Annotated in this window: 58 protein-coding genes and 2 pseudogenes (1 of these 60 running past the window's edge); 33 read left to right on the top strand and 27 right to left on the bottom strand. The window is 68.1% G+C overall.

All coding sequences use genetic code 11. The features are described 5' to 3' along the window. On the bottom strand, window positions 1-182 hold the 5' end (the start) of the coding sequence (locus OZ671_RS17575; protein ID WP_268861944.1) for a ligase-associated DNA damage response DEXH box helicase. It extends 2,353 nt beyond the left edge of the window; only the first 182 of its 2,535 coding nucleotides appear in the window; it begins with the start codon at window positions 180-182; its stop codon lies off the left edge, out of view. A 245-nt stretch (window positions 183-427) separates the two neighbouring features. Between OZ671_RS17575 and OZ671_RS17570 the strand changes: the two genes are divergently transcribed. After that, entirely contained in the window at window positions 428-796 is a 369-nt protein-coding gene (locus OZ671_RS17570; protein WP_268861943.1) for a DUF423 domain-containing protein, read from the top strand. On the opposite strand, the gene OZ671_RS31990 is transcribed toward OZ671_RS17570, so the two are convergent. Beyond that, complete coding sequence (locus OZ671_RS31990; protein ID WP_328286383.1) at window positions 793-1,497, bottom strand: citrate synthase; 705 nt, start codon at window positions 1,495-1,497, stop codon at window positions 793-795. The two genes, OZ671_RS17570 and OZ671_RS31990, sit on opposite strands and share 4 nt — an antisense overlap. Before the next feature lie 552 nt (window positions 1,498-2,049). On the opposite strand from OZ671_RS31990, the gene OZ671_RS17560 reads away from it, so the two are divergent. The 3 genes from OZ671_RS17560 to OZ671_RS17550 all read left to right on the top strand — a co-directional run bounded on the left by OZ671_RS17560 (window position 2,050) and on the right by OZ671_RS17550 (window position 5,247). Beyond that, window positions 2,050-3,165, top strand: coding sequence for a citrate synthase/methylcitrate synthase (locus OZ671_RS17560; protein ID WP_268861941.1), 1,116 nt, complete (start codon window positions 2,050-2,052; stop codon window positions 3,163-3,165). Window positions 3,166-3,323: 158 nt separating this feature from the next. After that, window positions 3,324-4,571, top strand: coding sequence for an MFS transporter (locus tag OZ671_RS17555; protein WP_442957095.1), 1,248 nt, complete (start codon window positions 3,324-3,326; stop codon window positions 4,569-4,571). Window positions 4,572-4,650: 79 nt separating this feature from the next. Next, window positions 4,651-5,247 (top strand): hypothetical protein, encoded by a 597-nt coding sequence (locus OZ671_RS17550; protein WP_268861940.1) that lies wholly within the window; start codon window positions 4,651-4,653, stop codon window positions 5,245-5,247. Here the strand turns inward: OZ671_RS17550 and OZ671_RS17545 are convergent. The 11 genes from OZ671_RS17545 to OZ671_RS17495 form a co-directional block, all read right to left on the bottom strand. Next, a complete protein-coding gene (locus OZ671_RS17545; protein WP_268861939.1) occupies window positions 5,207-6,181 on the bottom strand; it encodes a type II secretion system F family protein in 975 nt (324 codons plus the stop codon). The two genes, OZ671_RS17550 and OZ671_RS17545, sit on opposite strands and share 41 nt — an antisense overlap. A gap of 16 nt (window positions 6,182-6,197) precedes the next feature. After that, entirely contained in the window at window positions 6,198-7,175 is a 978-nt protein-coding gene (locus OZ671_RS17540; protein WP_268861938.1) for a type II secretion system F family protein, read from the bottom strand. 2 nt (window positions 7,176-7,177) lie between these two features. Next, a complete protein-coding gene (locus tag OZ671_RS17535) occupies window positions 7,178-8,686 on the bottom strand; it encodes a CpaF family protein (RefSeq protein WP_268861937.1) in 1,509 nt (502 codons plus the stop codon). 22 nt (window positions 8,687-8,708) lie between these two features. Further along, the gene (locus tag OZ671_RS17530) at window positions 8,709-9,974 is read right to left on the bottom strand and encodes an AAA family ATPase (protein ID WP_268861936.1); all 1,266 of its coding nucleotides are present in this window, start codon (window positions 9,972-9,974) and stop codon (window positions 8,709-8,711) included. A 4-nt stretch (window positions 9,975-9,978) separates the two neighbouring features. Continuing rightward, window positions 9,979-10,434: a CpaD family pilus assembly lipoprotein gene (locus OZ671_RS31985; protein WP_328286381.1), complete on the bottom strand. Its 456-nt coding sequence runs from the start codon at window positions 10,432-10,434 to the stop codon at window positions 9,979-9,981. A 19-nt stretch (window positions 10,435-10,453) separates the two neighbouring features. After that, on the bottom strand, window positions 10,454-11,911 hold the full coding sequence (locus tag OZ671_RS17520; RefSeq protein WP_268861935.1) for a type II and III secretion system protein family protein: 1,458 nt from the start codon (window positions 11,909-11,911) through the stop codon (window positions 10,454-10,456). Between the two features lie 44 nt (window positions 11,912-11,955). Beyond that, window positions 11,956-12,813, bottom strand: a complete 858-nt coding sequence (gene cpaB, locus OZ671_RS17515; RefSeq protein ID WP_268861934.1) for a Flp pilus assembly protein CpaB — start codon at window positions 12,811-12,813, stop codon at window positions 11,956-11,958. Between the two features lie 143 nt (window positions 12,814-12,956). Next, window positions 12,957-13,439 carry an A24 family peptidase gene (locus OZ671_RS17510; protein WP_328286380.1) on the bottom strand — a complete coding sequence of 161 codons (483 nt, stop codon included), beginning with the start codon at window positions 13,437-13,439 and terminating at the stop codon, window positions 12,957-12,959. A 60-nt stretch (window positions 13,440-13,499) separates the two neighbouring features. After that, a complete protein-coding gene (locus tag OZ671_RS17505; RefSeq protein ID WP_268861933.1) occupies window positions 13,500-13,670 on the bottom strand; it encodes a hypothetical protein in 171 nt (56 codons plus the stop codon). Window positions 13,671-13,720: 50 nt separating this feature from the next. After that, window positions 13,721-13,885 (bottom strand): Flp family type IVb pilin, encoded by a 165-nt coding sequence (locus tag OZ671_RS17500; RefSeq protein ID WP_268861932.1) that lies wholly within the window; start codon window positions 13,883-13,885, stop codon window positions 13,721-13,723. 197 nt (window positions 13,886-14,082) lie between these two features. Further along, window positions 14,083-14,247, bottom strand: a complete 165-nt coding sequence (locus tag OZ671_RS17495; RefSeq protein ID WP_103169708.1) for a Flp family type IVb pilin — start codon at window positions 14,245-14,247, stop codon at window positions 14,083-14,085. 211 nt (window positions 14,248-14,458) lie between these two features. Here OZ671_RS17495 and OZ671_RS17490 point away from each other — a divergent pair, with 211 nt between their 5' ends. The 3 genes from OZ671_RS17490 (at window position 14,459) to OZ671_RS17480 (ending at window position 16,552) form a co-directional block, all read left to right on the top strand. Beyond that, window positions 14,459-15,214 carry a pilus assembly protein N-terminal domain-containing protein gene (locus OZ671_RS17490; RefSeq protein WP_268861931.1) on the top strand — a complete coding sequence of 252 codons (756 nt, stop codon included), beginning with the start codon at window positions 14,459-14,461 and terminating at the stop codon, window positions 15,212-15,214. Between the two features lie 113 nt (window positions 15,215-15,327). Continuing rightward, on the top strand, window positions 15,328-15,909 hold the full coding sequence (locus tag OZ671_RS17485) for a TadE/TadG family type IV pilus assembly protein (RefSeq protein ID WP_268861930.1): 582 nt from the start codon (window positions 15,328-15,330) through the stop codon (window positions 15,907-15,909). Window positions 15,910-15,922: 13 nt separating this feature from the next. Next, window positions 15,923-16,552, top strand: a complete 630-nt coding sequence (locus OZ671_RS17480; RefSeq protein WP_268861929.1) for a TadE/TadG family type IV pilus assembly protein — start codon at window positions 15,923-15,925, stop codon at window positions 16,550-16,552. A gap of 44 nt (window positions 16,553-16,596) precedes the next feature. Here the strand turns inward: OZ671_RS17480 and OZ671_RS17475 are convergent, their stop codons facing one another. Beyond that, window positions 16,597-17,841, bottom strand: coding sequence for an NAD(P)/FAD-dependent oxidoreductase (locus tag OZ671_RS17475; RefSeq protein ID WP_268861981.1), 1,245 nt, complete (start codon window positions 17,839-17,841; stop codon window positions 16,597-16,599). Window positions 17,842-17,980: 139 nt separating this feature from the next. Between OZ671_RS17475 and glpK the strand changes: the two genes are divergently transcribed. Then, window positions 17,981-19,483 carry a glycerol kinase GlpK gene (glpK, locus tag OZ671_RS17470; protein ID WP_268861928.1) on the top strand — a complete coding sequence of 501 codons (1,503 nt, stop codon included), beginning with the start codon at window positions 17,981-17,983 and terminating at the stop codon, window positions 19,481-19,483. Here glpK and OZ671_RS17465 read toward each other — a convergent pair. Continuing rightward, window positions 19,476-20,903: a helix-turn-helix domain-containing protein gene (locus OZ671_RS17465; RefSeq protein WP_038302427.1), complete on the bottom strand. Its 1,428-nt coding sequence runs from the start codon at window positions 20,901-20,903 to the stop codon at window positions 19,476-19,478. The two genes, glpK and OZ671_RS17465, sit on opposite strands and share 8 nt — an antisense overlap. A 183-nt stretch (window positions 20,904-21,086) precedes the next feature. Here OZ671_RS17465 and OZ671_RS17460 point away from each other — a divergent pair, with 183 nt between their 5' ends. From OZ671_RS17460 to OZ671_RS17450, 3 genes are all read left to right on the top strand, one after another. Continuing rightward, entirely contained in the window at window positions 21,087-21,749 is a 663-nt protein-coding gene (locus OZ671_RS17460) for a response regulator transcription factor (protein ID WP_268861927.1), read from the top strand. A gap of 125 nt (window positions 21,750-21,874) precedes the next feature. After that, window positions 21,875-22,162, top strand: coding sequence for a YARHG domain-containing protein (locus tag OZ671_RS17455; protein ID WP_268861926.1), 288 nt, complete (start codon window positions 21,875-21,877; stop codon window positions 22,160-22,162). A 7-nt stretch (window positions 22,163-22,169) separates the two neighbouring features. After that, window positions 22,170-22,949 carry a M15 family metallopeptidase gene (locus OZ671_RS17450; protein WP_268861925.1) on the top strand — a complete coding sequence of 260 codons (780 nt, stop codon included), beginning with the start codon at window positions 22,170-22,172 and terminating at the stop codon, window positions 22,947-22,949. Window positions 22,950-23,175: 226 nt separating this feature from the next. Here the strand turns inward: OZ671_RS17450 and hslU are convergent, their stop codons facing one another. The 3 genes from hslU to OZ671_RS17435 form a co-directional block, all read right to left on the bottom strand. Continuing rightward, window positions 23,176-24,486 (bottom strand): ATP-dependent protease ATPase subunit HslU, encoded by a 1,311-nt coding sequence (gene hslU, locus OZ671_RS17445; RefSeq protein WP_268861924.1) that lies wholly within the window; start codon window positions 24,484-24,486, stop codon window positions 23,176-23,178. After that, window positions 24,483-25,037, bottom strand: a complete 555-nt coding sequence (gene hslV, locus OZ671_RS17440; RefSeq protein WP_038302423.1) for an ATP-dependent protease subunit HslV — start codon at window positions 25,035-25,037, stop codon at window positions 24,483-24,485. Before hslV ends, hslU begins: the two co-directional genes overlap by 4 nt. A gap of 77 nt (window positions 25,038-25,114) precedes the next feature. Further along, entirely contained in the window at window positions 25,115-25,456 is a 342-nt protein-coding gene (locus tag OZ671_RS17435; RefSeq protein WP_268861923.1) for an MmcQ/YjbR family DNA-binding protein, read from the bottom strand. A gap of 100 nt (window positions 25,457-25,556) precedes the next feature. On the opposite strand from OZ671_RS17435, the gene OZ671_RS17430 reads away from it, so the two are divergent. The 7 genes from OZ671_RS17430 (at window position 25,557) to OZ671_RS17400 (ending at window position 30,809) form a co-directional block, all read left to right on the top strand. Continuing rightward, window positions 25,557-26,765, top strand: coding sequence for a hypothetical protein (locus OZ671_RS17430; protein WP_268861922.1), 1,209 nt, complete (start codon window positions 25,557-25,559; stop codon window positions 26,763-26,765). A 124-nt stretch (window positions 26,766-26,889) separates the two neighbouring features. Then, window positions 26,890-27,477 carry an imidazoleglycerol-phosphate dehydratase HisB gene (gene hisB, locus OZ671_RS17425; protein WP_268861921.1) on the top strand — a complete coding sequence of 196 codons (588 nt, stop codon included), beginning with the start codon at window positions 26,890-26,892 and terminating at the stop codon, window positions 27,475-27,477. Further along, the gene (locus OZ671_RS17420; protein ID WP_268861920.1) at window positions 27,477-27,977 is read left to right on the top strand and encodes a DUF2628 domain-containing protein; all 501 of its coding nucleotides are present in this window, start codon (window positions 27,477-27,479) and stop codon (window positions 27,975-27,977) included. Before hisB ends, OZ671_RS17420 begins: the two co-directional genes overlap by 1 nt. Before the next feature lie 13 nt (window positions 27,978-27,990). After that, entirely contained in the window at window positions 27,991-28,641 is a 651-nt protein-coding gene (gene hisH / locus OZ671_RS17415) for an imidazole glycerol phosphate synthase subunit HisH (RefSeq protein WP_268861919.1), read from the top strand. Continuing rightward, a complete protein-coding gene (gene hisA / locus OZ671_RS17410) occupies window positions 28,638-29,375 on the top strand; it encodes a 1-(5-phosphoribosyl)-5-[(5-phosphoribosylamino)methylideneamino]imidazole-4-carboxamide isomerase (RefSeq protein WP_268861918.1) in 738 nt (245 codons plus the stop codon). Before hisH ends, hisA begins: the two co-directional genes overlap by 4 nt. Before the next feature lie 25 nt (window positions 29,376-29,400). Then, window positions 29,401-30,189, top strand: a complete 789-nt coding sequence (gene hisF / locus OZ671_RS17405) for an imidazole glycerol phosphate synthase subunit HisF (RefSeq protein ID WP_038302462.1) — start codon at window positions 29,401-29,403, stop codon at window positions 30,187-30,189. Next, a complete protein-coding gene (locus tag OZ671_RS17400) occupies window positions 30,186-30,809 on the top strand; it encodes a LysE family translocator (protein WP_268861917.1) in 624 nt (207 codons plus the stop codon). Before hisF ends, OZ671_RS17400 begins: the two co-directional genes overlap by 4 nt. A gap of 10 nt (window positions 30,810-30,819) precedes the next feature. Here the strand turns inward: OZ671_RS17400 and OZ671_RS17395 are convergent, their stop codons facing one another. Continuing rightward, on the bottom strand, window positions 30,820-31,821 hold the full coding sequence (locus OZ671_RS17395) for an adenosine kinase (RefSeq protein WP_038302418.1): 1,002 nt from the start codon (window positions 31,819-31,821) through the stop codon (window positions 30,820-30,822). Between the two features lie 242 nt (window positions 31,822-32,063). Between OZ671_RS17395 and gnd the strand changes: the two genes are divergently transcribed. Next, entirely contained in the window at window positions 32,064-33,050 is a 987-nt protein-coding gene (gene gnd / locus OZ671_RS17390) for a phosphogluconate dehydrogenase (NAD(+)-dependent, decarboxylating) (protein WP_268861980.1), read from the top strand. Next, window positions 33,047-33,595 (top strand): gluconokinase, encoded by a 549-nt coding sequence (locus tag OZ671_RS17385; RefSeq protein WP_268861916.1) that lies wholly within the window; start codon window positions 33,047-33,049, stop codon window positions 33,593-33,595. The genes gnd and OZ671_RS17385 overlap by 4 nt, the downstream gene beginning before the upstream one ends. Here OZ671_RS17385 and OZ671_RS17380 read toward each other — a convergent pair. After that, a complete protein-coding gene (locus tag OZ671_RS17380) occupies window positions 33,592-34,368 on the bottom strand; it encodes an HpcH/HpaI aldolase family protein (protein WP_268861915.1) in 777 nt (258 codons plus the stop codon). The genes OZ671_RS17385 and OZ671_RS17380 overlap by 4 nt on opposite strands. Window positions 34,369-34,392: 24 nt before the next feature. Continuing rightward, window positions 34,393-35,325: a ribokinase gene (locus tag OZ671_RS17375; protein WP_268861914.1), complete on the bottom strand. Its 933-nt coding sequence runs from the start codon at window positions 35,323-35,325 to the stop codon at window positions 34,393-34,395. A gap of 138 nt (window positions 35,326-35,463) precedes the next feature. Between OZ671_RS17375 and OZ671_RS17370 the strand changes: the two genes are divergently transcribed. From OZ671_RS17370 to OZ671_RS17350, 5 genes are all read left to right on the top strand, one after another. Continuing rightward, the gene (locus OZ671_RS17370) at window positions 35,464-36,207 is read left to right on the top strand and encodes an ABC transporter ATP-binding protein (RefSeq protein ID WP_268861913.1); all 744 of its coding nucleotides are present in this window, start codon (window positions 35,464-35,466) and stop codon (window positions 36,205-36,207) included. After that, window positions 36,207-36,884 (top strand): phosphoribosylanthranilate isomerase, encoded by a 678-nt coding sequence (locus tag OZ671_RS17365; RefSeq protein WP_268861912.1) that lies wholly within the window; start codon window positions 36,207-36,209, stop codon window positions 36,882-36,884. Before OZ671_RS17370 ends, OZ671_RS17365 begins: the two co-directional genes overlap by 1 nt. Then, on the top strand, window positions 36,881-37,678 hold the full coding sequence (locus OZ671_RS17360) for an ABC transporter permease (protein WP_268861911.1): 798 nt from the start codon (window positions 36,881-36,883) through the stop codon (window positions 37,676-37,678). Before OZ671_RS17365 ends, OZ671_RS17360 begins: the two co-directional genes overlap by 4 nt. A 184-nt stretch (window positions 37,679-37,862) precedes the next feature. Further along, window positions 37,863-39,269, top strand: coding sequence for a polyhydroxyalkanoate depolymerase (locus OZ671_RS17355; protein WP_442957094.1), 1,407 nt, complete (start codon window positions 37,863-37,865; stop codon window positions 39,267-39,269). An 86-nt stretch (window positions 39,270-39,355) separates the two neighbouring features. Beyond that, on the top strand, window positions 39,356-40,093 hold the full coding sequence (locus tag OZ671_RS17350; protein WP_268861910.1) for a M48 family metallopeptidase: 738 nt from the start codon (window positions 39,356-39,358) through the stop codon (window positions 40,091-40,093). 122 nt (window positions 40,094-40,215) lie between these two features. Here the strand turns inward: OZ671_RS17350 and OZ671_RS17345 are convergent, their stop codons facing one another. The 4 genes and pseudogenes from OZ671_RS17345 to OZ671_RS17330 all read right to left on the bottom strand — a co-directional run bounded on the left by OZ671_RS17345 (window position 40,216) and on the right by OZ671_RS17330 (window position 42,679). After that, window positions 40,216-40,701 (bottom strand): GNAT family N-acetyltransferase, encoded by a 486-nt coding sequence (locus tag OZ671_RS17345; RefSeq protein WP_328286382.1) that lies wholly within the window; start codon window positions 40,699-40,701, stop codon window positions 40,216-40,218. Window positions 40,702-40,818: 117 nt separating this feature from the next. Next, a pseudogene (locus OZ671_RS17340) lies at window positions 40,819-41,142 on the bottom strand (GNAT family N-acetyltransferase); the annotation flags it as partial. Window positions 41,143-41,243: 101 nt separating this feature from the next. After that, complete coding sequence (locus OZ671_RS17335; RefSeq protein ID WP_268861909.1) at window positions 41,244-41,819, bottom strand: helix-turn-helix domain-containing protein; 576 nt, start codon at window positions 41,817-41,819, stop codon at window positions 41,244-41,246. Window positions 41,820-41,914: 95 nt separating this feature from the next. After that, complete coding sequence (locus OZ671_RS17330) at window positions 41,915-42,679, bottom strand: alpha/beta hydrolase (protein WP_268861908.1); 765 nt, start codon at window positions 42,677-42,679, stop codon at window positions 41,915-41,917. Window positions 42,680-42,907: 228 nt separating this feature from the next. Here OZ671_RS17330 and OZ671_RS17325 point away from each other — a divergent pair, with 228 nt between their 5' ends. The 4 genes from OZ671_RS17325 (at window position 42,908) to hemA (ending at window position 47,142) form a co-directional block, all read left to right on the top strand. Continuing rightward, on the top strand, window positions 42,908-44,137 hold the full coding sequence (locus OZ671_RS17325) for a glycosyltransferase (RefSeq protein WP_268861907.1): 1,230 nt from the start codon (window positions 42,908-42,910) through the stop codon (window positions 44,135-44,137). 141 nt (window positions 44,138-44,278) lie between these two features. Further along, window positions 44,279-44,806, top strand: a complete 528-nt coding sequence (gene infC / locus OZ671_RS17320; protein WP_038302402.1) for a translation initiation factor IF-3 — start codon at window positions 44,279-44,281, stop codon at window positions 44,804-44,806. 135 nt (window positions 44,807-44,941) lie between these two features. Next, complete coding sequence (locus OZ671_RS17315) at window positions 44,942-45,673, top strand: aldolase (RefSeq protein ID WP_268861906.1); 732 nt, start codon at window positions 44,942-44,944, stop codon at window positions 45,671-45,673. 239 nt (window positions 45,674-45,912) lie between these two features. After that, window positions 45,913-47,142, top strand: a complete 1,230-nt coding sequence (gene hemA / locus OZ671_RS17310) for a 5-aminolevulinate synthase (RefSeq protein ID WP_268861905.1) — start codon at window positions 45,913-45,915, stop codon at window positions 47,140-47,142. A gap of 90 nt (window positions 47,143-47,232) precedes the next feature. Here the strand turns inward: hemA and OZ671_RS17305 are convergent, their stop codons facing one another. Together OZ671_RS17305 and OZ671_RS17300 are read right to left on the bottom strand one after the other, a co-directional pair. After that, on the bottom strand, window positions 47,233-48,183 hold the full coding sequence (locus OZ671_RS17305; protein ID WP_268861904.1) for a DUF2336 domain-containing protein: 951 nt from the start codon (window positions 48,181-48,183) through the stop codon (window positions 47,233-47,235). 258 nt (window positions 48,184-48,441) lie between these two features. Further along, window positions 48,442-49,026, bottom strand: a complete 585-nt coding sequence (locus OZ671_RS17300; RefSeq protein ID WP_268861903.1) for a glycosyltransferase — start codon at window positions 49,024-49,026, stop codon at window positions 48,442-48,444. A 191-nt stretch (window positions 49,027-49,217) separates the two neighbouring features. Here OZ671_RS17300 and ppdK point away from each other — a divergent pair, with 191 nt between their 5' ends. The 4 genes and pseudogenes from ppdK to OZ671_RS17280 form a co-directional block, all read left to right on the top strand. Next, window positions 49,218-51,896: a pyruvate, phosphate dikinase gene (ppdK, locus tag OZ671_RS17295; RefSeq protein ID WP_268861902.1), complete on the top strand. Its 2,679-nt coding sequence runs from the start codon at window positions 49,218-49,220 to the stop codon at window positions 51,894-51,896. A 396-nt stretch (window positions 51,897-52,292) separates the two neighbouring features. Continuing rightward, complete coding sequence (locus OZ671_RS17290) at window positions 52,293-52,571, top strand: hypothetical protein (protein ID WP_268861901.1); 279 nt, start codon at window positions 52,293-52,295, stop codon at window positions 52,569-52,571. A gap of 39 nt (window positions 52,572-52,610) precedes the next feature. Beyond that, window positions 52,611-53,540, top strand: coding sequence for an ArgK/MeaB family GTPase (locus OZ671_RS17285; RefSeq protein ID WP_328286378.1), 930 nt, complete (start codon window positions 52,611-52,613; stop codon window positions 53,538-53,540). Between the two features lie 422 nt (window positions 53,541-53,962). Beyond that, window positions 53,963-54,482 (top strand): annotated as a pseudogene (locus OZ671_RS17280) (hypothetical protein); the annotation flags it as partial.

Genomic DNA, 54,482 nt, shown 5'->3' with positions numbered 1-54,482 from the left:
CCCGCCAGGGTCTTGCCGGCGCCGGTCGGCGCGACCAGCAGGGCGGAACGCCCCTGCCGCGCCAGCGCGAGCAGCTCGAGCTGGTGGGCGCGCGGGGTCCAGCCGCGGCTCGCGAACCAGCCGCCGAAACGTTCCGGCAGGATCGTTGCGTCCTCCAATGTCGCGGTGGTGTGCACGGCCATGCGCCAAGAACTAAACGCGAACAACGGCAAGGTCGAGACCTTTGCCGCGCCATGGCGTCTTCGTGCGAGGCCGGTGCCGGGCGGCGTGAAAGAAATGAGTCGACACAGCAGTCCGGAACCCTTCACCGTCCCATGGAAACAATGAAAGGCGCGGGGCTTTCGATCGGCCGGACATGCGAGGATTGATTTGCATCGGCCCGGCGCAAGTGCTCAAGACGCCTCCACCACCCTCGGGAGCATTGAGAATGCCGCGCCTCGTTGCCTGTCTTGCCGGCCTCATCGGCGCGGCCGGCGTCGCCCTTGCCGCCCTGTCGACCCATGCCTATGCCGGCACCAGCCTCAATGTGGCGGCCAGCATGCTGTCCCTGCATGCGCCGGCGCTGCTCGCCATCGCATTCGGCCGTGGCACGGGCATGCTGGCGCCGCGCCTTGCCGATATGGCCGCCGCCGCGCTGATCCTCGGGCTTCTGCTCTTTGCCGGCGACCTTGCCTGGCGCGCCTTTGCCGGCAGCGCCCTGTTTCCCATGGCGGCCCCGACCGGCGGCGTCCTGCTCATCGGCGGTTGGCTTGTGGCTGCCCTCTCCGGCCTCGCCGGTCGGTCGGACCGCGCCTAGTCCTCCGGCTCGGCGCCGACGTAGCGCGTCCGCGGCCTGATCAGGCTTCCGGTCTGCTGCTGCTCGAGGGCATGGGCGATCCAGCCGACGGTGCGGCCGACCGCAAAGAGGCCCAGCGCCGAACCTGGCGGCAGGTGCAGCAGCCGGCAGGCCGCAACGAGCGCGAAATCGATGTTGGGCTGGCGTTCGCCGATCGCGCTCATCGCCGAAAGCAGGGCGTCCCGGACCGGATCGGCCGGTAGCAGCGCCATCAGCGCGTCGGCGCGCGGGTCGCCACCCGGATAGAGCTGATGGCCGAAGCCTGGCAGGCGGTCGCCGCGGCGCAGCCGCTCTTCGATGACCGCGTTCGCATCGCCAGCCCTGGCCACTTCGTCGAACAGGATTTCGACGAGGCTCGTCGTGCCCCCATGCAGCGGCCCCGACAGCGCGCCGAGCCCGCCCAGAAGACAGGCGGCGAGCGAGGCGCCGGTGGATGCAATGACCCGCACGGTGAAGGCCGAGGCGTTCGATTCGTGATCGGCCAGCAGCACCATCGCGGCGCGCAGAATGTCGGCCTTGTCGGCGGGTACCTTCCAGGCGCGGGCCATCTGCTGGTGGATCGGCTCCGGGCCGGGCGTGGTGCCGGCGACGCCGGCGGCGACGAGCCGCAGCAGCGTTGCCGCCTCCGGCCACAAGCGCCTGACATCGCGCTGCCAGATCATGCGGGTATTGACGCCGCGCCCGGCCAGAAGCTGCAGGCAGCGGTCTATGGCCCGTGCGCCGGCGCCCACCGGTGCCGGATCGACAGGCTCAAGCGCGGCGAAAGGATCGTCCTCGCCGCATTGCCAGAGCAGCCGCGCAACCTCTTCGAGGCTCGCGCTCCGCGCGAGGCGCGCCGCATCCTGGCCGCGGTAATAAAGCCGGTCATTGGCAATCAGCGTGATTCCCGATGCCAGCACCGGCGGCCCCCAGTCGAGCGTCGCACCGGCAATCTCGTCGGACTTGCGGCCGCGGGCCTTGGTTTTGGCAAGGCGTTCGATATCGGCGGCCCGGTAGAGACTGCGCCGCGGATCCTGGCCGTCGGGCCGCGCCTCGATCAGGCCACGGCTGACATAGGCGTAGAGGCTGGCCCGCGAAATGCCGAGACGGGCGATTGCCGCCTGGGTGTCGAGATAGGGATCCTGGGGCATGGCTCTTATATTGATTATCTCAATCAATATTGACGATATTGATATGCGGCGCAAGGTAGATCCGGTCGATCGAAAGGAACTGCCATGTCGCCAGCTGCCAAAGGGCCCGTCGTCGCCGTCTCCGGACTGGATGACGTCATTGCCGCCGAAACCGTGCTCAGCCATGTCGATGGCGCTGCCGGGCGCCTGATCGTGCGGGGTCATGACCTCGAACAGCTCGCCGGAAAACGCAGTTTTGAAGCCGTTCTCGGTCTCCTGTGGCAAGGTTTCGTGTCCGAATCGGTTGATGAGGCCGATATCCGTGCGCGGCTCGGCCAAGCCCGTGTGGCGGCCTTCGCCGCGGCGGCGCCGGTCATGCCCGCCGTCGACGGCCTCTCCGCGGTCGAGGCCTTGCGGTTGATGCTGTCCGCCCTCCCGGATGCAGCGACGGTGCCCGCGCATCATCTCGCCGTTGCCGCCGTGCCGGTCTTTGCCGCCGCCATTGCTCGCCGCCATCGCGGCCTCGCCCCGGTCGCGCCGGATGCCGGCCGCGGCCAGGCCGACGACATGCTGCGCATGATCCGCGGCGTGAGCGCGCCGGATGCGCATGTGCGGGCGCTGGAAACCTATCTGGTGACGGTCGCCGACCATGGCCTCAACGCCTCGACCTTTGCCGCGCGGGTGATCGGATCGACACGGGCCGGACTGGTCTCGGCCGTCGTCGGCGGCCTGTGTGCGCTGAAGGGCCCGCTGCATGGCGGCGCGCCGGGTCCGGTGCTCGACATGCTCGATGCCATCGGCAATCCGGCCAATATCCGGCCCTGGCTCGAGCAGGCCCTCGCCGGTGGCGAGCGCCTCATGGGGTTCGGCCACAGGATCTATCGGGTGCGTGATCCGCGGGCGGACGTGCTGAAGGCGGTCGCGGGCGAGCTCGGCCGGGGCGACAACCGGATCGGTTTCGCCGAAGCGGTCGAAGCGGCCGCTCTCGACATCCTGCGCGAGCGCAAGGCGGGCCGGACGCTCGACACCAATGTCGAATTCTACACTGCCCTGGTGCTCGAGGCGCTCGAACTGCCGCGCGAGAGCTTCACCAATGTCTTTGCTGCCGGCCGTGTCGCCGGCTGGACCGCCCATGTGCTGGAACAGGAGAAGAGCGGCCGGATGATTCGTCCGCAATCGCGTTATGTCGGGCCGATGCCGGATCAGCGCGACGCCGCCTGAAAGGGCCGCTGGCGCCGGTCGGCCGCTGGCGGCGCGGCTCGCACGCCGCGCATTCCCGAGCCCGCCCGGTCATGCAGGGCGGTTGCGCGGGACGATCGCTGTCCCGCGCCGGGCGGCGGTGCTAGCTTCCGGGTCCCTGAAGCCCGGACGGTTCCATCTTGCTGCAGATCACCTCGCCTGATCCTCACCGGGCTTCACCCTCCGACATCGACGGGCCCGCCGCCTGGCTCAGGCTCGCCGTTGCCTTGGCGCTCGGCACCATCGGCGGCGTCGGCATGTGGTCTGTGGTCGTCGTGTTGCCGGCGGTTCAGGCCGATTTCGGCATTGCGCGCGGCGAAGCCTCGCTGCCCTACACCTTCGCCATGATCGGCTTCGCCGTCGGCGGCGTCCTCATCGGCAGGCTCACCGACCGCTTCGGCATCATGCTGCCGGTCCTCGGCGGCGGGCTCGTCATGGGCCTCGGCTATGTGCTGGCTGGCCTCGCGCCCAATATCTGGGTTTTCGCCATCGTCCATGGCGTGCTCATCGGCATGCTCGGTTCGGCCGCCGTTTTCGGGCCGCTGATGGCGCATATTTCGCTCTGGTTCAATCGCCAGCGCGGCATTGCGGTGGCCGTTTGCGCCTGTGGCAACTATATCGCCGGCGCCATCTGGCCGCAGATCGTCCGCTTCACGCTGGAGGCGGTCGGCTGGCGGACGACGCACCTCCTGATCGCCGTCGCCGTGGTGGTCCTGATGACCCCGCTCGCCCTGTTGCTGCGCCGCCAGCCGCCGGCCGAGCCGGCGCCGGTCGCAGGTGTCGTGCGCCATGGCAACGTGGCCGATCTCGGCCTGTCGTCGAATGCGCTCATGGTGGTGCTGGCGATCGCGGGCCTGGCCTGCTGTGTCGCCATGTCCATGCCGCAGGTCCATATCGTCGCCTATTGCGCCGATCTCGGCTACGGCGTGGCGCGCGGCTCCGAAATGCTTTCGCTGATGCTGGCCTTCGGCATCGTCAGCCGCGTCGCCTCGGGGTTCATCGCCGACCGGCTCGGCGGCCTTGCCACCCTGCTGCTCGGCTCCGCCCTGCAGGGGCTTGCGCTGCTCTTGTTCCTGACCTCCGACGGGCTGACGCCGCTCTATATCTTCTCGATCCTGTTCGGCCTGTTCCAGGGCGGTATCGTGCCGAGCTACGCCATCATCGTGCGCGAATATTTCGCCGCCGGCGAAGCCGGCACGCGGGTCGGCGTCGCGCTGATGGCGACGCTCGTCGGCATGGCGCTCGGCGGTTGGATGTCGGGGGTGATCTACGATCTGACCCGGTCCTATCAGGCCGCTTTCGTCAATGGCATCCTGTGGAACCTCGTCAACGTGTCGATCGTCGGCTGGCTGCTCTACCGGCGCGACCGGATCGCGCGGCGTGCCTGATTTTCGCAGATATGCGCTCTCGACGTCGCTATCCCGATAAGGGCAATCTCGGCTTCGGGGCGCCAGGCGGAGACAGGCCATGAAAGGCACCACGCGGATCGCCATAGACGTGCCCGCGGTCGAGCAGCTTTTCACGACCTTCGATCCCTCGCCGTTTCACGCCCACAATCTCAACCGGCCGATCGCCCATTACATCGTGTCGGAGGCCTGGGACGCGCCGCGCGGCGATGGTTTCGTCATCGACCTTTCCGAGGCCGGCCGGCCGGCGGACCGCGCCACCGCAGCGCGGCTGCAGACCGCGGTCGACGTTCACTTCGGCCGCCTCGCCACGACCGAGCATCAGAATCTGCGCCGCCTGCTCAAGCGCGGTGCCGTATCGCTGATGATCGGCCTCGTCGTCCTTGCCGCCTGCACCGCGCTGGCCCAGGCGGTCGATTCCGCGCCGATCCGGGACGGCCTGCGCGAGGGTCTGCGCGACGGCATCTCGCTGTTCGGCTGGGTTGCCAACTGGCGGCCGGCGGAAATCCTGCTCTACGACTGGTGGCCGGTGCGCCGCCTGCGCAATCTCTACCGGCGGCTGGCGGCCGCCGAGGTGGTGCCGGCCGGCGGGCCGAGCTTGGGTGCCGAGCCGATGATCAGTTGGAGCCCATCAGCCGGATTGCGGCGGGACCCATGATGACCACGAACAGGCAGGGCAGGAAGAACAGGATCATCGGCACGGTCAGCTTCGGCGGCAGGCCGGCTGCCTTCTTTTCCGCTTCCGACATTCGGATGTCGCGGTTTTCCTGGGCCATGACGCGCAGCGTGTTGGCGAGCGGCGTGCCGTAGCGCTCCGACTGGATGAGGGCCATGCACACCGCCTTGACACCGTCGAGATCGACCCGCTTGGCGAGGTTCTCATAGGCCAGGCGCCGGTCCTGCAGGTAGCTGAGCTCGGCCGTCGTCAGCGTCAGCTCCTCGGCGAGCGGAATGGACTGCGTGCCGATCTCCGCGGCAACGCGCCGGAACGCCATCTCGATCGACATGCCGCTTTCGACACAGATCAGCATCAGGTCGAGCGCATCCGGAAAGGCCCGGCGGATCGAGGTCTGCCGGTGCTGGATCTGGTTCTTCAGGAACAGCATCGGCAATTGCATGCCGACATAGGCCGCGAACAGAGCGAGCAGGCCCCGCACCATGGCGGGCTGCCCCATGTCGTTGACCAGGAAGAAATAGGCGAGCGCGGCGAGGAAGGTGATGATCGGCACCACGAGCCGGAACAGCAGGAACGCGACATAGGGGCCCTGGCCGCGGTACCCCGCCTGCACCAGCTTGCCGCGCGCCTCCTCCTGCGCGAGATGTTTGGTTAGCTGCAGCGTCTCGACGATGGACAGCATCCAAGCCTTGGGCGTCGGCCTGATGCTGACGCGCTCGCCGTTGACGAGCCGGGCGCGCTCGCGCTCGCGGATCCGGTTGCGCTCGACCGAGACGGACTTCATGCGTCGGCCGAGATCGTCGCCCGCGACCAGCGGCATGGCGATCGTCAGAACCGTTGCGAACACCGCGATCGCGATGAGCAACTGGATCATGAAATCCCGGTCGTGCAGCTTGGCGATGAGGAAGTCGATCATCGTCGCGTCCTCTCCGCTAGAAGTCGAAATTGATCATCTTGCGCATGACCATCGCGCCGATGAACATCCACAGCAGGCATCCGGCGAGCAGGAAGCGCCCCATCTCGGTCGTCCACATCAGCGAGATGTATTGCGGCGTCGACAGGTAGACGAAGATCATGACACCGGGGGGCAGGCTGGCGATGATGGCGGCCGAGGCCTTCGCTTCCTGCGACATGGCGATGATCTTGTTTTTCATCTTCTTGCGGTCGCGCAGAACCTTGGACAGGTTGGCAAGACCTTCGGCGAGGTTGCCGCCCGCCTTCTGCTGGATCGAGATGACGATGCAGAAGAAATTGGCCTCTGGCACCGGCATGCGCTCATAGAGCTTGAGAACTGCCTCGTGCAGCGGAATGCCCAGTGCGGTCTGCTCGATAATGTAGCGAAATTCGCTCCTGACCGGCTCCTGGGCTTCGGTGGCGACGATCCGCAGGCAGTCGCCGAGCGGCAGGCCGGCCTTGACGCCACGGACGATGACGTCGACGGCATTGGCAAGTTCCTCGAGGAAGGCGGCGAGGCGGCGCTTTTTCATGAAGGCGAGGAACCACTGCGGCACCCCGACGCTCGCCGCGACGGCGGCGGCCAGCGCCCAGAGCAGGCCGAGGCCGGCCATGAGCGTCAAGCCGAAGGCGGCGATGCCGAGCAGGCCCGACAGCGCCATGAACCGCCCCTTGGACAGGGACAGGCCCGCCTGGGCAATGCGCATTGACAGCGACGGGCGGTTGGCGTTGGTCTGCCGCCGCTCCATTTCCTTCAGCGTTTCCTCGACGCTCGGTCGCTTGGCGGCCGGCTCCTGAACCTTGCGCGTGGCCCGGACGGCCGGTCCGGCGACGGCCTCCCGGCGTTCGTCGGCCTTCACCGCGCCCGACAGGAAGGGGTAGATGAGGGCATAGGCCAGCCCGCCGGCGCAGATGACGGCAAGGCCGATGATCGCAAGAGCGTCGATGTCCGGCATCGTCACCTCGCGACAGGTTCGTCGGTGTCGGAGGCATCGAGCGCGGCCGCCAGGCGCTTTTCCTCGCCATAATAGCGCGCCCGGTCCCAGAACCGGGGCCGGCCGATGCCGGTGGAGCGATGGCGGCCATTGATCCGGCCGTGATCGTCCTCGCCGAGCATGTCGTAGACGAACAGGTCCTGGGTGACCGGCGTATCGCCTTCCATGCCCAGCACTTCCGTGATGTGGGTGATCCGGCGCGAACCATCGCGCAGGCGGGACGCCTGCACGATGATGTCGACCGAGCCCGTGATCATCTCGCGCACCGTCTTGGCGGGCAGACTATAGCCGCCCATGGCGATCATCGATTCCATGCGGCTGAGGCATTCGCGCGGGCTGTTGGCGTGAATGGTGCCCATGGAGCCGTCATGGCCGGTATTCATGGCCTGCAGGAGATCGAACACTTCCGGGCCGCGGACCTCGCCGACGATGATCCGCTCGGGCCGCATGCGCAGGCAGTTCCTGACGAGGTCGCGCATGGTGACCTGGCCCTCGCCTTCCAGATTGGGCGGGCGGGTTTCGAGCCGCACCACGTGCGGCTGCTGCAATTGCAGCTCCGCTGCGTCCTCGCAGGTGATGATCCGCTCGTCCGCGTCGATATAGCGGGTCAGGCAGTTGAGCAGGGTCGTCTTGCCGGAGCCGGTGCCGCCTGAGACCACGATGTTGCAGCGGACCCGGCCGATGATCTTCAGCACCTCGGCGCCTTCGGGCGAGATCGAGCCGAAACGGACGAGCTGCTCGAGGGTGAGCTTGTCCTTCTTGAACTTGCGGATGGTCAGGGCCGCGCCGTCGATGGCGAGCGGCGGGGCGATGACGTTGACGCGTGAGCCGTCGGGCAGGCGCGCGTCGCAGATCGGCGAGGATTCGTCGACGCGGCGCCCGACCTGGCTGACGATGCGCTGGCAGATGTTCATCAGCTGCGCCGCGTCGCGGAATCGGATGCCGGTGCGCTGGATCTTGCCGGCGACCTCGATGAAGACCGTGTTCGGCCCGTTGACCATCACGTCGGATATGTCGTCGCGCGCCAGCAGGGGCTCCAGCGGACCATAGCCCAGCACGTCGTTGCAGATGTCCTCGAGCAGGTCCTCCTGCTCGGCGATCGACATCACGACATTCTTGATCGTGATGATCTCATTGACGATGTCGCGGATTTCCTCGCGCGCGGCCTGGTTGTCGAGCTTGGCGAGCTGCGACAGGTCGATGGCCTCGATGAGGGCGCCGAAGACCTGGCTTTTGGTTTCGTAGAAGCTGGCCGAGCGCTGGCGCTCTTCGACAGCGGGGGTCGGCGTCGGCGGCGCGGCCGGGGCCAGCGGCGCGAGTGGCGGCGAGGCGAAATCGACGCTGCGGGCCGGTGCCGGCTCCGGTGGCCGGCTTGCGGCCGGAACGGGTGCCGGAACGCGTTCGAGCGAGCGGGAGCCCTCGTACGGGCCGCGTCCGCCTGCCGATCCACCGGTGCCGCGTTTGCCGAACATGATGCGCTTCAACTCCTGGCCATCAGGCCTTCTTGCGGCGTTGCGTCAGCTTTTCGAGCAGGGGCGTCAGTGGCGCGAGAAGCCCGGGGCGGGCCTTGCGCGTGTCCTGCCGGCCGGTCATGGCATGGGCGAGCTCGCTGAACTGCACGGATACCCTGTGGCCGGGCTCCATTTCGGCGATCATCTGCCCGTTATTGGCGGCGGTGCCGAACAGTTGCGGCTCGAAGGGGATGACCGCGAGCGGCTCGGCTTCCAGCGCCTTGGCAAAATCGCCCGGCTTGATCTCGGGGCGTTTGGCGACGCCGGTCTGGTTCAGCAGATAGCGCGGCGCCGAATCGTTTGGCCGCGACGCGCGCAGGAGATCGACGAGGTTCTTGGCATTGCGCAGATTGCCGAGATCGGGAGCTGCCACGATCAGGATCTCGTCGGCATTGACGAGTGCACGCTTCGACCAGGCCGTCCAGCCGTGCGGCAGGTCGAGAACGATGGCCGGCATGGTCGCGCGCAGAATGTCGACCAGCGGATCGAAGGCATCGGCGCCGAAATCGTAGACCCGTTCCAGCGTCGCCGGCGCAGCGAGCAGCGACAGGCGGTCGGAGCAGCGCGACAGGAGCCGGTCGACGAAGGCGGTGTCGACGCGGTCGGGCGAAAAGACCGCCTCGGCTATGCCCTGCGGTGGGTCCTGGTTGAAATCGAGACCGCCGGTCCCGAACGGCAGGTCCATGTCGGCGATGCAGGTGTCGATGCCGATATCGCGCGAAATCGCCCAGGCAAGATTGTGCGCGACCGTCGAAGCCCCCACCCCGCCCTTGGCGCCCATGACGGCAATGACGCGGCCGACCGGCTTGGCACCCGGCGCCGAATAGAGCGCGGACACCGATCGGATGATATCGAGCACCCCGGTCGGCGCGATCAGATAGTCGCTGACCCCGCGTGCGACCAGCTCGCGATAGAGCACGATGTCGTTGACCTGGCCGATGACGATCACCTTGGTGGTGGCGTCGCAGACCTCGGCGAGTTCGTCGAGGTGGCCGAGGATTTCATTGCGGTTGCCGACGGTTTCCAGCAGCACGACATTGGGGGTCGGCGCCGAGCGATAGGCTTCCGCCGCCGCCGGAGCGCCGCCCATCTGGACACGCAGATGAGCCTTGTCCATGCGCCTGTCTTCGGCCGCCTCGGCGATCGCCTCCGCAAGATCGGCGGTCTCGCAGAAGGCCTGCACCGAGATGCGCGGGACGGGGGCAATATGCTCGTCCTGCTCCTGGTTGTGATGGGGCGTATCCTGCACGGCGTCAGCTTCCTCCCTGGGCGCCGGACCTGACATTGGTGAGCGGCACGATCGGCTGATGATCGATCTGCGGCTGCTCGCCACGGCGATATTTGCCGATGCTGGTCTGGCGCCGCGCCGCATCGAGTTGCCCCTCGGCCCGCGGCGTCAGAAGATCGCTCGGCCGGGCCACCATGGCGGCCAGGTTCTGCTGTGTCGCGCAGCCGAAGTTCCAGTAGGGCTTGTTGAGATTGCTCATCGCTCCGTCCGCCGGGCCGATGTCGTGAGGCCATTGGCCGCATTGGCTCGCGACATAGGCGCCGTGCGACGAGACCAGGATCGGATGGCGCTGGCGATAGTCCGGCAGGATGCCCTGATCCAGCGCAGCGACACGATCGTTCAGGCAGCCGCCCAGCATCAGGCCGGCGGTGGCGATAAGCGCGAAGCGAACCGTCCGGGGACGATGAAATGAGGGCGCCATGTGCCGTTCCTCTCGACGATCAGTCGCGAATGAAGCCGATCGGGCCGCTGAACCGGCCTTGCGGCGGTGCGGCTCCGGCGGTGCCGTAAATGCGGTTGAGCCGGCCGATCAGCACGCCCGCGGGGTCCGATGCGTCGCGGTAATTGTCATCCGGACGGGCCAGCTGGTTCGCAGAGACCGGCCGCACGACATAGGGCGTGACGATCACCACCAGTTCCGTCTCGCCCCGCAGATAGTCGCGCGAGCGGAACAGGGCGCCGATGATGGGCAGATTGATCATGCCCGGCAGCCCGCTGACGGCCTGGCGCGTCTGCTCCTGAATGAGGCCGGCCATCACAATGGAGCCGCCGGACGGCAGCTCGACCGTCGTGTCGGCGCGCCGTGTGCGCAGTCCGGGCACGTTGATCGAGCTCGTCCGCAGCGAAAACTCGTTGGACAGCTCGCTGACCTCGACGCCGACGCGCAGGCTGATCCGCCCTTCCGACAAGACGGTCGGCGTGAAGGCGAGGCCGACGCCGAAAGGCTTGAACTGCATTGCAATGTTGCCGTCCCGGTCGCGGCCGACCGGAACCGGAAATTCGCCGCCCGCCAGAAAGCGTGCCTGCTCGCCGGAAATGGCGGTCAAATTGGGTTCGGCAAGGGTCCGGGCCAGCCCCGTCTCCTCGAAGGCCCGCACCGTACCGGTGACGACATTGTTGCCGACGCGCGTGCCCACCACCATGGCGTTCGGTGTCGGATCGATATTGTTGACGTTGAACCGGCCCTGGGTCAGCAGACCATAGACGAAACCGCCGGCATTGCCGAGGTTTCCCGACGCTCCTTGCAGCGTCGACGTTGGATCGAAAGCCTGCAGGTTGACGCCGAGCTGCCGAATTGCCGTGCGCTGCATCTCGGCGACGGTCACCTTGAGATGGACCTGGTCTCGGCCACGAATGGCGATGGCGTTGACCACCTTCTTTTCGTCGCCCACCAGACGGTTCGCGACGTCGATCGCCTGCTGCGCCTCAAGTGGTGTCGCGACCTGGCCGGACACCATCACGCCGTCATTGATTGCGCGAACCTCGAGGGTCGAGCCAGGGACGATGCTGCGCAAGGCCAGGCGGAGGGCTGCAAGGTCGCGGCCGACCTCGACATCGTAGCCAGCGATCTGCTGGCCCTGGGCGTCGAGGAAGAAGACATTGGTCTGGCCGACGGCCACGCCGATCAGGAACACTCGGCGGGCCGATCGGACGATGGCATTGGCAATCGCCGGATTGGCGACGATGACGTCGCGTGCGTCGCGCGGCAGGTCGATTGCCAGGGATTTGCCGACACCAAGCGTCACCGCGCGATTGCCGGCCCCGTCGACATGCCGGCGCGCGACGGCGCTCGACTGGGCGATGCTCGGAACGGACGACGCGGCGACCAGCAGGAGCCCGACCGCCGCGACGCGAGCTGAGCGGCCGAGGAGGCTGAACGCGCGGGCGGCGATAGGCATTGGCGGCTCTTTCGACGATCTGGCGGATTGGCGGGATTGCGACATCATTCGGCCCCTTGTCCGGTCGTCGGCACGGATTGGGGCTGGCCGTGGCGAACGATGGTGAGGCGTCCGCCATGACGGGTGGAAAACAACGGATCGCCGTCGTCGCCGGCTTCGCCCGCGAGTGTCGCGGCGGCGGAATCGGCAAGGCTGCGCAGCGACAACGACAAGGTGCCGAGCTCGCGCGCGAGCGCCAGCAGCTCGGCCTGAGCGGGGGTCAGCTCCAGCGTCGCGGTGCGGCCGACGATGGCCTTGTCGCCGTTCCGTTCTTCGACGACCTGGTCGATGGCGAGCACGCGGACATTGCGCAGCACGGTCGAGCTCGTATGGGTCATGCCCTCGCCCTGCGCGGCCGGCCCGGCATTTCGCCGGGCCAGGATCACGTCGACCCGGTCGTTGGGCAGGATGAAGGCGCCGGCACCGCGCGAGGGGTCGTCGATCGGAGCCGCGATCGCGCGCATGCCCGGATTGAGAATGGCCGACATGAAACCGCGGCCGCCCTTGATCAGCTTTGCGGGCCGGATCGGCTCGCCATGCACGAAGGCCGTACGCGCGATCGATCCGATGGCTTCGTCCATGGCGGCCTGCCCGGTATCACCGGCGCGCCTGACGACGAAGCTGTCGGAGCCAGCCTCTTCCGGCCAACGTCGCCATTGCAGATCGGCTGAGGTCAGCACCTTGCCCATCGGCACATCGGCGGCGGCGACGAGCACGTCGACGGTTCGTATCGTGGGCTCGGGCGCGGCGATCGGCTGCGCGACCGGCGCCGGCTCACGACGGCCGCCCATCAGCATGGCCGCGAGTCCGCCTGCACCGAGCGCCACCGCGATGACGACGATCTGGGCCGGCCTGAGACGCATGTGACGAACCCCCAACACGGCGCGGCACGCAAAATGCAGCGCTCAATGCCGGATTTCATCAGGCAAAGGTCAACTTATGGTTAATGAGACGTGAGCAATCTGGCCCAATTGGGCCTCGACGAAGCGGTTCAGCGCACCCGCCCTCAGTGCAGGACGGATGTCATCCAGATGCTGCTCGGATAGAGCACCAGGCCAGCCGCTGCGAGGGCAATGCCATAGGGAATGCCGGTGTCCTGGTCGGTAATCCGCGCATACCATCCCTCGCCCACCAGAAACGGCGGGTGAAACGGCGCCCCGCGCAACGACAGGACGCCCATCGTCACGAAGCCGCCCAGCACCGACGACAGCAGCGCATAGTCGAGAAGCTGCGGCCAGCCGAGCCACAGGCAGGTTGCCGCGGCGAGCTTGGCATCGCCGCCCCCGATCCAACCGAATGCGAAAAGAGTGAAGGTCACGGCGAGAACCAGCGCGCCGGCCAATGCATGCATGCCGATCGCCTGCCAGCTCATCCCGGTGACCAGGGCGAGAACCACAAAGCCGCCGATCAGGATCAGTGACACCCGGTTGGATATGGTCATGGTGAAGAGATCACTCGCCGCGGCGAATGCCATCATGGCCGGAAACACGAGAAGGATCGCAAGGTCTGTCATCGCGGGTCCATGGAATGTCTTGTACCGGGTGCGGTCTCAGCCGAGCGAGCGCCAGATGACCGCAAGGCCGCTCAGCACTCCGGTGGCGAGGGCTAGACTGACGAGGATCGACATGAAGCCCGCTGTGGCGCGAGCCTGAAAGGGGGCGTCCAGTTCGACGATGATATCCGGGCTGGCCGGATGGTATTTGCAGACCGGGATTTTCATCACAACACGCCGAACACGATTGAAGCCGATGGATCTGCCGAAGTCCGACCCTATTGGAAGCGCTCATTGACTAGCGCGAAGAGTTCCTGGACCTTCGTTCCGAGCGAATAGACGATCGCAACGATTGCACCGGCGATACCGACCGCGATCAGGCCGTATTCGATGCTGGTTGCCCCCGATCGATCGCGAAGGAACAGCGTGGCGAGCCGATACATGACGTCCGTTTCCGATCTGTGCGGCCTGGCAGCTCGGCAGGCGTACCGGCGGCCTGCGCTCCCGCATCAACCGGTGGCGACGTCTCCGGCGGGCTTTGGATCAGATGCGGGTTGCGGCACCCGGGGGGAGACGTGATCCGCCTCGTATGGCGGATCACGTTTTGACTCCGACCTCGCCGTCTATCGGCGCGAGGCCATTACTTCATGTTGTCGTTGACGGTCTTCAGCGCGTTGTTGACCTTGGTGCCGAGCGAATTGACGATGAAGACGATGACGGCGGCGATGCCGGCGGCGATGAGGCCGTATTCGATGGCGGTAGCGCCGGATTCGTCCTTGGCAAAGCGTGCGAGAAGGCTCTTCATGACTGACTCCTAGTGTCCACATTAAGGCGCCAGCTTGGCGCTATTCGCAGGTCTTTTCTCGACCTTTTCGAATGATGACGACATTAGCAGTCACGTCTTGCAGCTTTGTTAAATCGAGTATGTGTTTTCCGTAAGATAGCCAGTGTCTTAGGGATGGTTAATTGCCAATTTCCAATAGTATTTGTTGGTTTACAATTTAACAATTGCTGAGATGAAAATCTTAACCAGCAGTTTCTCCGAATGGGAATACATGTTTAAGCCGGCCACTGCAGCGGTCGAGGCAATGCCTTGGGAGGTTCTCGCAGGCAGCCCCACAGCGCTTGGCTGTGGTCGGGCAGCCAATGTCGCCGCGATTGGCAATTTGTTCACCAATTTCTGGTTGGCTCGCTGGCGGCAAATGATGTCGGTCGTCCCCGCCGGAGTGTCGAACACCATGACAACAGGGTTGCGCGATGCCGCAATGGTCGCAGCCGTCATGGCGGCTTTATGCGCGGGGATGGGCGTGTCCGGAGCCGCGTCCGCGGCGGAGCGGAGCGTCGATCAGGCGGAGCTGGCGACCCATGGCCTGACGGTGGTGATGGATCAGGCGCGCATCGTGCGCCTGCCCGCGCGCGTGAGCACGCTCGTCATCGGCAATCCCCTGATCGCCGATGCGACGGTTCAGGCCGGCGGTCTGATGGTGCTCACAGGCAAGAGCATCGGCTCGACCAATCTGATCGCGCTCGATGCGCGGGGCGAACAGCTGATGGCCGTGCAGGTCCGCGTGCGGCCCCAGGCGGATTCAGTCGTCCAGGTCTATCGCGGCGTCGAACGGGAGACCTATTCGTGCACCCCGACCTGCGAGCGGACCATGGCGATTGGCGACAATGGGCCATTCTTCGATGCGGCGCTCGGCCAGAGCCGCAGCCGTGACGCGGCCGCCTCGAGTCGGGGAGCCACCGCAGCGCCCGGCGCTGCTGCACGTTGACCCATCGCGTCAGTTTCAGTCTTTCGCGCAAGGGTTCGTTCATGGCTTTACGCTAAGAGAGGGACGCTCGAAACGCGGCCGACTATGCGTGCCCGGAGCCGGAGATGAAGGGCATGTCGGTACTGCGACGACTGCGCTCGCTGGGGCTGAGGCGCCCGAGGATCGTCAAGCGCTTCGGACGGATGGCCGACGGATCGACGACCGTTGAATTCGCCCTGATCGCCATGCCCTTCTTCGTGCTGCTGTTCGGTCTGGTCGAAATCGCTCTGACCTTTTTTGCAAGCCAACTCCTGGAAACGGCGACCGCGGACGCGGCGCGCCAGATCCTGACCGGCCGCGCCCAGGCCGCCAGTTTCGACCGGGCCGCTTTCGCCAATGCGGTCTGCGGCAATTTCAAGGTCCTGCTCGATTGCAGCGGCGTCGTGGTCGACGTCCAGAAGGTGGCGAGCTTCGATGCGGCCAATACCAGCGGGCCGGCGCGCAACAGCGACGGGACGGTCAACTATTCCGGCACCGGCTACGCTCCGGGCGCCGGCGGCGACATCGTGATGGTCAAGGTCTACTACGAATGGCCGGTGATGGTGCCGACATTTGGACTGGCGGCCGGCGACCTGCCCAACGGCAAGCGCTTGCTTCAGGCGACGGCGGTTTTCCGCAATGAGCCGTTCCCGACCTCCTCGTCTCCCTCGCCGTGAAGGTGTGGTGTTCATGAACCCTCTTCCGGCTTTCATCGTGTCTCGGGCGCGCGATCTGCTCGGTCGGCTGCGCCGCGATCGCCAGGGCGTCGCTGCGGTCGAGTTCGCCATCATCGTCACCTTGATGGTGCCGCTGCTTCTGGGGACTTTCGAGACGACCCAGGCGCTTCAGGCCAGCCGCAAGGTGTCGGTGGCGGCTCGCGCATTGGCGGATCTTGCCTCGCAGAGCGCCTCATTGTCCGACAACGACATGAGCAACATCCTCAACGCGACGCGTGCCATCGTCGCGCCTTTCCCGCAGAACCGGACGATCGCGGTGGTGACGGGTATCAAGATCGACGACAAGGGCAACGCCTCAGTGGCCTGGAGCGACATCTGCAACAAGGCGGGCTCCATGACCGATTCAGGTGGCAATTCGGTTGGTCAACGCCGTTCGGTCGGCAGCTCCATCACGGTGCCCGACGGTGTCAAGCCGCCGGTCGGCACGGCCGGTTTCCTGGTGCTCGCCGAAGTCTACCACCGTTATGTTCCGGCCATCGGGTGGCAACTGGAAGCCGGCATCACGCTGTCAGACCGGCTCTATTCAAGCCCGCGCATCGGCGCCTCGGTGAATCGGACCGGAACGAGCGCCAGCTGCACCTGACACCGCCGCCACCCTGACGGGACGCCGGCCGCTGGCCGTCCGCGCTACCAGGCCGTGAGGACCGGCGCATTCAGCACGAGCCCGCAATGGCGGGCCATGCCTCGGGCCGCGGTGGCCGCCGTCGCGAAGGTCGCCTGCAGGAGATAGCCCCCGGTCGGTGCTTCCCAGTCCAGCATTTCGCCGGCCACGAAGACGCCGGGCAGCCGGCCGAGTTCGCCCTCGGCGCTCACCGCGTCGCGGTCGACGCCGCCGGCGGTCGAGATGGCCCGCTCGATCGAGGCGGCGGCATGGATCGGCAGCCGCATCGCCTTGATCAGCTCGGCGAGCCGTTCAGGCTCGCGCGGCAATGGCCCGCCTGCGGCTTCGCGCATCAGGCCGATCGCCTGCGGCGCCAGGCCGAGGCGTTTCTTCAGCAGGTTCGACAGCGAGTCCTTGGCCCGTCCGCCGGCGATCCGCTGCGTCACCGTCTCGGCCGCGAGGTCGGGCTTCAGGTCGATGCCGAGCCGCGCGCGGCCGGTGACGAGCGCGGCGCGGATCGGCCCCGAAAGGGCATAGATCGCCCCGCCTTCGAGGCCGGTCGCCGTGATCATGGCTTCGCCTTCAGCCTTGCGGCCGCTCACGGTCAGCGCGATGCGCTTCAGCGGCTCGCCGGCGAAACGTGTCGCGAAAGCCGGCGACCAGCCCATCTCGATGCCCATATTGGCCGGCTCGAGCGGCGTCACCGCGATGCCCTTGGCCTTCAGCATGGCGACCCATGTCCCGTCCGAGCCCATGCGCGGCCAACTGGCGCCGCCGAGCGCGAGCAGAATGGCGCGCGCCCGGATCTGGCGAGGCCCGTCCGGCGTTTCGAAACTCAGCCTCCCGTCTGCGCCGATGGCGGCAAGCCGATGGCGCGTGCGCAGTGCGACGCCCGCGGCCCGAAGCCGCGCGAGCCAGGCCCTGACCAGGGGCGAAGCTTTGAAGCTCTGCGGAAAGACCCGGCCGCTCGAGCCGACGAAGGTGGCTTCGCCGAGGCCGTCGGCCCAGGCGCGCAGCGCCGATGGCGGGAAGGCATCGAGGCTCGGCGCCAGCCAGCTCCGCGCGGCGCCATATTGCGCGAGGAACGGCTCGCGGCCTGCGGAATGGGTGAGATTGAGGCCGCCGCGGCCAGCGAGCAGGAATTTGCGGGCGGGCGATACGAGGCGCTCGAAGATCGTGACCTCGGCGCCGGCGCCGGCCAGCAGCTCGGCCGCGAAGAGCCCGGCCGGTCCCGCCCCGACGATCGCAATCTCGAGCTTTTCGGCCGTCATTTTGGGCATGTCCAGTCGCCATCCGCCAGCACGATCCTCGTCTGGCGCCTTTCGCCTTCCGCTGCAAGGGCTTCTGATGTCAGGATGACCGCTGCCGGATCACGGCCGGCAACTTAGTGCAAAACCAAGGGAGAGGCTCATGGCTCCGGTCGTCATCGCCATCGATCAGGGAACGACCTCGTCGCGGGCCATCGTCTTCGCGCAGGACCTGTCGGTCCGCGCCGTGGCGCAGCAGGAGTTCACCCAGCACTATCCGGCCTCGGGCTGGGTCGAGCATGACGCGGACGAGATCTGGTCGAGCGTCGTCGAGACCACCCGTGCCGCCATGGCCAAGGCCGGCATCACCGCGGCCGACGTCGCCGGCATCGGCATCACCAACCAGCGCGAGACGACGGTGATCTGGGACCGGGCGACCGGCGAGCCGATCCACCGGGCGATCGTCTGGCAGGACCGGCGCACCGCCGCCGAATGTTCGAGGCTGAAGGCCGAGGGCCATGAGCCCCTGGTGGCGGCACGCTCGGGGCTGCTGATCGATCCCTATTTTTCGGGCACCAAGATCGCCTGGATTCTCGACCATGTCGAAGGCGCGCGGGCCCGCGCCGAGCGCGGCGAGCTCGCTTTCGGCACCGTCGACAGCTTTCTCCTGTGGCGGCTCACCGGCGGCAAGGTGCACGCGACCGATGCGACCAATGCCTGCCGCTCCATGCTGTTCGACATTCATCGCGGCGAGTGGAACCCCGACCTCCTGCATCTCTTTCGCGTGCCGCGCGCGCTGCTGCCCGACGTGCGCGACAGCGCCGCCGATTTCGGCCTGACCGATCCGTCCCTGTTCGGCGGGCCCATCGCCATCGGCGGCATCGCCGGCGACCAGCAGGCGGCAACCGTCGGCCAGGCCTGCTTTTCGCCCGGCATGATGAAATCGACTTATGGCACCGGCTGTTTCGCCCTGCTCAATACCGGAGCGGAGGCGGTCGTCTCGCGCTCGAAGCTCCTGACCACGATTGCCTATCAGCTCGACGGCAAGCCGACCTATGCGCTCGAAGGCTCGATCTTCGTCGCGGGCGCCGCGGTCCAGTGGCTGCGCGACGGGCTCGGCATCATCAAGTCCGCCGCCGAGACCGGCGCGCTTGCAGAGGCGGCCGATCCCATGCAGGACGTCGTCCTGGTACCGGCCTTTGTCGGGCTCGGAGCACCCTATTGGGATGCCGAATGCCGGGGCGCGATCTTTGGCCTGACGCGCGGAACGGGTCCGCGCGAGATGGCGCGAGCAGCGCTCGAAAGCGTCTGTTTCCAGACCGCCGACCTTCTCCAGGCCATGCGCGCGGACTGGCCGGGGGCCGGCAGCACCGACACGGTGCTGCGGGTCGACGGCGGCATGGTCGCCTCCGACTGGACGATGCAGCGGCTCGCCGACCTGCTCGACGCGCCGGTCGACCGGCCGCGGGTTCTGGAGACCACCGCGCTCGGCGCCGCCTACCTTGCCGGTCTTGCCCGCAGCGTCTATCCGGCGCCGGCCGACTTTGCCCGCAGCTGGCAGCTCGAGCGGCGCTTCAGGCCCGACATGGACGATCGCCTGCGCGGCGCCAAGCTGATCCGCTGGCGCGATGCCGTTGGCCGGACGCTGACCGAGCGGCCTAGCTGAGGTCGAAGGGCACCACCTTGCGGCTGTCAGAGGGCACGCGGATCTCGCGGTCGACGGGCGGCACGGCGCGCTGGTGGCAGGCGGTGCGCTCGCAGATGCGGCAGGAAACGCCGATCTTGGCGACATTGGCTTCGGCCTTCAGGTCGACGCCGTCGGAATAGATGATGTCGCCGGCATAGGAGAGCTCGCAGCCGAGACCGAAGGCATAACGCCGCACCGGCGCGCGCCAATGGGCGGCGCTGCGGGTCACTGCCCGGGCGAGCGACAGGTAGCGGATGCCGTCGGGCATTTCGGCCACCTGCACGAAGGTGCGGCCGGTCTGTTCGAAGGCTTCGTGCACGTTCCAGAGCGGACAGGCGCCGCCGAACCGGGCGAACTGGAACCGTGTCGCCGAGTGGCGCTTGATAACGTTGCCGGCGCGGTCGACCTTCAGGAAGTAGAAGGGAATGCCCTTCTGGCCGGGCCGCTGCAGCGTCGACAGGCGATGGCAGACCTGTTCGAGGCTCGCGCCGAAGATCCGGCCGAGCAGGTCGATGTCGTGGCGGGTCTCCTTCGCAGCCGCCAGGAAGCGCCGGTAGGGTAGCATCAGCGCGCCGGCAAAATAGTTCGCCAGCGCGACGCGGGCAATGTCGCCGGCGGCGCGCGAGCGGAAGCGGCCGCCCTCGGCGAGCGCCGCCAGCGCATCCGGCTGTTCGAGCCGGGCAATGCGGTTGGCGAGCAGGAAGGCACGCGTTGCCGGGTCGAGCGAGCCGTCGAGCACGACCAGTTTCGGTCCGGCCTCGTAGCGTTCCATCAGGTCGTCGCCGAGATTGGCATTGGCGTCGACGGTGATGCCGTGGCGGCTCGCCAGATAGCCGCTCAGCACCTGCAGCCGGTCGCTCGCCGCGGCAAGTCCCAGCCGTTCGGCGAGGTCCTCGGCGGCCCGGTCGAGATCGTCGACATAGTTGTCGACGTAGTGGAAATAGTCGCGCACCTCCTCATAGGGCAGCAGCGCGGCTTCGCCTTCCTCGCCGACCGGCGGCGGCAACGGCGCGTCGCCCGCCGCCTGGAGGCGTTCGCGCAGCCGCCGCGCGGTCTGGTGCAGGCGCAGGAAGGCCCGGGCGAAGGCCGGGCTGTCGGATGCGACGCGCTTCAGGTCCTGCAGGCCCGGCGCATTCTCGGCGAGCAGCGGGTCGGCCGCCGCCTCGCGCAGGTCGGTGACCAGGCGATCGGTGTCGTCGACGGCAAAGGTCGCGAGATCGACGCCGAACGTCTGGCCGAGCGCCACCAGCACGCTTGCCGTGACCGGGCGCTGGTTGTTCTCGATCTGGTTGAGATAGCTCACCGACAGGCCGAGCCGCTGGGCGAAGGCAGTCTGGGTGAGCCGCGTGCCTTCGCGCAGGCGGCGAAGGGCCGGGCCCACAAAAACCTTCCGGGACATGGCGCCCTTCCTGGATGATGATACCGTCTGGTCGTTCGACCTAGATCGAAGCACATCCGCCGGACGATAGAAAAGCAAAATTTTCGCAATTTTGCAGCATGACCTTTCGCATTTTGACGCCGCCAGGGCCGGTGTTAGCGTTTGTTTCAGGTGCTTGAAGCCATCCGACACGAGGGATTTCACATGACGAACCTCGCTCAGCCGATGCCGCGCGAAACATTCGCATTCGCCGTTCACCACCCCTTCCCGATCGTCGCCGAAACGCTGGATGCGCTGGTGCGCGCCAACCTGCCCGGCGCGACCGTGGTGGACGAAAGCCGGGCCGAGCTCGTCATCACCACGCTCGACGCTCTGGACGGACTTGAAATCACCCCCGGCACCCGCGTCGCGGTGCTTGTCGACCATGCCGATCGCCGGCCGGTTCAGGACGCGCGCAACCGCGGCGCCGTCGCTGCTCTGCCGCTCGATCTCCCGGCCGATCATCTGCGCGCCGCGCTCGGCGCCGTGCTGGCCGGCCGATCCTGGTGGCCGGTGGTTGCCAATGTCGACCCGGAAGGCCAGGCGCCGGCCTCCCGCCGCCTCGACGCGCTGTCCGGCCAGCAGTTCAAGGTGCTCGACCTGATGAGCCGCGGCCGCCTGAACAAGCAGATTGCCTATGACCTCGGCATTTCCGAGGGCACGGTGAAGTCCCACGTCTCCTCGATCCTGCGCAAGCTCGGCGTCGAACGCCGGACGCAGGCCATCGCCACCTTCATCACGGCGGGCGAGGCGGGCCGCAGCCCGGTCCGCACGACCATCGGGCCGGTTGCCGCCCATCTCTCGCGCGCAACCCACGCCGCGCGCTGAGCAGGCCGCCCGGCCGTCACGGCGGCGCCACGGCGCGCAATCAAGGACAATGGCGGGCGGCGGCGCGCTGTGCTGAAGTCGGTGGCACCGGCGCGTGAGGCGCTGATGCCCTCAGGGAGGCACGGATGAATTTGTCGGTGGGCCGAGTCATCGTCGCAGCGGCCGTTCTTGCCGGTTCCGCCGGCCTTGCCCATGGCCAGCGCGCGCCGCGCTGCGGCGACCTCTGGCTGGAGCGCAATCAGATCTACAAGGATGCGGGCTATTGCTTCCGCACGCGCGCGGCCATCGCCTATTTCGGCAATGCCGGCTGCATGTACGACCGCCAGTCCGACGTGCCGCTGTCGCAGACGCAGCGACGCATCATCGCCGATATCGTCAGGCTCGAACGCAATCTCGGCTGCGGCAGCGACTGACCGCGCCATGACCGGCCTTTCGCGTCGGGGGGCGCTTGCAGGGCTGGCCGCCCTGCCGTTCGGACGCCGCGCCGCGCTGGCCGCCGGGCCGTCGCGGCAGCGGCTCGACCATCTCGTCGCAAGCTATCCCGATCATCTGAAGGCCGTGGCGGACGATACGCTCCTCTGGCGCGACGGTGCCCGCATGGCGATCGGCGCCGGCCAGCCGGAACGTCCGTTCGAGGTCATGCTGCGCTCGGCGACCATTGCCGATCAGCTGCGTCAGACCTATGAGCGCGGTCCGCCGCAAGGACCGCCGCCGCGCGACCACAGCCCGGGGCGCCTGCGCAACACCGCCTTCTTTGCCAAGATGTACGGCGACTGCGCGCGCGGCGACGTGACCGGGCGCATGCGGCCGGTCGCCTGGATGCCGGCAAGCGGCCGGCAGACATTGCAGGTGACCGATATCAACGATGTCGCCACCCGGCTCGAGCGGATCATCGCGGAGCTCGAACAATTGCCGGATCGGCTGAAGGCCTTCCTGGTGCCTTCGGCCGGCACCTACAATTGCCGGGCCGTGGCGGATAGCGGGCTTCCGAGCATGCACGGCTCCGGCGCGGCCATCGACATCAATGTCGCCAAATCGGATTATTGGGCCTGGGCGCGCCGGCGCGGCGAGATCGCCTACCGCAACCGGATTCCATTCGAGATCGTCGGGATCTTCGAGGCGGCCGGCTTCATCTGGGGCGGCAAATGGTATCATTTCGATACCATGCACTTCGAGTATCGCCCGGAACTGCTCGTCTGATCGGCAGGCCGGCCGGCCCTGCAGGCACGACCCGGCGCGGCGGGCTGACCGTGACGCAGTCACTGCCGCAGCCGATATTGCGTTCGAGCCTGACGATATCGGCGATGATGCGCCGCTGCGTCTGCGACAGCGGCGCGCCGGACCGTCGGAGAGCCGCGCAAATTGCCGCGTGAGGACAGCAATTCGCGGCGCGGAACCCGTCGGTCGTCCGCGACGACCGATGGTGTTACAGGATGAACCGGCTGAGATCGGCATTGGCGGCGAGATCGCCGACCGTCTTCTTCACATAGTCGCCGTCGATGGTCACCGTCTCGCCGGCGCGGTCGGGCGCGGTGAAGGATATCTCGTCCAGCACCCGCTCCATGATGGTCTGCAGGCGGCGCGCGCCGATATTTTCGACCGAGGCATTCACGCTCACCGCAAGATCGGCAATGGCATCAATGGCATCGTCGGTCAGGACGAGGCTGAGGCCTTCCGTGCCCATCATCGCGATCGACTGCTTGATCAGGCTCGCCTCGGTCTCGGTCAGGATCCGGCGGAAGTCCTCGCGGGTCAGGGCGTTGAGCTCGACCCGGATCGGCAGGCGGCCCTGCAGCTCGGGCAAAAGGTCCGAGGGCTTGGCGACATGGAAGGCGCCCGAGGCGATGAACAGGATGTGGTCGGATTTGACCGGTCCGTGCTTGGTCGAGACGGTGGTGCCCTCGATCAGCGGCAGAAGATCGCGCTGCACGCCCTCGCGCGAGACGTCGCCGCCGACCCGCGCGCCTTCGCGGGCGCAGATCTTGTCGATCTCGTCGATGAACACGATGCCGTTGTTCTCCACCACCTTGATGGCTTCCTGCACCAGCGTGTCCTGGTCGACCAGCTTGTCGGCCTCCTCCTGGATCAGCGGCTGATAGGCCTCCTTCACGGTGGTGCGGCGCTGCTTGGCCCGGCCGCCCATCATCTTGCCGAGCATGTCGGAAAGATTGGCGATGCCGATCTGGCCGCCGGGCATGCCGGGAATGTCCATCATCGGCAGGTTGGAGGGCTGGCTGGTCACCTCGATGTCGATTTCTTTGTCGTCCATCTCGCCGGCGCGCAGCTTCTTGCGGAAGCTGTCGCGGGTCGCCGGCGAGGCGGTGGCGCCGACCAGTGCGTCGAGCACCCGCTCCTCGGCGGCCAGATGCGCCTTCGCCTGCACCTCGCGTCGCTTGGTCTCGCGCACGATGGAGATGCCGACCTCGACGAGATCGCGGATGATCTGCTCGACGTCGCGGCCGACATAGCCGACCTCGGTGAACTTGGTCGCCTCCACCTTCAGGAAGGGCGCGTTGGCGAGCTTGGCAAGGCGCCGGGAAATCTCGGTCTTGCCGACGCCGGTCGGGCCGATCATCAGGATGTTCTTCGGCAGGACCTCCTCGCGCAGCGTCTCGTCGAGCTGCAGGCGGCGCCAGCGGTTGCGCAGCGCGATCGCCACCGCGCGCTTGGCCTTGTCCTGGCCGATAATGTGCCGGTCGAGTTCGGAAACAATCTCACGGGGGGAAAAATCAGTCATCCGATGGTCTCGATCACCACGTTGTCGTTCGTATAGACGCAAATATCGGCCGCGATCTTCATCGCCTTGCGCACGATCGCCTCGGCCGGCTGATCGGTGTCGGCGAGCGCGCGCGCCGCGGCGAGCGCATAATTGCCGCCGGAGCCGATCGCCATGATGCCGCCCTCGGGCTCCAGCACGTCGCCTGTGCCGGTCAGGATCAGCGACACGTCCTTGTCGGCGACGATCATCATCGCTTCCAGCCGCCGCAGGTAGCGGTCGGTGCGCCAGTCCTTGGCAAGCTCGACGGCCGCGCGGGTCAGCTGGCCGGGATACTGCTCGAGCTTGCCTTCGAGACGCTCGAACAGCGTGAACGCATCCGCGGTCGCGCCGGCGAAGCCGGCAATGACATCGCCCTTGCCGAGCCGGCGGACCTTGCGGGCATTGGACTTGATCACGGTCTGGCCGAGGCTCACCTGGCCGTCGCCGCCGATCACCACCTGGCCGCCCTTGCGGACCGAGCAGATGGTTGTCGCGTGCCAGCCGGGAAAGGCGGTGTCACTCTTGGTCATGATCGCTCTTGGGTGTGGAACTGCAAAGCAAGCCCGTCATTTAGGCCTGTTATGCGGGAGCGCAAGCGTCATGGCGGTCACCCCTGCCGCTTGCGCCGCGGCGCTGGCTGCGGCGTGGCCCCGCGCCAGGCGGCCGTCAGCAGCGCCTCGACGAGGTTGCGATCGGCGACCGCGAGCTTCAGCTGCGTCCAGCCCTGGCGGCCCCAGGCATTGGGAATGGCGCCGAGCAGACCGGGGGCGCTGTCGACATAGATCGGCTGCTCGTCCGGCGTCAGCTTGACGTTCATGTCGTGACCATCGGCCGAGAAGGTCGCGAAGATGCGACCCTTGGCCACCTTCACCGCCGTCCGGTCGAAATGCGGCGCCGCGGTCGTGTCCGGCAGTCCGAGCGCCAATTGCAGTGCTTCGTCGCGGGTCATGATTTCGCTCCGGCGCTTTCGTTCCGAACCTGGTCTGATCTCCAATACCCGGCTGGCAGACAATATTTACCTAGCGTCAATTTCAAAAAGACAAAAATGGATGACCGCACGTGTCTGCTTTGGCATGCGAAGAAACCATCCGGCGTTTTTCATGGTCATCGATACTATCGCAAATCGTTTCGGACCTCGTCTGCGTCGTCTCGCCGCCGCCGTCCTCGCCATCCTCTTGGTGGCGGCCGTTCCAATCCTGATCGCGGCGGGGCTTGCAATGCGTACCGGGATCGAGGTCGATCCGAACCCAGGCTCTCAAGGCAGGAACGACGTCGATCTCTACCAGGACATGATCGCCGCCGTGCGGAGCGGCCAATCGTACTATGTGGCCGTCGCAAATGCACATCGTGCCGATGGTTACCCGCTGCGTCCGTTTGTTACGGTCCGACCGCCGCTTTCGGCCTATGCGCTGTCGATATTGCCCAACGAAACCTGGCGTGAATGGAGCTTGATGGCGCTTACGCTCGTCACGCTGGCGCTATGGTGCCGCCGTCTCGCGGACGTCGCTCCCAATCGCGTCTTTTTTGCCCTGGCCGTCGTGCTTCTGTCGAGTGGCCTCGGCTTGACGCTCAGTCTGGTGCCCTATGCGCTCCACGAAAGCTGGGCTGCCGTTCTGATCGCCCTCTCGCTGGTCGTGCGCCAGCCCAACCGTTTTCTGCCGAGCGTGGCCCTGGGCCTGGTCGCGGCCCTTTGGCGGGAGCTTTCGATCCCCTATCTCGTCGCGATGGCCGCCATGGCCTGGAGGGACGGGCAGCCGAGGGAGGCACGAGCATTCGCTCTGGCGGTCGTGGTTGCGGGTGCGGCCCTCGCAGCGCATGCATGGGCGGTCAGCACCGTCGTGGTGCCGGGTGACGCCCGGTCGCCGGGTTGGCTCACGATCGGCGGCTGGCAGCAGGTCCTGCGTGCCACCAATTACAATGCGCTGCTCCTGCTCCTCCCGGCATGGGTCGTTGCCGTCACCACGCCGCTCGCCTTGTTCGGCCTGACGGCGGCGCGCGGGCCCGTCGGGCGTCGCCTTGCGCTCATCGTGTTCGGTTATGCCTTCGCCTTCATGATATTGGGGCGGGAGAACAATCATTATTGGGGCGTCATGATCGCGCCGCTGCTGCCGCTCGGGCTGCTCTACCTGCCCGATGCCATCGACACTTGCGCGAAAGCCGTTCGCGGCCTGTCTGATGACGAGCGGTCTGCGGCTCCCGAAGCTCCGTCCCAGGCATCGCCCGGCGGGGCGCCGCCGGCGACGCTTGCCTGCCTCTGATCGCGCGCCTTGCGGAACGGCGCATGAAGCCGGGATGGCGGGCATCGCATCGCGCGACAGCCGCTCGGGTTTTCTTCACGTCACGCCGCTGGTAGAAGACGCGGCAATCCGCGTGGAGAGAGCTATGCGCAAGGCTTCGGTCAGCCGCACCACCAAGGAGACCGACATCACCGTTTCGGTCGATCTCGACGGCGCCGGCACCGCCGACGTCGCGACCGGTGTCGGCTTCTTCGACCACATGCTCGATCAGATCGCCCGCCACGGCATGATCGACCTGACGGTGAAGGCGGCCGGCGACCTGCATATCGACGACCATCACACGGTCGAGGATGTCGGCATCGCGCTCGGGCAGGCGGTGCGCAAGGCGCTCGGCGACATGAAGGGCATCACCCGCTATGCCGATCTGCACCTTGCCATGGACGAGGCGCTGACGCGCGTCGCGATCGACGTGTCCGGACGGCCCTTCCTGGTGTTCCGCACCAGCTTTCCGCGCGAGAAGATCGGCACGTTCGACACCGAGCTGGTGCGCGAGTTCTTCCAGGCTTTCGCGATGAACGCCGGCATCACGCTGCATGTCGAGACGCTCTACGGCGACAATGCCCATCACATTGCCGAAAGCTGCTTCAAGGGCCTGGCCCGGGCGCTGCGCGCAGCCTTTGCGATCGACCCGCGCCGCGCCGGAGAGATCCCCTCCACCAAGGGCGTGCTCTGATGGCGCTGAAGAGCTTCACCGTTCACGCGGCCCCCGGCCAGGCCGGGCGCGATCCGGACAGCGCGCTGCGCTTCGTGCCGGACACCTTCTCCCTCATCGCCTTCATCGCGCCCTGGGCCTATTTCCTCTGGCACCGGATGTGGCTGGTGACGTTCGCCTATCTCCTCGCCGTCGGCGTCGTCATTCTGGGCCTCGGTGCCGCCGGCCTGACCGGCCCCGTCGTCGCCGCCATCGGTTTCGTCTTCAATCTGGTCATCGGGCTCGAGGCGACCAATCTGCGGCGCTGGACGCTCGACCGCAGCGGCTTCCGTGAACAGGCCGTGGTCGTCGCGGCCAGCCGCGACGAGGCCGAGCGGCGCTATTTCGCCGAGCGCGAGGCGGCGCTGGCACCGCCCCCGCCGCCCGCCGGCCCGCCCTCGGCCTATCCGGCCGCCGCTTCGCCCCAGCATGTGATCGGTCTGTTCCCGGAGGCCGAAGGCGGCGCACGGAGCCCCAGATGACGGTTGCCTCGAAATGACAGTCGCGATCGTCGATTACGGTTCGGGCAATCTGCACTCCGCGCAGAAGGCCTTCGAGCGGATGGCGCGTGAGCGCGGCCTGAATGTCGAGGTCAGCGTCACCGCCGATCCCGAGGTCGTGCGCCGCGCCGACCGCATCGTGCTGCCGGGTGTCGGCGCCTTCGCCGATTGCCGGAACGGCCTCGTCGGCGTTGCCGGCATGGTCGAGGCGATGACCGAAGCGGTGCGCGGCCGGGGCCGGCCCTTTTTCGGCATTTGCGTCGGCATGCAGCTCATGGCCGGCCGCGGCCTCGAAAAGGAGATCTCGGCCGGGCTCGGCTGGGTGCCCGGCGACATCGACCTGATCCGGCCGGCCGATGCCGCGCTGAAGATCCCGCATATGGGCTGGAACACGCTCGATGTCCGGCGCGATCATGCCGTGCTCCGGGACATTCCGACCGGGCCGGACGGCCTGCACGCCTATTTTGTCCATTCCTATCACCTGAGCGCCGCGGCGGCCGACATCGTCGTCGCGGAGGCCGATTATGGCGGGCCGGTCACGGCGATGATCGCCCGCGACACCATGATCGGCACGCAGTTCCACCCCGAGAAGAGCCAGCGCCTCGGCCTGACCCTGATCGGCAATTTCCTGGAGTGGCGGCCGTGAGGCTTTTTCCCGCGATCGACCTCAAGGAGGGCCGCTGCGTCCGCCTGAAACAGGGCGACATGAACCAGGCGACGGTCTATTCCGACGACCCGGCCGCCCAGGCGCGCGCCTTCGAGGCGCTCGGCTTCGACTATCTGCACGTTGTCGACCTCGACGGCGCCTTCGCCGGCAAGCCGGTCAATGCCGCCGCGGTCGAAGCGATCAGGCGGGCGACGCGGTTTCCGGTCCAGCTCGGCGGCGGCATCCGCGACATGAAGACGGTCGAGGGCTGGCTCGGCAAGGGCGTCACCCGCGTCATCATCGGCACCGCCGCGGTGCGCGATCCCGACTTTGTCCGGGCCGCCGCGAAGGCCTTTCCCGGCCAGGTGGCCGTCGGCATCGACGCCCGCGACGGCTGGGTCGCGGTCGAAGGCTGGGCCGAGACCTCGACGCTCGCGGCCGAGGATCTCGCGCGCCGCTTCGAGGATGCCGGCGTTGCTGCCATCGTCTATACCAACATCGCCCGCGACGGCATGCTCTCGGGCATCGACTGGGACGGTACCATCGGCCTCGCCGACGCGGTCGCCATTCCGGTCATCGCCTCGGGCGGCCTTGCCTCCATGGACGATGTCCGCACGCTGGCCTCGCCGCGCGCGGCCAAGCTTGCCGGCGCGATCACCGGCAAGGCGCTCTATGACGGCCGGCTCGACCCGCGCGAGGCCCTCGACCTGCTCAAGGCCGGAGGCCGGCCATGACTTTCCGCGAGGCCGGAGGCCGGCCATGACTTTCAAAGTGCGCATCATTCCCTGCCTCGACGTCAAGGACGGCCGGGTGGTCAAGGGAGTGCAGTTCGTCGATCTCGTCGATGCCGGCGACCCGGTCGAGGCCGCCAAGGCCTATGATGCGGCGGGCGCGGACGAACTGACCTTCCTCGACATCACCGCGAGCTCGGACAATCGTGCCACCATGTTCGACGTCGTGCGGCGCACGGCCGAGGCCTGTTTCATGCCCCTGACGGTCGGCGGCGGCGTGCGCACGGTCGATGACATCAGGGCTCTGCTGACCTCGGGCGCCGACAAGGTGTCGATCAACACCGCGGCGGTCACCGACCGCGCCTTTGTCGGCCGGGCTGCGGACAAGTTCGGCAATCAGTGCATCGTCGTCGCCATCGACGCCAAGAAGGTCTCGGGCGCCGGCGAAACCGATCGCTGGGAGATCTTCACCCATGGCGGGCGCAAGCCGACCGGCATCGATGCGGTCGCCTATGCCCGCGAGGTGGTGGCGCTCGGCGCCGGCGAGATCCTGTTGACCTCGATGGACCGGGACGGCACCAAGAGCGGCTTCGATCTCGCCCTGACCCGGGCGGTTGCCGACGCCGTCCCGGTGCCGGTCATCGCCTCCGGCGGGGTCGGCACGCTCGACCATTTCGTCGACGGCGTGGCCAAGGGCGGTGCCACCGGCGTGCTGGCGGCCTCCGTCTTCCATTTCGGCACCTTCACCGTGCCCGAGGTGAAGCGGCACATGCGGGCGGCCGGGCTCGCCGTCAGGATGGACGGCCTCGCGCCATGATCCCCGTCGACACCTTGCTGGTCCTCGCCGGCCTCTGGCTGATCGCGGTGATCACGCCGGGGCCGAACACGCTCCTGTTCGTGGCCGTCGGCCTCTCCTCGCCGACCCGCTCGCTGCTGGCCGTGGTAGCCGCCGTGCTGATCGGCACGCTGTGCTGGGGCCTTGCCGGATTGTTCGGCCTGTTCTGGCTGTTCGAATTGTTCCCCGCGGCCGCCATCGCCATCAAGGTGCTTGGCGGCGCCTACCTCGCCTGGATGGGCCTGCGCCTGATCCGCCGCAACATGGCGCCGCCGGCGGCGACCGGCAGGCTGCGCGCGCCTGCGCTCGGCACCCGCAAGGCCTTCGTCACCGGCCTCGTCACCGCGCTCGGCAATCCGAAATCGCTGGTTTTCGTCTCGTCGCTCTTTGCTGTCACGCACCTCGCCGAGCAGCCGCTCGCCATCGGCCTCATGGGCGTCGCGCTGATGGTCGCGATGTCGGCGACCTATTACCTCGTCTTCGCCTTCATCCTGCGCAAGCTGCCGGTGGCGCGCGGGCCGAGTCGCATGGGCCGCGCCGTCGGTGCCGGCGCGGGCCTCGTCATGATCGCCTATGGTGGCAAGATGATCTGGGAGCGCTGAGCGCGGCTGCTCAGAGCTGGAAGCCGTTCTCGGCGGCGAGCGATTTCAGATCCGCCTCGGGCCGGGCCCCCATATGGCTGATGATCTCGGCGGCGCAGAGCGCGCCGAGGCCGAGCGATGCTTCGTGGCCGAGGCCCCGGGCAAGCCCGGCGAGGAAGCCGGAGGCAAAGAGGTCGCCGGCGCCGGTCGTGTCGACCACACGCGCGACGGGGAAGGCCGGCACCGAGACCAACTCGTTGCCCTCGGCCGCCAGCGCCCCCTCTTCGCCGCGGGTCACGACCGCCAGCCGCGCGTCGGCACGCAACGCATCGAGCGCCGTCGCGAAATCCGAGGTCTGATAGAGCGATTTCAATTCGCTCTCGTTGGCGAAGACGATGTCCACGACCTTGTCGCGCAGCAGCTGCAGGAATTCGTCGCGATAGCGGTCGACACAGAACGAATCGGACAGCGTCAGCGCCACGCGCCGGCCGGCGCCGTGGGCGATCGTGGCGGCCTTCAGGAAGGCCTGCTTGGCCGGCGGCGGATCCCAGAGATAGCCTTCGAGGTAGGTCACGCCGGCATTGGCGATGGTGTCCTCGTCGACATCCTCGGGCGACAGCAGCTGGGCCGCGCCGAGATAGGTGTTCATGGTGCGCTCGCCGTCGGGCGTCACCAGGATGAAGGAACGGGCGGTGGCCGGCCCGTCCTCCGCGAGGCGGGTCGGGAAATGCACGCCGGCGGCCTTGATGCCATGGCTGAAAGTGTGACCGAGCGGGTCGTTCTTGACCTTGCCGATGAAGCCGGGCGCAAGGCCCAGCATGCCGCAGCCGACGATGGTATTGGCCGCCGAGCCGCCGGAAATCTCCACCGTCTGCGTCATGGCGCCGTAGATTGCCTCGGCGCGCGGCTCGTCGATCAGCATCATCGCGCCTTTCTGCATGTCGAGCTTGGCGATGAGGTCGTCCTGGATGCGGGCGAGCACGTCGACGATGGCATTGCCGATGCCGGCAACGTCGTAGCGGGCCTTGGACATGAAACGGGTTCTCCGCAGGATCTCTTGGAAACTCCGGCCGCCCTCTACACGTTGCGGCCGGCGCGGGCAATGTCGGCGCCGGTTCGGCGCTTGACCTTTCGAAAGGTTGACATGAGCCGCCAGTCTGTTTGCCTGGGGCCGGAGCTGGTGTCCTGAAACCCGAAACGCGCGGCGTCCGATACCGGGCGGGCGTGGTTTCGAAGTCGCGGCACAGGGGGTGGCAGGTGAAGGAGGACACAGCGATGCAGCTCGGCATGGTGGGGCTTGGCCGGATGGGCGCCAATATCGTGCGTCGCCTGATCCGCGCGGGTCATTCCTGCGTCGTCCACGACACCAATCCGGAGGCGGGCAAGGCGCTGGCCGCAGAAGGCGCGGTCAATGCGACCAGCCTCGCCGCGCTCGTCGACACGCTCTCCGCTCCGCGCGCGGTCTGGATCATGCTGCCGGCCGGCACGGTCACCGAAAACACCATCGCGGAACTGGCGGCCCTGCTCGCGCCGGGCGACACCATCATCGATGGCGGCAATACCTATTGGAAGGATGACATCCGGCGGGCCCAGGCGCTCGCCGCCAAATGCCTGGCCTATCTCGATGTCGGCACGTCGGGCGGCGTCTGGGGCCTGGAGCGCGGCTATTGCCTGATGATCGGCGGCGACAAGGACGCCGCCGACCGGCTCGACCCGATCTTTTCGGCGCTCGCGCCGGGTCGCGGCGCGATCCCGGCGACGCGCCATCGCGGCGAGGCCCACGCCTCGACCGCCGAGCGCGGCTATCTCCACTGCGGGCCGAGCGGCGCCGGCCACTATGTGAAGATGATCCACAATGGCATCGAATACGGCATGATGCAGGCCTTTGCCGAAGGGTTCGACATCCTGCGCAATGCCGGCTCGGAGCGGCTGCCGGCCGAGCAGCGCTACGACCTGGCGCTGGCCGACATCGCCGAGGTCTGGCGCCGGGGCAGCGTCGTCACCTCCTGGCTCCTCGACCTGACCGCCGAGGCCCTGGCCGAGGACGGCGCGCTCACCGGCTTTTCCGGCCATGTCGACGATTCCGGCGAGGGCCGCTGGACGGTCGAGGCCGCGGTGGAGCAGGCAACCCCGGCCGAGGTGCTGACCTCGGCGCTCTATACCCGCTTCCGCTCGCGCCAGGACCACACCTTCGCGGAAAAGGTGCTCTCGGCCATGCGCAAGGGTTTCGGCGGCCACCAGGAGCCCAAGAAGACGGCATGACGACGGACGGCGCGAGCAGGGAACCTCTCGGCGCGGTGCTGCCGGCGGCGATCATCGTCATGGGCGTCTCCGGCAGCGGCAAGTCGACGGTCGGAGCCGCGCTTGCCGCGGCGCTCGGCTGGGATTTCCGCGACGGCGATGCGTTTCACCCGCCGGCCAATGTCGAGAAGATGCGCGCCGGGGCGCCGCTCACCGATACCGACCGCTGGCCCTGGCTGGATGCCATTGGCCGCCATGCCGCCGACCGCGATGCGGCAGGCGATCACGTGGTCATCGCCTGCTCGGCCCTGCGCCGGATCTATCGCGACCGGCTGCGGGCATCGGGCGCGGCCATGCGCTTCGTCCATCTCGACGGCAGCTTCGGGCTGATCGATGCCCGCATGGCCGCGCGCCGCGATCATTTCATGCCGCCGAGCCTGCTCGAAAGCCAGTTCGCGACGCTCGAGCCGCCGGAACCGGACGAAGCCGTCATCGTCGTCCCGGTCGAGGCAGCGCCCGGGACGATCGTCACCGCGATTCTCGGCCGGCTGCGCGCCTCGGCCTAGCGACCGGGGAAGGCCTTGCGGTGCCGGCCGATGTCGGCGAGCGCCCCGCTCCGGACCGCGGCCATGTCGCATTCGCCGATGACGATGCCGTAACCCGCCGCCGCGAGCTGTGAGGCGTCGCGGCCGGGGATCGGGATGGTGCCGAGCACCTTGCCCGCCGCGCGCGTCGCCGCCGCGGCCGCGTCGATGCTCGCCAGGACATCGGGCGCATCCAGCTGGCCGAGCTTGTCGAGCGAGCCGGCGAGGTCGTTGGCGCCGATGAACAGGCAGTCCGCGCCGTCCAGCGCGGCCATCTCGCCGGCAATGCGCGCGGCGCCGGCGCTTTCGATCTGCAGGGCGAGGAAGGTTTCCTCGTGCGCAGTCTCGGCATAGGTCTCGTCGAAACCGTAGAGTCCGGACCGGGCGACCGAGGCGGCATAGCCGCGCCGGCCGCGCGGCGGGAAGCGGCAGGCGGAGATGATCGCCCTGGCCTGGTCGAGCGTGTCGACCATCGGAACCATGAGCGAATGGATGCCGGCATCGAGCAGCCGCTTGAAGTGGCTCGGATCATGGCCGGGCACGCGCACCATCGCCTCGCCGCCGCCGGCCTCGACCGCGCGCACGCAGGCCAGCACGTCGGCGACGTCGATCGGCGTATGCTCGGTGTCGACGAGCACGATGTCGTAGCCGGCGAGCGCATAGAGCTCGCAAATGGCCGGCGAACCTGAGAACACCCAGGCGCCGAGGAGGTTCTCGCCGGCCATGGCGCGGCGTTTCATGCGGTTGCGGATCATCGAATGTCTCCTGGGAGCGAGGGCTCAAGTCGGCATGAGCGGAATGTCGCGGGCGGCGATCCCGAGCGCGGCCGCGGCAATCGCCTCGGCGTCCGGCAGGCTCGGCTGCGCGCCGAATGCGGTGCAGGCGAGCGAGCCGGCGGCCGTGCCGTGCTCGATGGCGCTGACGAGGCCGCGCCCCGCCGCGAGGGCCGCCGCGAACGCACCGCAAAAGGCGTCGCCGGCCGCCGTCGTGTCGACCACCGCGACGGGCAGTGCCGGCACCAGGCAGCGCACGCCGTCGCGCCAGGCGACGGCTCCCTCGGCGCCGAGGGTCACCACCGCGGTCTTGCCGAGCTGGCGGTCGATCTCCCGGGCGATCGCTTCCGGCTCGTCGGAGGCAAGGCCGAGGCCGGGGCCAAGGGCAAGGATCTCGTGCTCGTTGACGATGACGATATCGACCAGTGCCATCAGTGCGGCCGGCACCGGCCCTGCCGGCGCGCGGTTGAGCAGCACGGTCATCTGATGCGCCTTGGCCCAGCGTGCCGCGGCGAGGTTTTCCGCTTCGGGCACTTCCCATTGCAGCATGAGCAGGTCGCTGCCGGCGACGGCCAGCCGGTCGAGGGCGCCGGCGCTCGCCTGGGCATTGGCGCCGGCCGCGACGACGATCTGGTTGCGCCCGCCGGCATCGACTGCGATGAAGGCGGCGCCCGTCGGCGCATCGACCCGGGCGATGCCCGAAAGATCGACACCGGCTGCGGCGAGAGCGCTCAGCGCCGTCTCGGCGAAGGCGTCGCGCCCGACCGCGCCGACCAATGCGACCTCGGCGCCCGCGCGCCGCGCCGCCAGCGCCTGGTTCGCGCCCTTGCCGCCGGGGACCATCTGATAATCGGGACCGAGCACGGTTTCGCCGGCGCGCGGCAGGTCCGGCACGCGCGCGACCAGGTCGATGTTGATGGAGCCGAAAACGACGATCATGGGCCGCGAGGCTGGCTTGTCCGAAGGCTTCCGGTCAAGGCGCCGGTAGCAGGGCGGCAATGCGCCCCAATATAAGCAGGGCGGTGCGATCACGGATTTTGATTTGCCCTCGCCGGAACCGCGCGTCATGGACAGGGCATGAAACAGGCAGCGATCGAGACCAGCGCCCTGATCAAGGACTACGGCGCCGTACGCGCCGTGGACGGCCTGACGCTGGTCCTGCCGGCCGGCTCGACCACCGCGCTGCTCGGCGGCAACGGCGCCGGCAAGACGACGACGATCGCCATGATCATGGGCTTGACCTTGCCGACCTCGGGCAAGGTCCACGTGCTCGGCACCGACATGGCGCGACGGCGGCACGACGTCCTCCACCGGATGAACTTCGAAAGCCCCTATGTCGACATGCCGAACCGGCTCACCGTGCGCCAGAACCTCACGGTGTTCGGCAAGCTCTACGGCGTTGCCGGTCTTGGCGACCGGATCCGGGCACTGGCCGCCGATCTCGACCTCGGTGATTTCCTCGACCGGCCGACCGGCAAGCTCTCGGCCGGCCAGAAGACCCGCGTCGCGCTCGCCAAGGCGCTGATCAATGATCCGGAGGTGCTGCTGCTCGACGAGCCGACCGCTTCGCTCGATCCCGATACCGCCGATTGGATCCGCAGCCATCTCGAGCGCTACCGCTCCCGCCGCGGCGCCACCATCCTGCTTGCCTCGCACAATATGGGCGAGGTCGAGCGGCTGTGCGACCGCGTGGTGATGATGAAGCGCGGCCGCATCGAGGACGACGGCTCGCCGGCCGAGCTCATTGCCCGCTACGGCCGCAGCAATCTGGAGGAAGTGTTCCTCGACGTCGCCCGTGGACGCAAGGAGGCGGCTGAGTAATGACCCATCCGGTTCGGCAGGCTCGCACCCGCGTCAAGATCTGCTGCATCTCCTCGGCCGAGGAGGCGCGCCTGGCGATCGCGGCCGGCGCCGACGCGCTCGGCTTCGTCGCGGGCAGGCCGTCCGGTTCCGGCATCGTCGACGATGCGACGATCCGCGCGGTCGCCGACGAAGCGCCGCCGCCGGTTGCGAGCTTCCTGCTGACCCCGCACCTGAAAGGCGCCGACATCGTCGAGCATCTGCGCCTCTGCGGCACCAATACGGTGCAGATCGTCGACCATGTCGATCCGGCCGAGCATGCGGTCATCGCCGGGGCGCTGCCGCTCGTCCGCCGGGTCCAGGTGATCCATGTCGAAGGCCCCCGGACGCTGGATCTGATCCCGGTCTACGAGCCCCATATCCACGCTTTCCTGCTCGATTCGGGCAAGCCCGGCGGCAGCATGCGCGAGCTCGGCGGCACCGGCCGCACCCACGACTGGAAGGTCAGCGCGGAATTCGTGCGCCGGTCGCGGCGGCCGGTCTTCCTCGCCGGCGGCCTCAACGCCGGCAATGTCGCGGCCGCGATCGCGGCCGTCCGGCCGTTCGGGCTCGATCTGTGTTCGGGCGTGCGCACGGCCGGGCACCTCGATCCGGCCAAGCTCGATGCCTTCATGCAGGCCGTGCGGGAGGCCGGATGACCTTTTCCCTGGCCCGCGTCGGCGCGCTCTGCCTGCGCTACAGCTATCTCATCGCCTCGTCCTGGCCGCGGCTCCTCGAGCTCGTCTACTGGCCGGTGCTCAACCTGCTCACCTGGGGATTCCTGCAGACCTATGCGATGAACGCCGCCAACGGCACGCTGTTCGCGGCGGGCGCGCTGGTCTCCGGGCTGCTCCTGTGGGAGGTGCTGTTCCGCGGTCAGCTCGGCTTCTCCATCTCCTTCCTGGAGGAGATCTGGTCGCGCAATCTCGCCAATCTCCTGATGAGCCCGTTGCGGCCGGTGGAGTTCGTCGCCGCGCTGATGGCGATGAGCCTGCTGCGCCTCGTCATCGGCCTGACGCCGGCCGTGGTGCTGGCGGTCGCCTTCTTCGGGCTCGACCTCGCCCGCCTGGGCATCGGCCTCGTCGCCTTCTTCGCCCTGCTCGTCATCACCGGCTGGGCGGTGGCACTGCTCGTCGCCGGGGTGATCCTGCGCCACGGCCTCGGCGCGGAGAGCCTCGCCTGGACCGTGCTGTTCCTGTTCTGGCCGCTCTGCTGCGTCTACTACCCGCTTTCGGTGCTGCCCTGGTGGCTGAAGCCCTTGGCCCTCGCGCTGCCGCCGACCTACGTCTTCGAGGGCATGCGCGCGGTGCTGGCGACCGGCACCCTGAGGCTCGACTACCTCGCGATCGCGGCCGGCCTCGACATCCTCTGGCTCGGCGTCGCGGCCTGGGGCTTCGTCGTCCTGATGGACCGGGCGCGGGCGGCCGGCACGCTTTTGTCCGGCGGGGAATGAGCTTCTCCGGCGGGCCCGGCCCGGAGCAGAAATATCCGTAGAAACCCTGATGAACGAAAGTTGACGGTTTGTTAGCCGCGCTCTGATTGCCTGAATTGTGTCGAACAGATTACAAATTATCGCAGCGCAGCAAACGAAGGCTGGGTAATTACCGCATGGCACAGGCCTGCGGCGGGCCTCGGAAATGAGCCCGGCCTTGACCCGGTCCCGTCCATCGGAGGCCTCGCGAGTGCTTTATCATTGGTACGAAGCAACGCATGCCATGCTGTCGCCTTATCGCGCCATGGCCGATGCCACCAAGCTGGCGCTGTCCAATCCGGTCAATCCCTGGTCGCATACCCCCTTCGGCAAGCAGGTCGCGGCGGCCTGCGAGGTGTTCGAGCGCACCACGCGCCGGTACGGCAAGCCCGATTTCAATCTGGCCACGACCCTTGTCGGCGGCGAGCGCGTGGCGGTGACCGAAAAGGTCGTCTGGTCGCGCCCCTTCTGCAATCTCATCCACTTCCAGCGCGCGGTTCCGCGCGGCCGGCGGCCGGATCCGAAGGTGCTGATCGTCGCGCCGATGTCCGGCCACTACGCCACCCTGCTGCGCGGCACGGTCGAGGCCTTCCTGCCCGACCACGAGGTCTACATCACCGACTGGACCGATGCCCGCATGGTGCCGCTCGCCGAGGGGCATTTCGACCTCGACGACTATGTCGACTACGTCATTTCCATGCTGCATGTGCTTGGGCCGGACACCCATGTCATGGCGGTCTGCCAGCCGGCGGTGCCGGTCTTCATGGCGGTCTCGCGCATGGAGGCCGAGGACGATCCCTATGCGCCGACCACGCTGACGCTGATGGGCGGCCCGATCGACACCCGCGCCAATCCGACCGCGGTCAACAAGCTCGCCCATGAGCGCGGCACCGACTGGTTCCGCCGCAACGTCCTCACCACCGTCCCCTTCCCGCATCCGGGCATGATGCGGCAGGTCTATCCGGGCTTCATGCAGCTCACCGGCTTCATGACCATGAATCTCGACCGTCATGTCGACGCCCACCGCGACCTGTTCCGCAACCTGGTCAAGGGTGACGGCGACGGCGCGCAGAAGCACCGCGAATTCTACGACGAATACCTCTCGGTGATGGACCTCACCGCCGAGTTCTACATGCAGACGATCGAGCGCGTCTTCGTCGAGCATCACCTGCCGCTCGGCATCATGCGGCACCGTGACCAGCCGGTCGATCCGAAGGCCATCCGGCGCGTCGCGCTGATGACGGTGGAAGGCGAGAACGACGACATTACCGGCGGCGGCCAGACGCTCGCCGCCCACGGCCTTGCCACCTCGCTCGCCGACGACATGCGTGTCCACTACCTGCAGCCGTCGGTCGGCCACTACGGCGTGTTCAACGGCTCGCGGTTCCGCGCCGAGATCGCGCCTCGCGTGATGGACTTCATGCGCACCCATGCCTACCGCAAGGCCCAGCAGAGCGCGCCAGGCGGCAAGCCGGTCGTCGCCAAGGCGGCGGGCGCCAAGCCCGCGGGCCTGAAGATGATCCAGGGCGGCCGCACCGGATCGGGCGCGCTGCACGCGCCCAAAAAGGACTGAGCCAAAGCCTTCACAAGGCCGTGCGCCGTCGGCGAGTGCGCGCGCCGATATGGCGCGGCGCCCGGCGACTCGGCTATTCTCATCCCATGTCGATCGTCCGCCGCCTGTTTCAGCGCGAGCCTGACCCCGCGACGATTCCCGTCACGCATGAGGGGATCGTCTACGAGGTTGCGGTGCGGCGCATGGCGCAGGCCCGCCGGTTCACCCTGAGGGTCAGGACCGCGAGCCGCGATGCGGTGCTGACCATGCCGCAGCGCGCCCGCTTCGCCGATGCGCGCGACTTCGCCGAGCGGCATGGCGGCTGGATCGCCGCCCGGCTCAGCCGGATCCCGGAAACCCTTGATTTCGTGCCCGGTGCCGTCGTGCCGCTGCGGGGTGTCGGCCATGCCGTGGTGCATCGCGCCGACCGGCGCGGCACGGTCTGGGTCGAGAACGGCGAGATTCACGTCGCCGGCGATGCCGCCTTCGCGGCGCGGCGGGTGCAGGATTTCCTGAAGCGCGAGGCCAAGAAGGACCTGGAACTGGCGACGCGCCACCATGCCGCCGCGCTCGGGGTCAAGGTGACACGCATCACCATGCGCGACCAGGCGAGCCGCTGGGGTTCGTGCTCCTCCACCGGCGCCATCAACTATTCCTGGCGCCTGATCCTCGCTCCGCCCTTCGTCCTCGACTATCTCGCCGCCCACGAGGTCGCGCATCTGCGCGAGATGAACCATTCCGCGCGGTTCTGGCGCATCGTCAGGGATCTCTGCCCGGGTCTCGAGCCCGCCAAGGCCTGGCTGCGCGTCAACGGCGCCCAGTTGCACCGCTACGGCACGAAATAGGGTCCAGGGCCTGTTCGCCCTGCAGAAATGTCGGCGGTGGTGCGAGGCGCGTTGCGCCCGCGCCTTGCAAGCATGAGGCGCCGAGGAGGGCTGACTTCTGGGCAAAACCGGCGCGGGAACCGTCAGCCGAGCCGCTTCTGCATGAAGACGAGGTCGAGGCGGCGGCCGAACTTGGTGCCGACCTCGTACATCCGGCCGACCTCGACGAAGCCCGCCCGCCGGTGCAGCTTGAGCGAGGCCGCGTTCGAGCCTTCGATGCCGCCGATGATGACGAATTTGCCCTGGGCCCTGGCGCGCGCGATCAGTGCCTCGACCAGGGCGACGCCCACGCCGCCGCCACGCCGGTCGGACCGGACATAGACGGAATGCTCGACCGCGTCGCGATAGCCGTCCCAGGCGCGGAACTGGACATAGGAGCCGAAGCCGACGACCTCGCCGTTCTCGACCGCGACCAGCACGGGATAGCCGGCCGCAACGCGCTCCTGCCACCAGGTGCGGCGGTTGTCGAGATCGACGGGCGCGTCGGTCCAGACGGCGGTCGTGTTGACGATGGCCTCGTTGAGAATGGCGAGGATCGCTGGCAGGTCATCCTCGGTCGCATCACGCACGGTCGCGGCAGCCGGCCGCGATGCAGCCGCCGGCGCGAGCACCTTGGTCAGGAAGGTGGTGTCGCAATAGCCCCCGTCGGGCAGCAGGGCGAAATCGGCGACGAAGCCGCAGCGCTGCCAGCCGCCGCGCTCATAGACGCGGATCGCCGTGTCATTGGCCGAATCGAGCAGCAGCAGCGTGCGGCCCCGGGCGAGCGCCTCCTCCTCGAGCCGCTGCAGCATGGCCTGGGCGATGCCGCGGCGGCGGCCGTCGTGATGGACCAGCATCTTGCGCACTTCGGCGCGATGCGGCTGGTTCGGCGGCATGTCGAGCGCGAGTTGCGCCGTGCCGACGATGCGCCCGTCGAGAAAGCCGGCAACCAGCACGGCTTCGCCGTTTGCGACCCGGTCGGCCACGCCCTGGAAGAAGGCTTCGCCTTCGGCCTGACCGAACGGGTTCATGAAGCTCACCGAGGCGCCGTTCGCGACGCAGTCGACCAGCACGGCGGCAAGCGCCGCGGCCTGTGCGCGGACCGCCTCGGCGTCCAGGACATCGATATGGATCATCGGCGGCCTCCATCGGGCACCAGGACCACGGCGTAGCGCGCCGGCGCCTTGCCGCGGTTCTCGAAGACGAGCAGATGGTCGAGCCGCATCACGCGGCAGTCGCCGGGACCGAGATCGGTCGCCAGGCCGTCGGTCTCGAGCGTCAGCACGCCCTCGAACACCCAGACGAACTGTTCGGCCGGCACGATGACGAGATTGTCGTAGGCGACGCGTGCGCCCGGCGGCAGCATGACCTCGACGACATCGGTGCCGGAAGCTCCGCGCGGGGCGACATTGCGCCGGGTATAGCCGGTCTCCGGGTCGACCCGCACCGGGCTGTCGGCGGCGCGCCGCACCACCTCGCGCTTCGGCTCGTCCTGTTCGAACAGCGCGGCCAGCGTCACGCCCAGCGCTCCGCCGAGCTTGACCAGCAGCACGGCCGTCGCGCTCGCCTCGGCTCGCTCGATCCGCGAGATCATCGCCCGCGACACGCCGGAAAGGCTCGCGAGCTGGTCGAGCGTGAAGCCCTTGGCCGCACGCAGTTCGCGCACCCGCTGCGCCACAATCTGGTCAAGATCGCTGACATTCTCCATGATGAGAGAATATGCCTCTCAGATCATGGAAGCAAGGGTGGTCGAGGCGGCAGCCTCCTGGTCGTCCCGCGAGCGGCCCGGCGCGATCCGCGGTGCTAGCCGCCCGCCATCGCCGCGACCGCCTCGGTCAGGCGCGCGATGTCCTCCGGGCGCGACAGGCGATGGTCGCCGTCCTTGACCAGCGTGACGACGACGTCGTCGCGGGCGATGCGGGCAACCGTGTCCATGGCGTGCTGCCAGGGCACGTCGGGATCCTGCATGCCCTGCAGGACATGAACCGGGCAGCCGGTTTCGATCAGGCCGCCGAGCACGAGATTGTTGCGCCCGTCCTCGATGAGCGCCCGGGTGATCGGATAGCCGCCCTCGTCATAGTCGGACGGCCGCACCCAGCGGCCCTCCGTCTCGATCTGCCGCTTCACCGCCTCGGGAAAGGCTTTCCACATCAGGGCCTCGGTGAAGTCGGCGGCCGGCGCGATCAGCACCATGCCGGCGGGCGGACGCGGCATCCGGCGGGCGGCGAGCAGGGCGATCCAGCCGCCCATGGAGGAGCCGACAAGGATCGGCGCCTCCCCGGCGAGCGCGATCGCCGCCAGGGCCTCCTCGGTCCAGGCGCTGATCGTGCCGTCCTCGAACCGGCCCGAGGATTCGCCGTGGCCGCTATAGTCGAAGCGCAGATAGGAGCGGCCGGTCTGAGCCGCGAAATCCGACAGCGCCTCGGCCTTGGTGCCCTTCATGTCCGATTTGAAGCCGCCGAGCCAGACGATGGTCGGGCCGGTCCCCGCGATCCGGCGATAGGCGATCCGTCGCGCGGTGTCGCCCGCGCCGACTGTCAGGATTTGCGGATCGGGTAAGCTCGGCATCACACTCGTCCCATAGTGTGCTTCGATTCTGGAATATGCCGGCGCCTGCGCGCGCGGGCCCGGCCGGCTCCGGAATCGAAGAGCACGTGTAACCTTTTGATTTCCGGCGTTGTTTTGATTTCGACAGGCGCCGGTGGTTGCTATCTGTAGCAGGCGGATGTCGAAATCGAAACGACACGGGCGATTCGCTTCTGGTCCTACCCGTCCGGGCCGTGCTGGGAAAGAGCGATGCACCACGCAAGTCTGCCACGCGAGCCGGGCCTTGAAGGCCGAACCGTGCTGCAGGTCCTGCCGGCCCTCGATGGCGGGCGGGTCGCGCGTCATGTCCTCGCCATCGCCATTGCCTTGTCGCGGGTCGGTGCCCGCCCGCTCGTCGCCGGCGAAAAGGGCCCGCTCATCGGCGATCTCCAGGCGGCCGGCGGCGAATGGATCCCGCTCGATGCGCGCACGCTCAATCCGGCGCGGCTCATGCGCAACGCCGCGACCCTTTCGGCCCTCATCGGCCGCGAGAAGGTCGATCTCATCCATGTCCACGCCAACGGCCCGGCCTGGAGCGCCCATGCGGCGACGCGGCTGGCGCGCCGGCCGTTCGTGACCAGCTTCCATCTGTCGCCGGACGCGACTCGCCGCACGCCGCCGCTGGCGCGCTGGGCGCTTGGCCGCGGCGACGCGGTGCTGGTGCCCTCGGCCTATCTCGCCGGGCGCGTCGGCGCCGTTCACGGTATCGAGGCCGCCCGGCTCGCGGTGATCTCGCCGGGCTTCGATCTTTCCGGCTTCGATCCGCTCCGGGTGCCCCGCGAGGCGAGCGTCGGCTTCCGTCTCGCCGCCGGGCTGACCGATGCACAGCCCGGCCGCGTGGTGCTGCACCAGGCGCGGCTCGAGCCGGCCAAGGGGCAGATGGTGCTGATCGACGCGGTGCGCCTCCTGGTCAATGGCGGCCTCACCGATACCGTCTTCGTCATCGCCTGCGAGGGGCCGGAGCGGGGCGGCTACCGGGCCGAGCTCGTCAGGCGCATCGAGGCCCAGGGGCTCGGCGACATCGTCCGGCTCGTCGGAGCCGGAGACTGCGGCCCGGGTGCGCTCGCGTCCGCCGATCTCGCCGTGGTCGCCTCCCTGGAACCGGAACCGATCGGCCGGAACGCCATCGAGGCGATGGCCATGGGCCTGCCCGCCATCGTCTCCGATGACGGGGCGCTGGCCGAGATCGTGCCGGCGGCGCCCGAGGCGGGCGAGGCTGAGCGGGTAGGCTTTCGCGTGCGCGCCGGCGACGCGCTGGCGCTGGCCGAAGGCCTCGGCGCGGCGCTGTCGCTGAGCGCCGCCGAACGCGAGGCCATGGCCGACCGGGCCAGGGCCCATGCGCGCCGATTTTCCCGCGATCGGATGCAGCTGGACGTGCTCGCCGTCTATCGCGGGCTTCTGAACCCCGCTGGCCGCGCGAAAATCGTCGCGAACCATTGACTTCCGCAGCAATTCTACCGATCTTCCGGTCCTTCCGGATGCTCAGCCGCGCCTGCGTTCGTTCCCGCGAAGGGGATGCCGCGCGCTGGAGCCAGCCGAACCCTTTGATGTCCTTGAGGAGAAGTCCCCATTCGCAGACCAATGAGAGCCGCCGCCCCCGTCGAACGAGACGGTCCGCGCATCAACGACATGATCCGTGTCCGTGAAGTCCAGTTGATCGACGCCGAAGGTGAGAACCGCGGCGTGGTTCCGACGCGCGACGCCGTTCAGATGGCGACGGAGGCCGGCCTTGATCTCGTCGAGGTCGCCCCGAATGCCGTGCCGCCTGTCTGCAAGATCATGGACTACGGCAAGTTCAAGTTCCAGGAGCAGAAGAAGGCCGCCGAGGCCCGCCGGAACCAGAAGACGGTCGAGGTCAAGGAAATCAAGCTGCGCCCGGGTATCGACGACCACGACTACGACACCAAGATGAAGGCCATGAAGCGGTTCTTCGAGGAAGGCGACAAGGTCAAGGTGACCCTGCGCTTCCGCGGCCGCGAAATGGCTCATGTCGATATCGGCGTGAAGGTGCTCGATCGGGTCAAGGCCGATACCGTGGCCATTGCCAAGGTCGAGCAGGAAAGCCGGCTGGAAGGCAAGCAGATGATCATGATCCTGGCGCCGAAATAGCGCCACACGGCAGCGTTGCGCGGCCTGCGCATCGCCCTTTGCCCGTTCCTGCCCCATAACAGCGCCTGCGGACCTCCGCGGGCGCTTTTCGTTTGGCCCGCCGGTCGCCAACAGGGACATCCAGGGACAGGGCCGATGACCGCCGACGTGAAGACCACCGATGTGAAGACCTTGCGCCGCGAGCTCGCCGCGGCCTTCCGCCTTGCCGCGCGCTTCGAGCTCAACGAGGGGGTCTGCAATCACTTCTCGGTGGTGGTGCCGGGCGCCGAGGAGCGCTTCCTGATCAATCCCTACGGCATCCACTGGGCCGAGATGCGCCCGGACGACCTCCTGCTCATCGACGGCGACGGCACGATCCACGAGGGCTGGGGCGAGGTCGAGGCCTCGGCGCGCAACATCCACATTGCCGGCCACCGGGCCAATCCCAGGCACCAGGCGATCCTGCACGTGCACATGCCGCATGCGACCGCGCTCACGATGGTCGAGGGCGGCCGGCTGGAAATGGCACACCAGACCGCCTGCCGCTTCCTCGGCCGCACGGCCTATCAGGGCTTCGGCGGCGTCGCCCTGACCGCGGAGGAGGGCGAACGCATCGCCCAGGCGCAGAAGGACAATCCCGAGGCCGACATCATCTTTCTCGACCATCACGGCGTGACGGTCGGCGGGCCCACGGTGGCGGTCGCCTTCGACGATCTCTACTATCTGGAGCGCGCCTGCCGGCAGCAGATCCTCGCCCTGTCGACCGGCCTGCCGCTGAAGCTCATCCCCGAGGCGCAGCAGAAGCAGACCGCGCGCGAATGGATGCAGGTGCTGGACTATCAGGCCAGCAAACATTTCGAGGCCCTGATGCGCCTCCATGGGCTCTGAGGGCGGCTTGCGCCGCTGCCAACGATCGGTGACGACCAAGCGATGAGGGGTGGCGCGCATCCCTGCTCGCCATTCGCAACCTGCTACCCACGCCGCTAGGACGATTCGTCATAGGACGGCAGATTAGAACTGTGCTAAGCCGCACGGGATCTGTTTGATCGCGATCGCGTGGCCCCCGCCGGGTTCGCGCGGTCGCGGGACCGCCCCAAGCGGCGGCCCCGGGGCGGACCGGACGAGCCATGACCTATAAACGCTTCTTCGAAGATGCCGTCGCGCGACTGAAGGACGAGCGCCGCTATCGCGTCTTCGCCGATCTCGAGCGTTCGGTCGGCCGTTTCCCGCGCGCCGCCTGGCACGGCCCCGAAGGCGTGCGCGACGTCGTCATCTGGTGCTCCAACGACTATCTCGGCATGGGCCACCATCCCGACGTCATCGAGGCCATGGCCGGCTGCGCCCGCCGCATGGGCACCGGCGCCGGCGGCACGCGCAACATTTCCGGCACGTCCCATCCGGTGGTCGAGCTGGAGCGCGAGCTCGCCGACCTGCACGGCAAGGAGGCGGCCCTCGTCTTCACCTCGGGCTACGTTTCCAACCAGACCGGCATTTCGACCCTGGCCCGGCTGATCCCGGACTGCCTGATCCTGTCGGATGCGCTCAACCACAATTCGATGATCGAGGGCGTGCGCCAGTCGGGCTGCGCGAAGCAGGTGTTCCGGCACAATGACCTGGAGCATCTGGAACAGCTGCTGAAGGCCGCCGGTGCCGAGCGCAACAAGCTGATCGTGTTCGAAAGCGTCTATTCGATGGACGGCGACACCAGCCCGATCGCCGCCATCTGCGACCTCGCCGACCGCTACCGTGCCATGACCTATATCGACGAGGTCCATGCGGTCGGCATGTATGGCCCGCGCGGCGGCGGCATTGCCGAGCGCGACGGCGTCATGCACCGGCTCGACATCGTCGAGGGCACGCTCGGCAAGGCCTTCGGCGTGATGGGCGGCTACATCGCCGGCGATGCCGTGGTGATCGACGCGGTGCGCAGCCATGCCGCCGGCTTCATCTTCACCACCGCCCTGCCCCCGGCGATCGCCAGTGCCGCGGCGGTCTCGATCCGCCACCTCAAGGCGTCCGATCGCGAGCGCGACGCGCAGCAGCGCCAGGCCGCGCGCACCAAGCGGGTGCTGGCGCTCGCCGGCCTGCCGGTCATGGCGAGCGAAACCCATATCGTGCCGGTGCTGGTGGGTGATGCCGAGAAGTGCAAGGCGGCGAGCGACCGCCTGCTGCGCCAGCACGGCATCTACATCCAGCCGATCAACTATCCGACCGTGCCGCGCGGCACCGAACGCCTGAGAATCACGCCGGGGCCGGCCCACACGGATGCGATGATCGACGATCTCGCCGCGAGCCTCATCGAGACCTGGCTCGCGCTCGACCTGCCTCTGAAGCCCTGGGCCGACGCCGCGGAATAGGGACTGGGGCGAATAGCGAGGAGGGAATTAGGCGTCGAGGGCCTTGCTGTCTCTCAATGGCTTGGGCCCCTCATTCGCCATTCGCCTTCATCATACCGGAAACCCGATCGGCGGCCGGACGCGGGCCAGCGGCAGGCGGCTGACGATGCGGTCGATCTCGGCCGTGCGCATCAGGCGGAAGCGCACCGGTGTCTTGTGGATGTCGGTCAGCGGGCGGCCGCCCGCGACCCGCCAGGCATGGACCAGTGCCTCGTAGATATGGGCGTCGATGCCGGCGACATGGCATACCGCGCCGAGCGCCTTTTCATCGTCCCGGTCGATCAGCTTGCGTCCGGCCTCGCGGTCGCGGCCGATCGCCCGCATGATCAGGTCGACCGCCGGCAGGAAGTCGCGTTTCTCGGCGAGCCGCGTCACCGCATCGTTCAGCGCTTCGCCGGTCAGCACTTCGTCCGCCGCCTTCGCCGCCCTGGCGATGTCGGGTGGGCAGTCGCTGCGCTGGGCGATGAGGGCACGGATCGCCGGGTCGGAGCCGAGGCGCTCGGCGATCAGGCTGAAGCCGGCGGCGGAAGGCCGGGCACCGGGATTGCGCACGAGCAGCGCGACCGTCGCGCTTTCGCCGACCCGGGCAATGGCATCGGCAAGCGGGCCCGACAGCGCCTGGCGCCTGGCGATGATGCGCATGTGCTCCTGCCGGTCGGCGGTGCAGATGGCGAGCAGGGCTTCGTCGCTCATCTCCGGCGCCATCAGGATGGCTTCGGCCACCGCCACCGTGTCGCGGGCGAGCGCCAGGCTCGCCTCGGGCAGCGCGGCGATGCAGCGGGCGAGCTTCGGCGAGGCGCGCACGCGGCTCGGCAGCGGCGCCTCACGCAGGGCTTCCGCCACCACGAGATCCAGCACCATCGCCTTGCGGCTGGCGGCGTCGGGACGCTCGCGCAGCACCTCCTCGACGAGCTCCTCGATCAGTGCCCCGCGCGCCTTGGGCGCAAGCTGGCCGATCATCCCCTGGAGCGGCCCGAGCGTTGCCTCGATATCCAATGCCATTGGTCATGACCTTTTTTTCGGACATTGGCGCCGATGTATTAACCGGTGCTGAAGCCGATCTCGGAGACAGCGGGCATGATGAGCATTTGATTAGATTACGACGCTATTGGCTGAACAAGCGGTTTATGAGCGGTGAATGATCTTCGCTTTTACCGCCGGTGCCAGTCTTTTCAGACGCCTGTCAAGTTTTCACCGGGCCAATGCTGCGGCGGTATCATGATCTTGCGGGCGCCATGCCCGCATGGAAGGCCGTCCGTCCTAGATCGCAAGCGCGGTCGCCCGCGTGCGCAGCACGGTGAGCGCGCCGCGGCCGATCCGGCGCGCGAAGACGCGCTCGCTGTCGGCGCCGGACGGATGGCCGCCGCGGCCATGATAATGGGCCGCGTGGATCAGCAACGCCTGGCTCGCCGCCGGGCCGAAACCGGCCACAAAGGCGAGCCGGGCCTTCAGCGCCGCGAGCTGCGCCGCCGTGCCGAAGCCGTCGACGCCATGGGCGAAGATGGCGGCGCGCCGGCCGGTTTCGCCACTGCGGTGGGTCTGATCGAGAAAGCCCCGGGTCTCGCGGATCCAGCCCTCGTCCAGCACGACGCCGGGGGCGATGAACAGGAGCCAGGGCGCCTTGGCGGTCGCCGCCGCCGCGGCGAGCCGGGCGCCGCGGTCGGCCGGACCCTGGATCTGGCGGCATCCGGCCATGTCGCCGACCGCCTCGGTGTCGTCGCTGGAGCCGCCATCGGCGAGGATCGCCTCGACGATCAGGCCGTCGGCGGCGCCCGGTACGAGGCAGGCGAGGGTGCGGACGAGCCGGCGCTCGTCGTTCAGGGTCGGGATCACCACGCTCAGCACGTCGACCAGTCCTTTTGCGGCGCAGTATAGTGATGATGCAGTGCGTTCATCCAGCCTTCATTCGCGGGGTTCCAAAACGGCGCGCAACCCCGGGCCGCCGTGGCCGAGGTTGAAAATGATGGCGGAAAGCGCCTAAACAAACCGGCCGCGCCGGCGGGCGCGCGGCGCAGAACAGAACTGGGATGCCGACAATGACGACATGGGTCTACACCTTTGGCGACGGCAAGGCCGAAGGCCAGTCGAGCATGCGCAACCTTTTGGGCGGCAAGGGCGCGAACCTCGCGGAAATGTCCAATATGGGCCTGCCGGTCCCGCCCGGCTTCACCATCACCACCGAGCTCTGCACCTGGTACTATGCCAATGGCCGCAGCTATCCGGCCGAGCTGAAGTCCCAGGTCGAGAACGGCCTCGTCCATATCGGCAAGCTGACCGGCAAGGTCTTCGGCGATGCGGCCAATCCGCTGCTCGTCTCGGTCCGGTCCGGCGCCCGCGCCTCGATGCCGGGCATGATGGACACGATCCTCAATCTCGGCCTCAACGATGTCACCGTCGAGGCGCTGGCGACGCAGGCCGGCGACCAGCGCTTCGCCTATGACAGCTATCGCCGCTTCATCCAGATGTATTCCAACGTCGTGCTCGAGGTGGATCACCACAATTTCGAGGAGATCCTCGAGCACTACAAGGACCAGAAGGGCCTCACCCTCGACACCGAGCTCTCGGCCGACGACTGGAAGCACCTCATCGGCGCCTACAAGGCGAAGGTTCAGGAAGAGACCGGCAAGGCCTTCCCGCAGGACCCGCACGAGCAGCTCTGGGGCGCCATCGGCGCCGTGTTCTCCTCCTGGATGAACCAGCGCGCCATCACCTATCGCCGCCTGCACCAGATCCCGGAGAGCTGGGGCACCGCGGTCAATGTCCAGGCCATGGTCTTCGGCAATATGGGCGAGACCTCGGCCACCGGCGTCGCCTTCACGCGCAATCCCTCCACCGGCGCCAAGGAGCTCTACGGTGAGTTCCTGATCAACGCCCAGGGCGAGGACGTCGTCGCCGGCATCCGCACGCCGCAGAACATCACCGAGGCCGCCCGCATCGAGGCCAAGTCCGACAAGCCGTCCATGGAGACGGCCATGCCGGAGGTCTACCGCCAGTTCATCCAGGTCGCCGAGACCCTGGAGCGGCACTACCGCGACATGCAGGACCTCGAATTCACGGTCGAGCGCAACAAGCTCTGGATGCTGCAGACCCGCAACGGCAAGCGCACCGCCAAGGCGAGCCTCAGGATCGCCGTCGAGCTCGCCGCCGAGGGCCTGATCACCGAGGCCGAGGCCGTCTCGCGCGTCGATCCCGCCTCCCTCGACCAGCTGCTGCACCCGACGATCGATCCGAAGGCCGAGCGGCGCGTGCTGGCCTCCGGCCTGCCGGCGTCCCCCGGCGCCGCCCAGGGCGAGATCGTCTTCAATTCCGACGAGGCCGAGGCCATGAAGGCGAGCGGCCACAAGGTGATCCTGGTCCGCGTCGAGACGAGCCCGGAAGACATTCACGGCATGCATGCGGCCGAGGGCATCCTGACGACCCGCGGCGGCATGACCTCGCATGCCGCCGTCGTCGCCCGCGGCATGGGCAAGCCCTGCGTCTCCGGCGCCGGCTCGCTGCGCGTCGACTATGCGGCGGCGACCCTGACCGTTGCCGGCACCACGCTGAAGAAGGGCGACATCGTCACCATCGACGGCTCGACCGGCCAGGTCCTGCTCGGCGAGGTCGCCATGCTGCAGCCGGAACTGTCGGGCGAGTTCGCCACCCTCATGGGCTGGGCCGACAAGGCGCGGCGCCTGAAGGTGCGCACCAATGCCGACACGCCGGCGGATGCCCGCGTCGCGGTCAAGTTCGGCGCCGAGGGCATCGGGCTCTGCCGCACCGAGCACATGTTCTTCGACGAGGCGCGCATCGTCGCGGTGCGCGAGATGATCCTCGCCGACGACGAGAAGGGCCGGCGCCAGGCGCTCGCCAAGCTCCTGCCCATGCAGCGCTCCGATTTCGTCGAGCTGTTCGAGATCATGGCCGGCCTGCCGGTGACGATCCGTCTGCTCGATCCGCCGCTGCACGAGTTCCTGCCGCATACCGATGCCGAGGTCGCCGAGGTCGCCGCCGCCATGGGCGCGGACGCCAAGAAGCTGAAGGCCCGCGCCGAGGAGCTGCACGAGGTCAATCCGATGCTCGGCTTCCGCGGCTGCCGCCTGGCGGTCGCCTATCCGGAAATCGCCGAGATGCAGGCGCGCGCCATCTTCGAGGCGGCGGCCGAGACCGCCCGCAAGGGCGGCAAGGCCGTGGTGCCCGAGGTCATGGTGCCGCTGGTGGCGACGACGGCCGAGTTCGATCTCGTCAAGGCCCGCATCGTCGCCATGGCCGATGCGGTCATGAAGGAGACCGGCACCAAGCTCGACTATATCGTCGGTACCATGATCGAGCTGCCGCGCGCCGCGCTGCAGGCGGGCAAGATCGCCAAGACCGCCGAATTCTTCTCCTTCGGCACCAACGATCTGACCCAGACGACCTTCGGCATTTCGCGCGACGACGCGGCGAGCTTCCTCAACCCCTACCTCGCCAAGGGCATCATCGAGGTCGATCCGTTCATCTCGCTGGACCAGGACGGCGTCGGCGAGCTCGTCAGCATCGCCACCGAGCGTGGCCGGGCGACGCGGCCCGACATCAAGCTCGGCATCTGCGGCGAGCATGGCGGCGACCCGGCCTCGATCCATTTCTGCGAGACGGTCGGTCTCGACTATGTCTCCTGCTCGCCGTTCCGCGTGCCGATCGCCCGCCTCGCCGCCGCCCAGGCGGCGCTCGGCAAGGCCGCCGCGAGCCAGGCGTGATGCGCGGGCGGATGGCGAGCCGTCCCGGCGCCACGCGATCCGCCTTCCGCATTGGCGCGCACCGCGCAGAAGTAGGCCGTCCTTCGCGGCCCGCGCCCTTGGGCGCGGGCATCTCGGGATGAAGCGGGGCGGAGCATCGCATCGGCGGGGCATCTATCGATCCCGTGGCCCATGCTGAGGCGAGCACGGGTTGCGGGCTCCCTGCGCGCGCCGGGCCTGCATCGGGCAAGTATTCGACAATCCTCATGGTCGAGGTCAGCGAGCCTCGACGCCCTGCTTGATGAACGCCGCGACCGGCGGACGAGCAAACGCTTAAGCCCAAGGGCTTACTGGTCTCGCGCCGCCGTTCCGTGCCAGGGTTGCGGCGCGTTCGAGGTCAATTGCAGGGGGCGTGACATGCCGGCGAGCCGCACCATACCGATGACCGGTCTTGCCTTCGTCGTCTACATGCTGGCAGCGGGCCTCGGCCTTGCTTTTGTGTTCAAGGTCTATCCGGCCCTCGGCGCCACCGTGCCGGGCTTCATGTGGCTGCTGGTCGCCGCGCTCGTCTTCGACGTCGCGGTCCATCAGCTCGCCGCCAGGGGCATCGCGCAGGCTCTGACCATGCCGTGGCGGGTCGGCGGCTTCTGCGCCGGCGCGGTGCTGCAGCATTCGGCGTCGACCTATGCGCTGTGAGCCATGCCGGGGCAGCGCGCCGGCCGCGGGCGCTTTCACGTGAAACCCTTGAGTCTTGAAACCCTGCGTGGCGGCGGCAAGCGTGCCATCGCGGAGGCCCTCGCCGCCATCGAGACGCGCGCCGGCACGGCCGCGCTCGCCGCCTTCCTCGACCAGGCCTGCGGCGCGGCCCGCGGCCTCACCCTCGGTCTCACCGGTCCGCCCGGTGTCGGCAAGTCGACGCTGACCAATGTGCTGGTGCAGCGCTGGCGCGGCGGCGGCGAGAGCGTCGGGGTCATCGCCATCGATCCCTCCTCGCGCAAGACCGGCGGCGCCCTGCTCGGCGACCGCGCCCGCATCTCGACCGATCCCGCCGACCGCAACGTCTTCGTCCGCTCCATGGCGGCGCGCGACCGCCTCGGCGGCCTGTCCGACCAGACCGTCGCGGCCATGGTGGTGATGCGCGCCGTGTTCGACCGGGTGCTGATCGAAAGCGTCGGCATTGGCCAGTCGGAGGCCGATGTCGGCATGGTCGCCGACACCGTGGTGTTGTGCATCCAGCCGGGCTCCGGCGACAGCCTGCAGTTCATGAAGGCCGGCGTCATGGAACTGCCCGACGTCATCGCCGTCACCAAGGCCGACATGGGCGAGCCGGCTCGGCGCGCGAAGGCCGATGTCGAGGGCGCGCTCACCCTCGTGGCGCGCGATGCGGACGACTGGGTGGCGCCGGTCGTGCTGATCTCCTCGGCGACGGGCGAGGGCATGGACGCGCTCGCCGCGGCGGTGGAGAGCCACCGGCAATGGCTCGGCGCGGCGCGGCTCGCCGCCCGCCGCCGCACCCAGGAGGCGCAATGGGTCGAGGAGGCCCTGCGCACCCGTTTCGGCACGGCCGGGCTCGCGGCGGCGGGAGCGGCGCCGGCTGCCTCGGGTCCGTTTGTGCATGAACATGCGGTCACCGCCCTGCTCAGCGCCCGCCTCGGCCGGGCCTGAGATCATCCGTCCCGGTGGACGTTCGTCATGGCCCGCGGCTTGCCTTCGCATCTCCCGACAATGGGACAAGTATAGATGTGGCGAGCATCTGTTCATGTGCGCGCCGCTCGAGGATTCGAACAGTACGACATCGGCGCAAAGCGTTCCCTTCCTCATCCTGAAGACCGAACGTAGCGAGCCGCCAAGAACAACTGACCTTTGGGAGGGGCATCACCAGAGATTCTCCAGGTCTTGACCTGCTTGCGGATGACGATTCTCCCCCGTCATTAACGCGCTCTCAACCTTACCTGGGCGATAAGGTTGACGAGCTGGTCACCATGTTTGCGGCGGACCACCTGGTGTTGGCGTGTTTCGCGTGGAGTGCGTTGCGTATGCGTGCCTTGCGTCGGCGTTCTGCGTCCGGAATCCGGTCGGCTGCCCTCGTGCCCGGCCTTGCCGGCTCGCTGCTGCTCCTGTCGTGCCAGCAGATCGCCTATCAGGACCTCGTCAGCTATCTCGCCCAACGCTCGGGCGTCGACCAGACGTGGCGGCGCCATGTCGCGAGCCTGGTCAGGCCGAACATGGCCATGGCGAGCTTCGCCTTCGCCAGTCCCCTGCCGCGTGATCCCGTCGAACCGACGCGGCTGCTCGCACGCTTCGACCCGCGCGGCATCGCCGGAGCCGATCCGCGGGCGGCCGGCGGCCGCCAGGTCGCGCCGGCAGTCGGCGCCGGTCCCGGCCGCGTCGTCGTCTATCCCGAGGTCAACCGCGACGCCAAGAGCGACCTCCTCGTCGAACGCACACGGCTGCGGCCGAGCTTCACGCGGGGCGAGCCGACTGGCACGCTGCTGGAGGCGCCCGGCGACCTGACGACGGTGGCCCGTTTCAGCCGCGGGCCGCTGCAGGATCCCGCCGCCATTGCCGGGCAAGAGACCTTTCCGAGGGTATCGGGAGGGGCCGGCA

It is taken from the genome of Phreatobacter sp. AB_2022a (genome assembly GCF_026847585.1).
Taxonomy (GTDB): domain Bacteria; phylum Pseudomonadota; class Alphaproteobacteria; order Rhizobiales; family Phreatobacteraceae; genus Phreatobacter.
This window is presented reverse-complemented; position numbering and strand designations above follow the sequence as displayed.

Excerpts from the sequence above, each read along its gene's own strand:
- OZ671_RS17570 (WP_268861943.1), top strand. The coding sequence starts at position 428 with ATGCCGCGCCTCGTTGCCTGTCTTGCCGGCCTCATCGGCGCGGCCGGC.
- OZ671_RS31990 (WP_328286383.1), bottom strand. The coding sequence starts at position 1,497 with ATGATCTGGCAGCGCGATGTCAGGCGCTTGTGGCCGGAGGCGGCAACG.
- OZ671_RS17560 (WP_268861941.1), top strand. The coding sequence starts at position 2,050 with ATGTCGCCAGCTGCCAAAGGGCCCGTCGTCGCCGTCTCCGGACTGGAT.
- OZ671_RS17550 (WP_268861940.1), top strand. The coding sequence starts at position 4,651 with ATGAAAGGCACCACGCGGATCGCCATAGACGTGCCCGCGGTCGAGCAG.
- OZ671_RS17545 (WP_268861939.1), bottom strand. The coding sequence starts at position 6,181 with ATGATCGACTTCCTCATCGCCAAGCTGCACGACCGGGATTTCATGATC.
- OZ671_RS17540 (WP_268861938.1), bottom strand. The coding sequence starts at position 7,175 with ATGCCGGACATCGACGCTCTTGCGATCATCGGCCTTGCCGTCATCTGC.
- OZ671_RS17535 (WP_268861937.1), bottom strand. The coding sequence starts at position 8,686 with ATGTTCGGCAAACGCGGCACCGGTGGATCGGCAGGCGGACGCGGCCCG.
- OZ671_RS31985 (WP_328286381.1), bottom strand. The coding sequence starts at position 10,434 with ATGGCGCCCTCATTTCATCGTCCCCGGACGGTTCGCTTCGCGCTTATC.
- OZ671_RS17520 (WP_268861935.1), bottom strand. The coding sequence starts at position 11,911 with ATGCCTATCGCCGCCCGCGCGTTCAGCCTCCTCGGCCGCTCAGCTCGC.
- cpaB (WP_268861934.1), bottom strand. The coding sequence starts at position 12,813 with ATGCGTCTCAGGCCGGCCCAGATCGTCGTCATCGCGGTGGCGCTCGGT.
- OZ671_RS17505 (WP_268861933.1), bottom strand. The coding sequence starts at position 13,670 with ATGAAAATCCCGGTCTGCAAATACCATCCGGCCAGCCCGGATATCATC.
- OZ671_RS17500 (WP_268861932.1), bottom strand. The coding sequence starts at position 13,885 with ATGTATCGGCTCGCCACGCTGTTCCTTCGCGATCGATCGGGGGCAACC.
- OZ671_RS17495 (WP_103169708.1), bottom strand. The coding sequence starts at position 14,247 with ATGAAGAGCCTTCTCGCACGCTTTGCCAAGGACGAATCCGGCGCTACC.
- OZ671_RS17490 (WP_268861931.1), top strand. The coding sequence starts at position 14,459 with ATGAAAATCTTAACCAGCAGTTTCTCCGAATGGGAATACATGTTTAAG.
- OZ671_RS17485 (WP_268861930.1), top strand. The coding sequence starts at position 15,328 with ATGTCGGTACTGCGACGACTGCGCTCGCTGGGGCTGAGGCGCCCGAGG.
- OZ671_RS17480 (WP_268861929.1), top strand. The coding sequence starts at position 15,923 with ATGAACCCTCTTCCGGCTTTCATCGTGTCTCGGGCGCGCGATCTGCTC.
- OZ671_RS17475 (WP_268861981.1), bottom strand. The coding sequence starts at position 17,841 with ATGACGGCCGAAAAGCTCGAGATTGCGATCGTCGGGGCGGGACCGGCC.
- glpK (WP_268861928.1), top strand. The coding sequence starts at position 17,981 with ATGGCTCCGGTCGTCATCGCCATCGATCAGGGAACGACCTCGTCGCGG.
- OZ671_RS17465 (WP_038302427.1), bottom strand. The coding sequence starts at position 20,903 with ATGTCCCGGAAGGTTTTTGTGGGCCCGGCCCTTCGCCGCCTGCGCGAA.
- OZ671_RS17460 (WP_268861927.1), top strand. The coding sequence starts at position 21,087 with ATGACGAACCTCGCTCAGCCGATGCCGCGCGAAACATTCGCATTCGCC.
- OZ671_RS17455 (WP_268861926.1), top strand. The coding sequence starts at position 21,875 with ATGAATTTGTCGGTGGGCCGAGTCATCGTCGCAGCGGCCGTTCTTGCC.
- OZ671_RS17450 (WP_268861925.1), top strand. The coding sequence starts at position 22,170 with ATGACCGGCCTTTCGCGTCGGGGGGCGCTTGCAGGGCTGGCCGCCCTG.
- hslU (WP_268861924.1), bottom strand. The coding sequence starts at position 24,486 with ATGACTGATTTTTCCCCCCGTGAGATTGTTTCCGAACTCGACCGGCAC.
- hslV (WP_038302423.1), bottom strand. The coding sequence starts at position 25,037 with ATGACCAAGAGTGACACCGCCTTTCCCGGCTGGCACGCGACAACCATC.
- OZ671_RS17435 (WP_268861923.1), bottom strand. The coding sequence starts at position 25,456 with ATGACCCGCGACGAAGCACTGCAATTGGCGCTCGGACTGCCGGACACG.
- OZ671_RS17430 (WP_268861922.1), top strand. The coding sequence starts at position 25,557 with ATGACCGCACGTGTCTGCTTTGGCATGCGAAGAAACCATCCGGCGTTT.
- hisB (WP_268861921.1), top strand. The coding sequence starts at position 26,890 with ATGCGCAAGGCTTCGGTCAGCCGCACCACCAAGGAGACCGACATCACC.
- OZ671_RS17420 (WP_268861920.1), top strand. The coding sequence starts at position 27,477 with ATGGCGCTGAAGAGCTTCACCGTTCACGCGGCCCCCGGCCAGGCCGGG.
- hisH (WP_268861919.1), top strand. The coding sequence starts at position 27,991 with ATGACAGTCGCGATCGTCGATTACGGTTCGGGCAATCTGCACTCCGCG.
- hisF (WP_038302462.1), top strand. The coding sequence starts at position 29,401 with ATGACTTTCAAAGTGCGCATCATTCCCTGCCTCGACGTCAAGGACGGC.
- OZ671_RS17400 (WP_268861917.1), top strand. The coding sequence starts at position 30,186 with ATGATCCCCGTCGACACCTTGCTGGTCCTCGCCGGCCTCTGGCTGATC.
- OZ671_RS17395 (WP_038302418.1), bottom strand. The coding sequence starts at position 31,821 with ATGTCCAAGGCCCGCTACGACGTTGCCGGCATCGGCAATGCCATCGTC.
- gnd (WP_268861980.1), top strand. The coding sequence starts at position 32,064 with ATGCAGCTCGGCATGGTGGGGCTTGGCCGGATGGGCGCCAATATCGTG.
- OZ671_RS17385 (WP_268861916.1), top strand. The coding sequence starts at position 33,047 with ATGACGACGGACGGCGCGAGCAGGGAACCTCTCGGCGCGGTGCTGCCG.
- OZ671_RS17380 (WP_268861915.1), bottom strand. The coding sequence starts at position 34,368 with ATGATCCGCAACCGCATGAAACGCCGCGCCATGGCCGGCGAGAACCTC.
- OZ671_RS17375 (WP_268861914.1), bottom strand. The coding sequence starts at position 35,325 with ATGATCGTCGTTTTCGGCTCCATCAACATCGACCTGGTCGCGCGCGTG.
- OZ671_RS17370 (WP_268861913.1), top strand. The coding sequence starts at position 35,464 with ATGAAACAGGCAGCGATCGAGACCAGCGCCCTGATCAAGGACTACGGC.
- OZ671_RS17365 (WP_268861912.1), top strand. The coding sequence starts at position 36,207 with ATGACCCATCCGGTTCGGCAGGCTCGCACCCGCGTCAAGATCTGCTGC.
- OZ671_RS17360 (WP_268861911.1), top strand. The coding sequence starts at position 36,881 with ATGACCTTTTCCCTGGCCCGCGTCGGCGCGCTCTGCCTGCGCTACAGC.
- OZ671_RS17355 (WP_442957094.1), top strand. The coding sequence starts at position 37,863 with ATGAGCCCGGCCTTGACCCGGTCCCGTCCATCGGAGGCCTCGCGAGTG.
- OZ671_RS17350 (WP_268861910.1), top strand. The coding sequence starts at position 39,356 with ATGTCGATCGTCCGCCGCCTGTTTCAGCGCGAGCCTGACCCCGCGACG.
- OZ671_RS17335 (WP_268861909.1), bottom strand. The coding sequence starts at position 41,819 with ATGGAGAATGTCAGCGATCTTGACCAGATTGTGGCGCAGCGGGTGCGC.
- OZ671_RS17330 (WP_268861908.1), bottom strand. The coding sequence starts at position 42,679 with ATGCCGAGCTTACCCGATCCGCAAATCCTGACAGTCGGCGCGGGCGAC.
- OZ671_RS17325 (WP_268861907.1), top strand. The coding sequence starts at position 42,908 with ATGCACCACGCAAGTCTGCCACGCGAGCCGGGCCTTGAAGGCCGAACC.
- infC (WP_038302402.1), top strand. The coding sequence starts at position 44,279 with ATGAGAGCCGCCGCCCCCGTCGAACGAGACGGTCCGCGCATCAACGAC.
- OZ671_RS17315 (WP_268861906.1), top strand. The coding sequence starts at position 44,942 with ATGACCGCCGACGTGAAGACCACCGATGTGAAGACCTTGCGCCGCGAG.
- hemA (WP_268861905.1), top strand. The coding sequence starts at position 45,913 with ATGACCTATAAACGCTTCTTCGAAGATGCCGTCGCGCGACTGAAGGAC.
- OZ671_RS17305 (WP_268861904.1), bottom strand. The coding sequence starts at position 48,183 with ATGGCATTGGATATCGAGGCAACGCTCGGGCCGCTCCAGGGGATGATC.
- ppdK (WP_268861902.1), top strand. The coding sequence starts at position 49,218 with ATGACGACATGGGTCTACACCTTTGGCGACGGCAAGGCCGAAGGCCAG.
- OZ671_RS17290 (WP_268861901.1), top strand. The coding sequence starts at position 52,293 with ATGCCGGCGAGCCGCACCATACCGATGACCGGTCTTGCCTTCGTCGTC.